The organism is Hymenobacter sp. M1-2 (assembly GCF_057808495.1).
This window is the reverse complement of the sequence record NZ_JBTYZO010000033.1, coordinates 1-57,671: the sequence shown is the minus strand read 5'-3', so window position 1 is coordinate 57,671 and position 57,671 is coordinate 1. Positions and strand designations below refer to the sequence as shown.

Here is a 57,671-nt window from a genome sequence, read left to right as displayed (position 1 = left end):
AGTACCAGCATATTCTGGAAATGGAGGGATAGTTTGTGGGATAATCGCTGGAATGCTCTGCGTGACAGTGGCATTATTGGCTGCTATTGTAAAGGACTGGCTACTTCTCGCAGTCCCAGCTACAGAAGCCGTAATTTGTATTGGTGTGCCAGCTACTAAATCTGTTAGATCAGTGTCAAAGTTTTGGGGAGTACCAGCATTAAAGCCTTCTCCTAGCCACTGCCGACCAGATTTAGCCAGATTTATTAAATCCCGCTCCCAAAACCAACGGGCAGTATACTGGGAGATGGCTGGAGCGTTTGGAGCACCAGCACTAGGAGCCGCAGCTACGCGGCGACCCGTGCGCGGCGCGGGAGCCAACGTCACGAAGTAGTAAGCTGTATCGGAATAGAGGTGTTGTAAGTGGCGAAAACGCGTGCTGCTGGGAGCAGGGTCACGCTCCCACACGTGGGGGCCGCGAGCGTAAAACAGAAAATACTCGTTGCTTTCTAGTGTGGGACCGTCGCCGGAGAAGTATATGGCGTTTTCCACCAAATCATCGGGACGGGGAGTGCTAATGGCTTGCGGCAGTATGCCGGTAGCATTGCCAAAAACCTGCAGGCGGTTGGGGTCTAGACTTTGCACATCGAAACCCATAGACTGGAGTGCAGCTCTATCAAGTTTAAAAATGCCACTACGGTCTACCCCTATTTTACACCATGTGCCGTCTTTGAGAACCGAGTGACTCGCATAGTTTATCTGCTGACCTCGTTGCGCTGTTGGGCCGCCAGACAAGTAGCTATATTCAAAAGATACCAACTTTTCGGGCTGCCCACTCTGAGCACTACGGCGTATAGCTGGCACAAGCACCAGCGTAATAGCTTGACCTTTTTCCGTGCGGTTAAATTGCTCAAGAGTGGTGCTGATGGGATTGAAATCCTTCAACAGTGCGGCATCAGCAGAGGAAAAAGGCTCATAAACAGCATTCAGTAGCTTACCCTCTGCCACAGTGCCATCTATTGAGACGAGGGCGTAGCCTTGCAGGGAGCTAGGAAGATGCTGCACCCCGGCAAATGTTGGAAGACGATGTACTTTCCGGTCGGGGCCAGGCCGCTCTTCGTAACCTTGCCAACGCAGCTGCATTGATACCGAACGACGCCCATTCTGCGCCCGCGCCGACGGTAAAAAACTTAACAGCAAAGAGCAACTAACTACCAGAAAAGTAAAGTAGCGCATAGAAGTGTGTTCAGTAAAGAAGTGTTAGTGAGGGCGATTGTGGCCCTGCAACAAGCCAACACTAGGGGCAGTTCATTGCCGACTGCTTAGTTTAACTCGCTGGCTATGCAAATATTGTGATGCTTTACACAAAATTCATCCCACGGAAGGACGAAGTACTGACAGCAACACGTACAGCAACACAATGAGTGGAATGGCTGTGGCCTGCAAACCCACTAGTAGCCCTACTGCCAGCAATAAAAACACGAAGCGCAACGAGTTGTCTTGCCAGGTCAGGTTTTTAAATTTAAGGGCAAAGAGCGGAATTTCAGCCACCAACAGCCCAGATAGTAGCGCCGCAAGACCAAGTAGCACCCACGGATTCAGAATAAAATTTGTGAGTCCAAATCCGTCGTAAGCCAGAATGAGTGGGAGTGAGGCCACTACCAACGTACAGGCTGGCGTGGGTAGTCCGATGAAGGAAGTAGTTTGGCGGGTGTCGTTGTTGAACTTCGCCAGCCGCAGGGCCGAGAAGATGGTAACAACGAAGCCTAGATAACTAAGCCAGTTGGGTAGGCCCGCCGTTGGCAGTGCCTGTTGTAGTAGGCTGAATAGTACTGCCCCGGGTACTACCCCAAATGACACCATATCGGCGAGCGAATCTAGGTCTTTGCCGATGGGCGAAGAGGCCTGTAACGCCCGCGCTAGTAGACCGTCGGCAAAGTCGAAGGCGGCGGCTAGACCCACGAGGTAGGCTGCCAGCTCCAAATGGCCCGCGAAAACTTGGGTAATGGCCAAGCACCCGGCAAACAGATTAAGACAAGTGACAGCGTTGGGTAGGTTGTTTTTCATTCAATAAAAAATCAAAAACGAAGAAGGAACGATTAATCGTATGAGGCACCACAAAGCAGAACCTTATTATTAAGACGCACCTCTCAATCTCTAATTAAGAAAAGGATTCGACCGCCGCTCCACCCCAATGGTGGTAGCAGGGCCGTGTCCGGGATACACCTTCACGGTATCAGGCAGCGTAAGAAGTTCAGTATCAATGCTGTGAACGAGCATAGCGTAATTGCCGCCGGGCAGGTCGGTGCGGCCGATGCTACCCTGAAAAAGCACGTCGCCACCGATGACCGTTTGGGTAGGAGCGTGGTAGAACACCACGTGGCCCGGCGCATGGCCTGGGGTGAAGCGCACTTCCAGCTCGGTATCGCCGAAGCGTACAGATTGTTTAAGTGTCAAGAAGCCGGTTGGCTCGGCGGGCGTGTACTGCGGAAAACCATAGCTGGGCGCGTAGCTGGGCACGGCCCGTAACGTAGGCAAGTCTGCCTCGTGAATCAGAAAAGGCACCTTATAGGTGTCGAGGATGAATTGGTTGCCAAAGACGTGGTCGATGTGGCAGTGCGTATTGAGCAGCAGCACAACCTGGAGTTTGTTGGTTTGAATGAAGTCCTGTAGCACCTTTTGTTCGGCACGGTCGTAGCAGCCGGGATCCACTATCGCGCACTGGCCGGTGGCATCGTGCAGCAGATAGGTGTTTTCAGAAAAAGCGTTGAAGGTGAAACCAGAAACGGTCATGCGAAGAGAAAAAAAGAAGGTGCAGCTACCACCGCAGGGAACCGGGTGGTAAGTTACGAGTCTTATTTAGGTTGATCGGCTCAGCGGTGGTGTAGTGCCTTCCATTTTCAGTGGGCTCTGGCTGTCGTTTTCCGCGTTTCCCACTTACCTTGCCAGCCATCATGACCGATTACGACTACCTTATTCTGGGCCACGGCATTGCGGGGGCCACACTAGCGTGGGAGCTGCGCCGGCGCGGACGTAGCGTATTGGTACTCGATGCGCCGCATCCTGATTCGGCTTCTAATGTAGCAGCGGGCCTGATGAACCCTGTGGCGGGCAAGCGTTTCGCACTGGCTTGGCGAGCCGATGAGCTACTAACGGCGGCTGGCCGCTTCTATCGTGAGATAGAGGCCCACTTCGGCGAGAAGTTTCTGCTAGAATTACCGATTTGGAAGCTGTTTTCATCGATAGCCGAGCAGAACACCATGCTGGCCCGTAGCGCCGACCAGCCGTGGCAGGACTTTGTGGAAGAAGCCGGCACGGAGTTGCCATCTGCTACCGGCGTGCGCAACGAATTTGGGGGACTACGCATCCGGCGTGGCGGCTACGTGCGGCTCCGCGAGTTGCTAGCCGTCTTGGCTGCGGAGGGCCTGAAAAATGGAACGTTGCAACACGAAACTTTTGCTTGGGAACAACTCGTTACCGGCCCGGCGGGAATTACGTATGCAGGACGCGTGCGGGCGCGACAGCTCGTCTGTTGCGAAGGCGCGGCCGCGACGCGAAATCCGTTTTTTCACTGGTTACCATTAACCCCTAACCAAGGCGAAGTTCTGGATGTTGAATGCCACGGTCTCACCGAGGCGCAGGTGCTCAACAAAGGAGCTTACGTGGTACCCCTTGGCGAAGGTCGTTTTCGAGTGGGGGCCACGTACCGCTGGCCACCGTTTGCGGAAGGCACCACGCCGGAAGCGTGCAGTGAGCTGAGCCAGCGGTTGGCCACCACCACTGATTTACCCTTTCGGGTGCGTGAGCAGCGAGCCGGGGTACGGCCAGCGGTGCGCGACCGAAAACCGTTGCTGGGACGTCATCCGAATGTGCCAGTAGTGAGTATATTTAATGGCTTCGGCTCGAAGGGCGTGATGCTGGCTCCGCGACTAGCGACCCTCTTAGCTGACCATCTTGAACACCCGACGGCTGAGTTGTGGCCCGAGGTCAATATTCGGCGCTACCAAGCGTTGTATGAGGCGGCCCCAGTGGTCGTTGGTTTTTCTTCCTGAACACAACGGCTCGCGCACACAGCAAGAGCCGCTTTTGGCTTACTGATTTTTGCTATGAAGCACTTATCCTTTTTTCAGCGGTTGGGTATGGAGCGTCGCCTGGGAGTGCGCGGCGTACTGCTGTTCCTGCTGTTAGTTTCCGGCGGGCAGGCTTGGGCCCAAACGTCGCAGGAAGCTTTTGGGCGAGTTCGTATCCAGTATAAGGACTTTGAATGGCAGCTGCTCAGCACCCAAAACTTCAACATCTACTATTACGGCGGTGGCGACGCTAGCGCCCGCCGCGCCGCCGACTATGCTGAAAAGGAACTGCAGCGCATCACCTCTCTGGTTGGGTACTACCCGTACTCGAAAACGACAGTGATGCTCTACAACTCCGTGAGCGACTTGCGGCAGAGCAACATCGGGCTAGACCAGGACAAGTATCAGACCGGCGGTGAAACCGATTTGCTGCGCATGAGCAAGGTGCAGATTGCCTTCCAGGGCCAGCAGACCCAATTTAAACGCGACTTGAGCTTCCAGATTACGCGCGTGCTGCTGAACGATATGATGTATGGTGGCTCCCTGAAGGAAGTCATCCAGAGCACCTATCTGCTCCAACTGCCCGACTGGTTTGTAAGCGGTGCTTCGGCGTACGCTGCCGAGGGCTGGAGCGTGGAAATGGACGACTACATGCGCGACATGACCCAGGAGTATGAGGGCAACCGCACGGCCCCATTTTTCCTGCGCAATCCGCAGCTGGCGGGCCAGAGCCTCTGGAACTACATTGCGGAGCGTTACGGCTACACTACTATTCAGAACATCCTGAACCTGACGCGCATCACCCGCGACGTGGAAGTGGGCATCAGTTCTTCACTGAATGTGCCTTACAAAGTGTTTCTAAAAGATTGGCTGGCCTACTATCGGCAGCTAAACGCGCAGCCACAAACGGCATTTGTTGACGTAGATGAAGCCCGCGCCCTCACGGGCACTAACCGCAGAAACATCCAGTACTCGCAGCCAGTACTGAGCCCCAATGGGCAGCAGTTGGCCTACGTGAGCAACGACCGGGGCCGCTATCAGGTGATGGTGGCTAATCGGGATGGCTCGGGCCGGCACACCATTCACCGAGGCGGCTATAAAACTCCTGGTCAGCAGGTGGAAACGCGCCTGCCCGTGCTGGCTTGGCGCGGCAATGGCCAAGTAGCTGTGGCCGAGACGCAGAAGGGAGCGATGAGCCTGCGGCTGCGGCCCGCAAGTGGCGGTGCCTCGGGGCTGCTGGCCCGGATAGGGGAGGCCTTACCTTTTGTTGGCGACAAAGGCTCCTCCATTTTTCAGCCTTTTCAGCAAGTTCTCGACCTCAGCTACTCGCCCGACGGCAAATCGCTAGTGTTTAGCGGCGTACAAAATGGCCAGTGCGATATGTACGTGCTGAAGGCTGGTACCCGTCGGCCGGAGAAGCTCACGAACGACGTATTCGACGACATACAGCCCTCTTTCCTGCCCGGTGGTAGTGCCTTAGTGTTTAGCTCCAACCGCTGGCTCGATTCGGCGGGTACCGCTCGGGGCAACTTTGAGGGAGTGGTAAACAACTACGACCTGTTTCTGTACCACCTCGACGGGCGTGCTCAACCCATAGAAATGTTGGTTAGCACGATTTCCAACGAAGGCCGGCCGCGGGCTCTCTCGGATGACGAAATAGTGTACTTGGGCGAGGAGAGTGGAATTCGAAGCGTGTACCGCTATTCGTTACGCACCAAGCAGCGCACCGCCGTAAGTAGCTTCCGCACCAACGTCAAGGACTTCGATTATAATGCAGCTACCAGTACGCTAGGCTTCGTAGCCGCCGACCGCGCCCGGGACTTTGTGTATTTGTACCAGAATTACGCCCTTCCCGAGAACATCACGCTCTACAAAACGGCTCGCCAGGAAACCTTGGAAGACCGTTCCAAGCCCGCCGCTGCCAAGCCTGCGCCAGCCCCGGCTCCAGCCCCAACTACCCGCACGGAGCCAGAACCAACGCAGGAGCCACAGCAACCGCAACAGCCAGCCAGTACTGCTGGCACTACCAACGCCCCCATCAACACTAGTGATTATCAGTTTGATGAGGATCTGCCCGCGGACCGCACCAGCGCGACGCGACGGACACGCACGGCTCCAACTCCAACAGTAGCCGCGCCTACGGCTGCCGTAACTGCTCCTCTAGCCGCCAGTTCGCAGGCTCCCGCTGGTCCATTCCGTTACGATACCCGCTTCAGCATCGATAACGTTGTGTCGTCGTTGTATGCTGATCCGCTGCTGGGCCTGGGCCTTATTGCGCAGGTCAACATGTCGGATCTGTTTGAAAACCACCGGATTCGGGGTGGTATTTTCGCCCTCACGGATTTAAGGACCAGCAATATCTTCGCGGAGTACACCAACCTGAAGCACCGTTACGATTGGAGCATCCGCTACGACAAGCAGGCGTATTTCTTTGATAGTCGTTCGGGCCGTATTCGCTACGGCCGGCACGAAATAGCTCCGAATATTGCGTATCCCCTCACCCACAATCTGAGCGTACGCGGCGGCCCCCGTTTCGTGAATGTTTCGCGGAAGGTGTATACCGAGCTGTCGGGCCAAAATGATGTTGACCGCAATTACCTCGGGGTAAATGGAGAACTCGTATTTGATAATGCTGTATCGACGGGCGTGAACATGCTCGAAGGCACGCGCATGAAACTTGGTGTGCTCAAGCTCAACGACCTGAATGGAAGCAACGGGAACTTTGGGAAGATTTACGTTGACTTGCGGCACTACCAAAAGATTCACCGGCAAATTATTTGGGCCAACCGGGCCAGCTACGGACAGTTTTTCGGGCAATCGAAGCAGACCTTCCGTTTGGGCGGTATGGACAACTGGATCAACAACGATTACGAAGATTCTCAGCTGCTTCCCATCACGGCTCCCGGCGCTTCTCCTTATAATGACCCCACGGAAGTTTTTTACCAGCAGTTCGTAACCAACCTGCGAGGCTTCAACTACAGCAAGCGCACTGGGCCGCGCTACGTGCTCTTCAACTCGGAGTTGCGGGTGCCTATCGTGCAGTATTTGTCGCGCAAACCCATCTACTCGGGCTTCTTCCGCAATCTGCAACTCACGGCTTTCGGCGACGCGGGCACGGCCTACTCCGGCAACAATCCATTCAACGAGAACAACTCGTTCAACACGCAGGTGGTGGGCGGCAGCGGCAACGCCTTCTCGGCCACGGTAGTCAACTTCCGTAATCCCTTGCTGGTTGGCTACGGCTTCGGGATGCGGACCACCATGCTGGGCTTCTACGTGAAAGGAGATTTGGCCTGGAGCCAGGAAGACTACGTGCAGAAAGGCCCGAAATTCTACCTCACCCTCGGCTACGATTTTTAGACAGCGCTTAGCCGCACTTACCGCAAAAGCCACTCGGATAGCCCGGGTGGCTTTTTTGCTTCGTTTCTCCTACCTTCTTGCCTCACTTTACCGTCTTGCCTTCATGAGAAAAGCTTTACTCGCCTTGCTGCTGATCTGGCTGGTGGCGCCCGCCTTAGTGCTGAAAGCGCAATACAGTACTCCTGGCACTGGTCGGCGCTTTACCCTGGCTCAACTAGCTGCGGCCTCGGGCGGCTACATAACCCAGTCCGCTGGCATCTGGCTCATCAACGACACCATCCGGCTGGCCCCCACCGACACGCTGAGCATCACAACCAATGAGACGGTGCGGCTGGCGAGTCGCGTATTGGTGAGCGTGGATGGCGTGTTGCGCATTACGCCGCCCGACTCGGTGGTATTCACGGCTGCGGACGCGGCTAGCCCCTGGCAAGGAATGCAGCTCAGCGCCAGCAGTGCGGGTTCGGTGGTGCGCCGGGCCGTGATAGAGCGAGGCGGTGGCGTACGGGTAGTGGACGCGGCCGTAGAGTTTTCGGACTGCGTCTTCCGCAGCAACTTCGCCACAGTGGGTGGCCGCCCGACCAACAGCAGTGCGTTGGCGTTGTCTGGTAATCTGGCCCTCGTGCAGCGCTGCCGTTTCGTGCGCAACGCCCGGGCCGGCATCAACTCACCCTCTAACCGGCCTACCTCGCCCACTATTCTGGACTGCGTTTTCTGGCACAACGACACCGAAAACGGCAACTTCCCGCAAATCAATCTGGGCATCGGCAACGGCGCGCAGCCCATTCGAATTGAGCGGTGCCTGGTGGTGGGTAATCCAGCTACCAATATGGCCGGTGGCATTGGCGTGTCGAATCTGCTGGGTGGCAGCAGCGTGACGATGGTTATTATCCGGCGCAACACGGTGCGCGACAACCGCTATGGCATTGCCATCATCGGTTCCAGCATTACGAGCTACGTGACGGGCAACACCGTGCAAAATAACAACACCAATCCTAACGCTCAGACTGGGGGCAGCGGCTTCAACTTCCAAGGTACCCAGACGCAAACCGGCGTGGTGTCGCGCAACGTGGTGACGGGCAATTTGTGGGGCGTGACGCTGGTCCGGTCGGGCATGGCGGGTGGGCCGCGCATCAGCTTCGGCAACCCCACCGGCTCCGACAGCACCGACGTGGGCCTCAACCGTTTCCTGAATAACGGCAACAGCGGACAGGTGTACGATTTCTACAACTACGGCCCCGATGCTGTCAACGCGAAGAACAATGATTGGGGCTCAGCTTCCCCCGCCACCATCGAAACCCACATCTTCCACCAACCCGACCAAGCTGGTTTGGGTCTCGTGGAGTTTCAGCCGTTCCGGCAGCCGCTGGGCACCCGTTCTGCAATTCCGCTGGCCGTGCAGGCTTATCCAAACCCGGCTCATGAAGCAGTACGGTTCCGAGTGTCAAGCAGTGCTAGCGTGCAGGTAGAATTGCTGGATGCCTTAGGCCGCATAACAACAGTGCAGACTTTGCAACCCGTTGCCGGGCAGGCTACGCTGGATGTGCGGTCCGTAGCGCCAGGACTGTATAGCTACCGAATCCGCCAAGGCGAAGCCGTGGCAACGGGCAAGTTGCAGGTGAAGTAGGAGTGCTGGCTGCTACCTAGAGAGCCTGTTGGCGACGCCGTTAAAACAGTGTTTCATAGGTCGTGAGACGCTGCCGCTGCTATGATGCAGCAGAGTACCGTTAGTGTCGAGTTCTGACGTTTTTAGGTGCAGCGCGGGACTGCGAATGCCAGAGTTGGGATGTATCTTTGCAGTCCCGTTCACCAGCCGTGCTGCCGTGTTGCTCCTTCGTGAGATTTGGACTATGATGCTCAAGGACTTCCGCTTGGAATGGCGGCAGCGCGCGGCCCTCAATGGCATGCTGCTCTACGTGGGCAGCACGGTGTTCGTATGCTACCTCAGCTTCTCGTTGCGGGGCGGCATTCCGCCGGCTCCTGCCTGGAACGCGCTGTTCTGGATTATCCTGTTGTTTTCGGCGGTGAATGCCGTGGCGAAAGGTTTTCTGCAAGAAAGCCGGGGGCGCATGCTGTACTACTACACACTGGTTCGGCCGCAAGCCGTGATACTGGCCAAAATAGCCTACAACGCTCTGCTGCTGCTAGGTTTGGCGTTGGCCGGACTACTGCTTTACTTACTCATTCTGGGCAATCCGGTGCAGAACGTGCCGCTATTCGTGGGCAACGTGGCACTAGGAGCCCTCGGATTCGCTTCTACGCTCACGCTGGTATCGGGCATTGCGGCCAAAGCCACCAACAGCAACACGCTCATGGCTGTGCTAGGCTTCCCGCTCATGATTCCGATGCTGTTGCTGCTCATCAAAGTTTCCAAGAACGCGCTGGATGGCCTCGAATTCGAAGCTAGCCAGAGTTCCTTGCTCACGCTGGTGGCTCTCAATATGATTGTGGCGGCAGTGTCTTATTTGCTGTTTCCTTTCCTGTGGCGGAGCTAAATTTAGAATGAGCGCGATGCGAGGAAAAGGACCAACAGCCAGAACGAAAATCAACACAATTTGGGAGCTAGTGTGTTTGTCATGGAGCTACTTAGTGGCTGGTTGGAAGATGCTTACTGCCAGCACGACGTCTCATTTCTGCCCTCTCATTTCTCTTCTATAGCATGAAAAATTGGTGGAAGGCGCTAACGGTGGTGCTGCTGCTCTACACAGCAGTGGCGGGGCTGCTAATGCCGGTGCCGCGGTTGGCCATTCTCAACGAAACCATCCGCAATCTATACTTCCACGTGCCGATGTGGTTCGGCATGACCTTCATCCTGATAGCGTCAGTGTACTACTCCATTCGTTACCTGCGCACGCCTACGCCGGAGTTGGATATTCTCTCACATGAGTCGGCCAGAACGGGTATTCTGATGGGGCTAGTAGGACTAGCGACGGGCAGCATCTGGGCGCGTTACACCTGGGGCACGTGGTGGACCAACGACCCCAAGCTCAACGGCGCGGCCATTGCCATGCTGATTTACGGCGCATATCTGGTGCTGCGCTCCTCTTTCAATGATGAGCAGCAACGGGCCCGGATTTCAGCCATCTACAACATCTTCGCCTTCGCGACGGCCATGCCGCTGTTTTACATTCTGCCGCGCCTCACGGATTCTTTGCACCCCGGCGCGGGCGGCAACCCAGCTTTCGCCAAATACGACCTCGACAATGCCATGCGGGCCGTTTTTTATCCGGCCGTCATTGGCTGGACGCTGTTGGCATTTTGGCTGGCTCAGGTAGCTAGCCGCATTTCTTTGCTCAAACTCAAAGTGTATGAAAAACAGCTTGTTTGATAAAGTCGCGCGGCAGGGGCGCCTAGCGCTCCTGCTCTTACTGGCTTTCTTGCTGCCCGTATTGCAAGCCGCCGCCCAAAATACCGATACGCCGGAAATGGCTGACACTTTGCGCACGGACGGTAAGATCTACGTGGTGGTCGCCGTCATTGCGGTGGTGCTGGCAGGCCTGCTGGCGCTGCTGGTATCCTTGGACCGAAAAGTAAGCCGCCTGGAGCGCGAACTGAAGGACGTGGCTTAAGCTTCCGCTTGTGCTGCCACCCGGCTCAATAAGAGTGCGGCGGCGAGCAACAAAGAGTGAAGCTATAGTTGAATTCGCTGGACCCTTCCGGCCGCTTTGATTGTTACATAATACCTGGGCCCGGAGTGGCCATTCTGTTGTAAAAAGACATGAAAAAAGCACACATTCTTGCCATTGCCGTCATTGCCGTAGCCATTGGCATCATCATGAGCGCCGCCGGCGATGCCAGCGTGTACGTGACCTTCAAGGAAGCACACGAGCGGGCCGCTGAAGGTAACCTCACGAAGGTGCACGTGGTGGGCCGCCTGCCCCGCGACGGTCAGAAAAACATCCTGGGCCTCGAATACAACCCCGTCCTCGACCCCAATTACTTTGCCTTCACGCTGGTTGACACCAACCGCATTGCCCAGCGCGTTATCTATTTCAATCCCAAGCCTCAGGACTTCGACAAGTCGGAGCAGGTGGTGATTACCGGGGCCATGCGCAAGGACATCTTCGTGGCCGACAAAATCCTGCTCAAGTGCCCATCGAAGTACGTGGAGAAGGACATTAAAGGCGCTACGGCCGCAGTTAATTAGGAAGTGCAAATGAAGAATGAAGAATTAGCAGCAAAGCCGATGACTGAAGCGGGCAGCCGTTTCTGGCGCCGTTGCGCACTTGTTTCATTCCTCATTTCTCATTCCTCATTGTTAATTGGCGCAGCCGCTCAGGTTCCTAACGATAATATTGAACATCGCCAGGTACTAGAGTTAGAGCAGGCTATCAGCTCCAATACCACCAACTGCACCGTGCAGTGGAATGCCGTAGACGAGAAGCTGACAGGCAAGTGCATTGAATACCACAATGACCAGTGGTTTGAGTTTACGCCGCGCGTTTCGGGCCGCTACTACGTGAACATCAGCGGGCAGCAGTGCCGCGATACGCGCGGCGTGCAGCTCGTAGTACTGACTGGCACTCCCGGCCAACCCGAAACGTATCAGGTGCTTTCCTGTACGTCGCTCGGCAGCCAGGACGATGTATTCGTAACGCTGGATAAGCTGCAAGCCGGCCGGCCATACTTGCTCGATGTGGATGGCTACCTCAAAGACTTCTGCAAGTTCAGCTTAGCCGTGAGCAGCAAGCCCAAGGGCGTACCTGCCCTAGCTACACCAGCTCTATCTTCGGTAGTGCCTGCCACTGACCGGCAGTTTACGCTGCATTGGAGCCTGCCCGATTCTGTAGGTGCCGTCCGGCAGTTCCGAGTGTTGCGGCGGGAAGCTGAGGAGTTTCGAGCTTCATTCAAAGCCACCGTAGCCGTAAGACGCACCACGTACGGTAGCGCGAACCCTGACTATAGCTGGACGGATACGCTCACCACGCCGGGCCGCTACCTCTACCAAGTGATAGCCGAAACTTCTGCTACCAGCGTGCCCGTGGTGGTGCAGCAACAGTGGTACGTGTACAGCCAGCCCATGCCCGAGGCTGGTCCTTTTTCCAGTGTTTCCAAGCAAGCAGCGCAGCGGGCAACTAAGGCGCAGCAAAGCTGGGAGCGGCGGAGTCATCGGGCGCGTATGAAGCGGCTGGCCGGAGTACGGCGGCGGCAACCCAAATCTTAAAACACGTTTTGGCTGACCAGTTAGTTTCTAGCCGTTCGGCCTCTTCTCTTACAACGCATTTCCTATGCTCAACACCCTCATCGGCGACGCCGGGCACCTGAGTGTCATCGTGGCTTTCGTGGCGGCCACTGTAGCGGCGTACTCCTATTACATGGCAGCGCGCAAACAGCCGCTCGGCCAGTCCGATGCCAGTTGGCTACGGATTGGGCGTGGTGCCTTTTTGGTGCACGGCTTGGCTGTGGTATCCATCATTGCGTGTCTGTTTGGCATCATCCACGGGCACCGCTACGAGTACTACTACGCCTGGAGCCACTCCAGCAACCATCTGCCGGTGTACTACATGATTTCCTGTTTCTGGGAAGGGCAGGAGGGCAGCTTTCTGCTCTGGATTTTCTGGCACGTGCTGCTCGGATTCGCCATCATGCGCTGGAATAAGCTGTGGGAAGCTCCGGTAATGGCCGTTTTTGCGGGCGTGCAGCTCTTTCTCACCTCCATGATTCTAGGTGTCGTGTTCGGCGGCGTTAAGATTGGCTCGTCGCCCTTCATTCTGCTGCGCGACTTCCTCACTGATCTGCCCGTCTTCCGTCTCAACCCCGACTTCGTTCCTAAGGATGGTACTGGTCTGAATGCGCTGCTTCAGAACTACTGGATGGTGATTCACCCGCCCACGCTGTTCCTAGGCTTTGCTCTCACGCTCGTGCCGTTTGCCTTTGCCGTAGCAGGGCTTTGGAAAGGAGAGTTTACCAAGTGGGTGAAGCCGGCGTTGCGCTGGTCGTTGTGGGGTGGTTTAATATTGGGTGTCGGTATCATGATGGGCGCCTATTGGGCTTATGAAACGCTGAACTTCGGCGGCTACTGGAACTGGGACCCGGTGGAAAACGCGGTGTACATTCCGTGGCTGGTGCTGGTGGCCGGCATTCACGGCTTGGTGCTGTGGCAGCAGCGCCGCACGGCTTTGCGCACGAGCTTCGTGCTGGTAGTCGCCACCTTCCTGCTCATTCTCTACGCTACTTTCCTCACCCGTAGCGGTGTGCTAGGCAACGCCTCGGTGCACTCCTTCACCGACCTGGGCCTTTCTGGGCAGCTGATGATCTATCTGGGCGCTTTCGTGGTGCTGGCAATTGGTTTGCTCGTGTACCGCTGGAAGTCCATTCCGGTATCGGAGAAAGAATTGACCACCTACAACCCCGAACTGTGGGTGTTTGTGGGGGCTACAGTTCTGTGCTTAGGAGCCTTTCAAGTCTTGGTTACGACCAGTATTCCGGTCTACAACGCTTTCCTTGGCTTCATCGGCATCAAATCCAATCTAGCGTTGCCCGCCGATCAAATTGCGCACTACACCAAAATTCAGCTGTGGATGGGCGTGGGGGTGGCGTTGCTGTCGGGTCTGGCGCAGCTCATGTGGTGGCAGCGCAACGATAAGGACAGCGTGATGAATGCGTTGGGTACGCCTGGCATTCTCACGCTGCTGGGTTCGGCGCTGGTGATCTTGCTGCTCCGCTACAACGGCCACGAGATCAAGCCGACGTACATCGTACTGCTGACGGCCGCGCTGTTTGGCGTGTTGGCCAACATCAGCACCATTTCGCAACTCATCCTGCGTCGGGTGAAGCTGTCGGGGGGGGGCGTAGCGCACTTGGGCATTGCCCTGATCTTGTTGGGCGTTCTGGGCTCGGCAGGCTACTCCAACATCATCTCCAAGAACGTATCGGGCATGGTGTACTCCAAGGAGTTTCCCGAGGAGATGAACCGCGACAACGTGCTGCTGTGGCGCAACGATACCACTCCCATGGGCGAGTACGACGTGAGCTACACCGGTCAGTATTTCGATGTGCCCAGCGTACCGGGCTACGTCAATAAAGACCTGCTCTTCCGCACGGCCGATGAGTATAAGGCGCTAGCCCGCGGCGACATTAAGCGCGACGACAAGGTGTACTACAAAGCGGGCGACACGGTGGAAATCCTGCCTGAAAACACCTACTACCGGGTCGAGTACAAGAACCGCAAGAGTGGTAAGGTATTCACGCTTTACCCCCGCGCCCAGGTGAACGAGGAGATGGGAGGCCTGCTCGCCTCGCCCGACATTAAAAAATTCTTCGATCACGATATCTACTCCCACATTAGCTCCGTGCCCGATCCTAGCAAGGAGAAAGACTGGAGCGAGCTAAAGGAGTATCAACTCTCCGTCGGCGACACTATCTTCCTCAACGACTACTTCGCCGTGTTCCGGGCCATCGAACCCGCTCAGCAAACCGCTGGCTTAGGACTCAATAAAGGAGACCTAGCCATTCAGGCCGACGTCATTGTATTCGGGGAAAAGCAGCGCCAGTACCATGTGCATCCCATCTTTGTAGTGCGTAATCGCATGATTGGCCGCGTACCCGATGAAATCGAGGATCTTGGTCTGCGCTTGAGCCTAAATGCTGTCGATCCTAAGTCCAGTAAATTCACCTTTGGAGTGAGCACCACGCAAAAGGACTACATCATCCTGAAAGCGGTGGAGAAGCCCTTTATTAATCTAGTTTGGAGCGGAACGCTGCTTATGGCTATCGGCTTCGGCTTGGCCTTGCGCAAAGGCAGCCGCAAAGAAGCCCCAGTCGCTGCGGATCCCACACCTAGCCGCAAGAGCAAAGCCAAGGTCAGTAGCGCGAGCAATCGGCCCGTAGAGCGCGTGGCGTAGACCATTTAGCATACGATGAAAAAGCTCTGGCTCCCTGCCGGAGCTTTTTTTGTTGCCAGGCAGAATACTTGTGCCAGCCTTCTGTGCGCTACACTTGCCTTCTCAAATGCTACAGGTGCCAACTTTGGGGTTCAAGATGCCTCCTCGAACATTGAGGATGCCAACTTGCATCTTCAATCTAGCGACTTGGATGTTCAAGACGCCGACTTGAACGTTCAATCTGGCATCTTGAGCGTTAAAGTTGCCAAATTGAAGATGCAAGCTGGCATCCTCAATGTTCGAGCAACCATAAACCAGAAGAAAGTCAATAGAAAAAGGGCCGCTCCAAGAGCGGCCCTTTTTCTGTGCATTGAGTGGTAGTACGCTAACTTATTTGGCGACGGTGAGCTGCCGGGTGGTGAAGTCAGCGCCGGTCTGCACCTTGAGCAGGTACATACCATTGGCTAAGCCAGAAAGATTGAGTTCATTGGTGAAATTGTCCTTGAGTGTTGCCGTGTGTACGGTTTGGCCCAGCATGTTCGTCACTTCTACTTTCAGATTGCCCTTGGCGTTAGCCCCGCGCACGTCCAGCTTCACGAGACCAGCCGAGGGGTTAGGATATATGGATACGGCCCGGTTCAGCGCCTCCGATGTGCCTAGTGGCCCGGCACTAGCTACAGCTTCGATCATGAAACGACCGAAATTTTGAGTTGCAGCTAAATCTACTAGGGTGCCGCCAGTAAGTCCTGTCGTGTAGAAAGTACCCCTCCGGGTCGGCACTTCGGCCTGTAGGCCCAGCGGAGAGAATGGAGCGGTGCCAGCAGGAGATGCGGCTTGCGCGAAGCCAGCGTAAAATTCACCCGTCGCAACTGGAACCGCGGTAGCAAAAGTGAAGGTTTTGTAGGTGTCTATGTCACTGGCCTGAATAACATAGTCAGGGGTGCGACCAAGAATCGCGCCAGCGTTGTCGAGTACCACAGCGTAAACCGTGCGCCCCACTGAAGCTGGCGCGCCGCTTAAAAAGGCATTTACGGCCGTAACCGTGCGGTTTGAAAGGGTCGTGTACTTGACGGCGAATATACCTGTGGCGGCTTCCACTACCATATTGGTGGTGACAGTAAAGCCTACGCTGCCATTCGTTGCTCCCAGAGTAGGATCAGCCGCAGCAAAAGTAGTGGCTTGTATCTGTTGGGTGTAGTTGCGGGAGTTATTAGACGTATTTGTGTTGCCATCTGCTGGCACACTGACGACAAGTGTGTTGGTACCAGTGATAGTGGGCGTGTAAGAGGCAAAGGAAACTGTGGCAACTTCTCCAGGAGCCAATGAAGAGACGATCTTGGCATCCGTAAATGTATTAGCACCAGTCACGTTTAACGTCACCGGAAAGCTGGGAAGAACAGCCGTACCAACGTTTCGTACTATCGCTCGCACTACTTGTGGGCTAGCGGGAGTTTTTCCAAGTGCATAAACCGTCACAACAGCGGCGTCGTTGGCAGCGGCCGGCTCGAAACGGTAGGTACGACCAGCATCCGGGCCCACAGTGCTGCGCACGTTATGCGCATTAGTACTGGCAGGGTAGTTACCCGCTATAACTGAAGCCGCGCTCCAAGCTTGTAATGAGCCTTTGGTAATAAGAAGCGATGTGGTAGCAGTATTACCTGAGCCTTTGATGCCAACAGCAGCAAACTTGGCTACATCAGGCCCCGGCCCGGCCGTAGAAGGGCCGTACACAAACTCAATTCTGTTCGACCCTTCATACAGCTTAACCTGGAACGAAATGGAAGCAAACTGCTTACCTGTAGCGGCGGATACCACCTTATCACTCACATTTTCCCACTGAATAGTGGTTACTTGCGCACCAGCAGTGCCACTGGTAGCCACTCGATACTCAGTGGTAGCCGTTCCTTCAAGATCCAGATTCAGCGGCAGAATCAGATTAGTCTCCGTGGCCGTGTTCAGCGGGCCGCCGGTAGTTACCTGGGCGCCATCGTAAAAGTAGGGGGCGGCCGGCGCGGTGGTGCCTAGCCGCAAGTAGCCATTAGTATTCAGCACAAAGTCGGTAAAAGCCGCACCGTTGAAGTTGAACGTGAAACCGATAGGTGTAGCGGCCGAGTTGGCGTCATCATTATTGGGGGTTGTGATGGCGGTGCCCGTCGTGCCAAGATCGGTATAGGTGCCAGCAGCGTTGGACGTGCCGAACGTGTTGTAATTCAGTGCTTGCGCGAATGCACCAGCACTGCCCAGGCCGAGTAGAGCGGTAAGCGCCAGTTTGCGCCAAGGCGCGGTGTACGAGTTTGTCATGAGGTGAACGTTTGAAATGAAGGAAAGGGTGGATGAAAAAAGTGACAACATGCAGCCGCAAAAATGTTTAGTGAGGCTTCTGGGTCCTTAAGTTGCTTGTTTTTTTGAGAACACAACACCTGTGAACCAGAAAAGCTGCTTACGCAGCTGTAGCTTGGCGGTTCAGCTTTCTCAATATAGATAATGATATCTACTACAGCTTCCTCGTTGCGCGTGGTTCTGCTGGGTGCCGGCCGGGTTGCCAGCCAACTAGCGCCGGCTCTGCACCGTGCGGGCCATCAAATACTCTCCATCTGGAGCCGCACTGCGGGTACCGCGGCCACTTTGGTTGCCGCCGTGCCTGGCGCCGAGGTATTACCCAACCTTGACTTAACCACTCAGCCCCCAGCCGACGTGTATCTACTGGCCGTGCCCGACGCAGCTATTCCCGAGTTGCTGGCCCAGGCACAGTTTCCGGCCGGCGCACTAGTTGCGCACACCTCGGGTACAGTACCACTCAGTGTATTCGAGCCCTATCCTGACCTGCAAGGTGGAGTGTTCTACCCGTTGCAAACGTTTAGCGTTGGTCGTGCTGTGGACTGGCAAGCCGTGCCATTATGCATAGAAGGCGCCACTCCGGCTGTTGAAACTACGCTGCTGGCTTTAGGAAATACACTGAGCGCCAACGTGCGCCGGATTGGAACGCCGCAACGGCAAGTCATTCACGTGGCGGCGGTGTTCGCCTGCAACTTCACCAACCACCTACTTGGCATCAGCGAGGCACTACTGGCCCAGCAGCAACTACCCCTAACGCTGCTAGCGCCACTTTTGCAAGAGACCGTAGAAAAGGCCTTAACCTATCCGCCTTTTACGGTACAAACTGGCCCCGCCGCCCGTCACGATACGCCTACTTTGGACCGCCACCGAGCTTTGCTGAGTGCACATCCGCAATGGTTGGATATATACAACATGCTGACTACGAGTATTCAACAGCAGTTGCTGGACGTAGCTGCAAACAACGAAGGCCGTACCGAGCTTTGAATCGGTGGCAGGGGTACGTACCTTCGTGCCCTAATTTTCGTCTAGTTTGAAGATTTCTGCGTGAAAGCTGTCAATATCACCTTCCAGTTTCAAGACGGCCAGCCTGAGCAGACCCACGTGGCCACCGAAGGCGAGTCGGTGCTGGACGTAGCACTCAACAATGGCATTCAGCTCCAACACAACTGTGGGGGCGTGTGCGGTTGTAGCACCTGCCACGTGTATGTGGTGCGCGGCGAGGAAGGGCTGCCCGAAATCAGCGATAAAGAGGAAGACTTCATCGACCGCGCCGTCAATCCGCGCATTAACTCTCGCTTGGGCTGCCAGTGCGTAGTGCAAGACGCTACCCAGAACCTGGTTATCCTCATTCCGCCCCAGGAGTTTCTGGGTCACTAGTTGATGTGCGGATTATTTGATGTGCTCCTGTGCTGATTGACGCTCAACAGCTATGATAGCACATTACTGAACGGACAATCAGCACATCAGCACATCATACAATCTGCACATCATGAATCATTTTGAGCCCCCAATGCATTGGAATGACTACGAAGACGTAGCCATGGCTTTGTATGAGAAGTTTGGCGACGACTTCACCGAGGCTAAAATCTACCGCATCCGTTTCACAGAACTGTTGGACTGGGTGCTGAGCCTGCCTAATTTCGTGGGCACCCGCGAACAGGCTAATGAGGGCCACTTGGAGCAGATTCAGGCCAAGTGGGTGTACGAGTGGCGCGACAATCAGAAATAGGCGCTACGACTAGCACTCCAATCAAGTACGTCCGTTTATCCTTAGCGTAGAAGATCTGGTTCGGCTCGTCCAAAGGCTACCTCGCTCCAGTATTTGCTAAGAGCCTTTGCAGCGGCGGGCAGCCTGCGGCTGCGGCCCGATCCATTCTTCCTCCGCTTTTCTGCTATGAAAACAGCTTCTACATCTCCCGACTTATCGACTATCAAAGTCTTTATCCTTGATGTCGATGGGGTGCTCACTGACGGTACGCTGTTGGCTTTCAACTCGGGAGAGCAGGCTCGCGCCTTTCACATTCGCGACGGTTATGCCATCCGCCACGCCTTGCAGCACGGCTACCGCGTAGCTATTATTTCGGGCCGCGAAGAAGAAGGCGTCCGCAAACGGTTGGAGTCGTTGGACGTGCGCGACATCTACCTCGGCGTCGACGATAAAATGAAGATTTTCAATAATTACATCAACACCTACCGTCTCGACCCCACGCAGATTGCCTACATGGGAGACGACATGCCTGACCTGGAAGTGATGCGCCGTTGCGCCGTTGCGGCCTGTCCCGCAGACGCTGCCATCGATGTGCGCGCCATCAGCAATTACGTGGCTTCCTCACCCGGCGGACACGGTGCCGTACGGGAGTTAGTGGAGACAGTTATGAAGACGCAGAAGACTTGGTAAGTGCACTTTAGATACTGCACAGCCGTGTTTTTCGGAGGCTCGTAGAGGCCTTAAATAGAGTTGCACTTTTCCGAATATCATATATCTTTACCCACTCATCCATTCATCATTTTCTCTTTTTTTCATGAAAACAGGAACCGTAAAATTCTTTAATGAGTCGAAGGGCTACGGCTTCATTACGGATGACGGAACGAAGGAAGACTTCTTCGTTCACATCACGGGCCTTAACGGGGGCCAAATTCAACAAAATGACCGCGTGGAGTTTGAGACGCAGGAAGGTCGTAAGGGCGTGAATGCGGTAAATGTGAGGAAAGTATAAGCTTCAGCTACGCCATACTTTATTTACAGTGAGAAAGCCCTTCCGTACCCGGAAGGGCTTTCTTTTTGCCACCTTTGCACTAGGAGGCGCACTCGCAACGGCAGCTGGTGGTAGCATCCATGTTATATTTTTGTTTCCAGCCTGTCGGCTTATTCCTTCCGTTATGTCGTCGGCCGCCTCATTTTCGTCTGCTGCTTCCTCCGATGCGGAGCCGGCTGGCTTGGGGCACGAAAGCAGATTCAAAGCCATTACCCGGCTGATACGCCTACCCAATCTGCTCATGATGTTGCTGTGCCTGGTGCTGGTGCGAGCAGGTTTGCTGGTGCCAGAACAGCCCGTGGCAACGCTGCTCGATGCGCGTTTCGGGGTCCTGGTACTGGCCGCCCTGTGCGTTGCCGCCGCCGGCTACATCATCAACGACTATTACGACGTGAAGATTGACGCTATCAATCGGCCTGAGCGGCTGGTGGTGGGGCGCGTCGTGAACCGGCGCCGGGCCATGCTGGCGCATTTGCTGCTATCGGGGGTAGGGGTGGGGATGAGCACGTTTCTCTCGCCGCTGTTGGGGCTTGTGAACCTGGGTTCGGCGTTGCTGCTTTGGGGCTATTCGGTGCGCTTCAAGCGAGTGGCGCTGGTCGGCAACGTCAGTATCGCGACGCTCACGGCGGCGCTGGTATTGCTGCCCGAGTTACAGCTCCGCACCGGCGTGGGCAGCGTGTGGCTTTATGCGTTGGCCGCTTTTCTGCTGACAGTGGTGCGCGAGATTGTAAAGGATGTGGAAGACATGCGCGGCGACGCTGAACACGACTGCCGTACGCTGCCCATCGTGTGGGGCGTAGCGCGCACCAAATGGGTTGTCGGCTTTTTCTTGGCGTGTTTGCTGCTGCTGCTGGCTGGGGTAGTATGGCGCACTTTGGCGCAGCAGATGCTGCCGTTGGCCTTCTGGCTGCTGATCCTGGTGCTGGGGCCGCTGCTATGGCTCGGGCGCCTGCTGCTACGGGCCGACCGGCGACGCCACTTCGCGCTACTGAGCTGGTGGTGCAAGGGAATCATGCTTACCGGCGTACTGTCGATGCTGCTGGTAGCCTTGTTGGGATAACCGTAGACAGCTCTGCTTCGTTAGGGAAATCAACCTGGCCGCCTTTCAAGCTGATATGCGCTGGCCTGGAGCTGCATTTCTTTCCCCCAAGCTCTTTATGCGCTTCCTCTATACGCTGCTAGCCTTGTGCGCGCTGGCCCGACTCAGTGCTGCTCAGGTAGCACCTGCTCCCGATAGTACCAATGCAGCCACTAGTCAGGCGGCTCCTACGCCTGGCCTTCGCCCAGCCGGCGGCGACAAGCCTAAAAAGTCGCTATTTGCTCCCAGCGACAAGCCGAGCTTTATTCCGGTTCCCATCGTGTTTTATCAGCAGGAAACCGGATTTGCGGCGGGAGCAGCCATTTTGCCCGTGTGGCGTTTTGGGCAAGATACCACGGTGCGCAAGTCGAACGCCCGCCTTATTGCTTGGTTTTCGCAGGAAAAGCAAACTACCATTCAACTAACGCACACCGTATTCGGACCGGGCGAGAAGTTCTTCCTTTCTGGAGAGCTGAGCTATTACGATCTGGCTTTCAATTACTATGGCGTCGGCAATAACACGGACAAAGACATTGAATCGCACATTCAGTACCCGCTGTGGGTGTTCGATGAGCGGGCGCTGATTCGGGTAGTGCCTAATTTATTTGTGGGCCTGCGCTACCGCTTTACCGATCTAGGGGAAGTGGAGCTCAAGGATGAAGATGGCAATACCGGCCCCTACTACGCCATTCCGGCCGAGCAGCGCAGCGGCGGCACCAGTTCCGGCCTAGGCCCGGCGCTGCTCTACGACGGCCGCGACAATGTATTGGCTACTTACCGCGGCAATTTCGTGGATGCGCACATGCTCTTCAATGGCTCCGCCCTGGGCAGCGACTACAAGTTCAACCGCTACCAGATAGATGCCCGCCACTTCAACCCGCTCTTTGGCACCAACAACACCATTCTGGCGCTGCAATTCCTGGGGCAATATCATTCCGGCAATGTCCCGTTTCGGGAGCTTGGCGGAATAGGAGCCACGCTCGGCGGTTCGCTTTACAACAACTCTTACTTGATGCGGGGCATTTACGAAGCGCAATTCCGCGACCGGCAACTCACCACGTTCCAGGCAGAGATTCGGCAAAAATTCTTTTGGCGCTTTGATATAGCGGGCTTTTTAGCCGCGGGCCAGGTTGGCAACAAGCTCTCCGATTACAAGCTGGACGAGACCAAACTGGCGGGCGGCGCCGGCTTGCGCTTTCGCTTCAACCGTCGCGACCGGCTTAACATTCGCCTCGACTACGGCGTGGGCTCGGGCGGCAACTCCGGCATCATCTTCGCCGTGGGTGAGGCTTTCTAAAGTCTTTAATGAGAGTCATCGACAGGGGTGTTCTAGGCCAGTAGTTGCTGGTTTAGAACACCCCTGTGTATGATGCGCCTAATTACCGTGCAGCTTCTACCTTATTTCACGCTAACAACGTCTTCTTCCGGGCATTATACGATCGTATAGGTAACAATTCGGTAACATAACAGGCTCGGCTGGTGGTCCTACCTTCGCGGCGCGTTTCACCTCCTCACCAAACTTCTTCCTTGCTATGTCGCAGCCCATTCGCTCCGCCCTCATTTCTGTATATTACAAAGACCGGCTGGAGCCGCTGGTGGCGCTGCTAAAGCAGCATGGCGTGCAGCTGTATTCTACGGGTGGAACGCAGCAGTTTCTGGAGGAGCAGGGCGCCGAAGTAACGGCCGTAGAAAGCCTGACGGGCTTCCCGGCCGTGTTTGGCGGCCGTGTCAAAACCTTGCATCCAAAAGTATTTGGGGGTATTCTGCACCGCCGCCACGAAGCCGGCGACCTGGCCGAAGCCGAGCAGCATCAAATTCCGCCCATCGACCTCGTGATTGTGGATCTGTATCCGTTCGAGGAAACCGTAGCTTCCGGCGCGGCCGAGCAGGACATCATCGAGAAGATTGACATCGGCGGCATCTCGTTGCTGCGCGCCGCCGCCAAAAACTTCCGCGACGTGCTTGTAGTAAGCAGCCGCGACCAATACGCCGCCGTAACGGAACTGCTAACTGCCAAGAACTGCGCCACCGACCTCGAAGATCGCCGCCACTACGCCTCTGCGGCCTTCAAAACCACTTCTCACTATGACACGCAAATCTATAACTACTTCGTCAGTGAGGAATCAGCTGGTAATGAAGAATTAGTAGACGATAACTCCTCATTCCTCATTCCCACCTCTTCATTAAAGATAAAGACGCCTTTGCGCTATGGGGAGAACCCGCACCAGTCCGGTACCTTTTATGGCGACTTAAACGCTCTCTTCGACCAGCTGCACGGCAAGCAGCTTAGCTACAACAATCTGGTCGATGTAGATGCGGCCGTGCTGCTCATGCAGGAGTTTGAAGCCGCTGGTCCTGCTGCTTGCGCTATTCTAAAGCACACCAACGCCTGTGGCGTGGCCCAGGCTGAAACCCTGCGCGAGGCTTACCTGAACGCGCTGGCCTGTGATCCGGTATCGGCATTTGGCGGCGTCATCATCGTGAACAAGCCGGTGGACGCCGCCACGGCCGAGGAGTTGAACAAGCTGTTTTTTGAGGTGCTGATTGCGCCGGAATTCGCGGCGGAGGCGCTGCCCGTGCTGCAAAGCAAGAAGAACCGCATCCTGCTGCGCCAAAAGCCGGTGGCTTTCCCCACGAAGCAAATTAAAACGCTTCTGAATGGCATCATTGAACAGGATTTCGACCGCCAGATAGAAGGTGCCGCCGAGTTTAGAACCGTGACGGCATCGGCGCCGACAGCGGACGAGGTAGCGGCGCTGGAATTTGCCCTGAAGGTGTGCAAGCACACCAAGAGCAACACCATCGTGCTGGCGCGGGCCGGGCAATTGCTGGCTTCCGGCGTGGGCCAAACCTCGCGCGTGGATGCCTTGCGCCAAGCCATCGAGAAAGCCCGCAGCTTCGGCTTCGATTTGCAAGGGGCCGTTATGGCTTCGGACGCCTTTTTCCCTTTCCCCGATTGCGTCGAAATTGGCGCGGAGGCGGGCATTCGGGCCGTGGTGCAGCCCGGCGGCTCTATCAAAGACCAAGACTCCATTGATGCCTGTAACCGCCTCGGCCTGGCGATGGTGCTGACCGGCGTGCGCCACTTCAAGCACTAATAAGCACGAGTGTCAAGGCAAGGAGGCCCGCGTGCCATTGCGAGCAGCGCGAAGCAATCCTTCCTCTCACAGCGGAGACTTTCACTTGTAAGATAAACTCTTTGGCAGTAGTGTGGTAACCCCACGGCAAAGGCTTACGGCTGCAGTATGCTTTGCGCACGGAAAGGAAGGATTGCTTCGCGCTGCTCGCAATGACAGCGGCTGCAAAATGACAGCGGGGCTTCCCCGAAACTTGCTTACTTTTGCCCCACTTTTTTGTGCGGGTGCACCTGCCCCGTACCCATTCTCTTGCCGTTAACCAATGGGTTTCTTCAACTTCCTCACCAGCGACATTGCCATTGACCTGGGAACGGCCAACACGCTTATTATCCACAACGACAAAATTGTAGTGGACGAGCCGAGCATCATCGCCAAAGACCGCACGACCAATAAAGTAATTGCCGTGGGCCGGCAAGCGCAGCAGATGCACGAGAAGACCCACGATAATATTCGCACCATTCGCCCCCTGAAAGACGGGGTAATTGCCGACTTCCACGCCGCCGAGGAGATGATCAAGGGAATGATCAAGATGATTGACACGCGGACCCGGCTGTTTCAGCCCTCGCACCGCATGGTCATCTGCATTCCATCGGGCATTACGGAAGTGGAGAAACGCGCCGTGCGTGACTCCGCCGAGCACGCCGGTGCCAAGGAAGTCTGGATGATTCAGGAGCCCATGGCCGCCGCCATCGGCATCGGTATCGACGTGGAGCAGCCCGTGGGCTCCATGATTATTGACATCGGGGGTGGCACCACCGAAATTGCGGTTATCGCGCTGTCGGGCATTGTGTGCGACCAGTCGATTAAGACGGCTGGCGACGTGTTCAACCAAGACATTCTCGATTACATGCGCCGGCAGCATAACCTGCTGATTGGCGAGCGTTCCGCTGAGCGTATCAAGATAGAAGTAGGCGCGGCCCTCACCGAACTGGACGTGCCGCCCGCCGACTTCGAAGTACGCGGCCGGGACCTGATGACCGGCATTCCCAAAGTTATCAAGGTAACTTCCTCGGAAATCGCTATTGCCTTGGACAAGTCGGTAGCCAAGATTGAAGAAGCCGTACTGAAGGCGCTGGAAATCTCCCCGCCTGAATTGTCGGCTGACATCTACGAAAACGGCATTCACCTGACGGGCGGCGGCGCCTTGCTGCGCGGCCTGGACAAGCGCCTGGCGGCCAAAACCAAGCTCCCCATCCATATTGCCGAAGACCCGCTACGTGCCGTAGTCCGCGGCACCGGCGCCGCCATTAAGAACATCCAAGCCTTCCGCAGCGTCCTGCTGACGTAGTGTTGAGGAGCTAGGAGTCAGGAGCTAGAAGTTAGGAGAAGCAGCGCGCCTGATTTTCTTGGATTGCTCCTGACTCCTAGCTCCTAACTCCTAGCTCCTTCCATGCGTAACCTGTTCGCCTTCCTGTTTCGCTACCGAGGTATGCTCGTGTTTGCGTTGCTGGAAGTGCTGAGTTTGTACTTGCTCGTTCGGAACAGTACCTACCAGCGGGCGGCGTTTTTCAACTCGGCCAACACGTACGTGGGACAGGTATTGGACGTGCGCACGCGCATCTACGACTACTTCCGGCTGATAAGCATCAACCAGGCTTTGGTGCAGGAAAATGCGGCCTTGCGCCAGCAGCTCTACCTTGCCGACGGCAGCCGACGAGAAGCCGCAACGCTGCCCGTGCCGCAGGATAGCACCTCGCAGGCCCGGCTGGCTCGTCTGCCCCGCCCAGACTCACTGCTGCTAGGGCTACGCACGCTACCTGCCCGCGACCCGGACTATCCACTGATTCCGGCCCGCGTGATGAACAACTCCCTGCGCCGCGTGGACAACTACTTGACTCTGAACGTAGGGGCGCAGCAAGGCGTGCGGCCCGGCATGGGCGTGCTGGCAGCGGCTGGCGTGGTAGGCCGCGTGAAAGTGGTGAGTGAGCATTATGCCACCGTCACGTCGGTGTTGCACTCCAAGACGTTCATCTCCGCCAAAATCAAGCGCGACAATACCTTTGGCAGCATCAAGTGGCTCGGCGACGACCCTACCCACGCGCTGCTCGACAACATTCCGCGCCAGAACAAGCTAGTGCGCGGCGATACTATTGTTACCTCCGGCTACAATGCCGTGTTTCCAGAAGGCATCATGATTGGCACCATCGATTCCTTCGTGAAGGAGCCAGACAAGAACTTCTGGACGGTGCAGGTGCGGCTGGCCGTTGATTTTTCGAAGCTTACGTACGTGTACGTCATCAATCCGCGGCCCAAAGCGGAGCGCGACACGTTGGAGCTGAAAGCAGGCATTAAGCCGGAAGGGGAGGAACGGCCATGAAAGGAGTGGGCGTTTTGGTGCTGCAACTGCTGCGCTTTGTATTCTACCTGAGTGTACACATGCTGCTGGTGAGCAAGCTAGTGCTGTTCGACCTGGGCTGGTGCTTCTTTTACCTGGGCTTTCTGCTGTTTCTGCCCATCAGCACACCCATTGTGTTGCAACTGGTGCTTGGTTTCGGGACGGGTTTGATCATGGACATGTTTTACGACACGGGCGGCGTGCACGCGGCGGCGGCCGTGCTGCTGTGCTACCTGCGTCCCTGGGTGCTACGCCTGCTCACCCCGCGCGACGGGTACGAAGCGCAGGACTCCGTGAACGTGCACCAAATGGGCGGACAGTGGTTTGTGGTGTACATGGCCCTGCTCGTGGGGCTGCATCATTTGGCCTTCTTCCTATTGGAGCTGGGCAGTTTCCGGGCTTTCGGGCTCACGTTGGTTAAGATTGTGGCCAGCACGCTATTTACGGGGCTCACGCTGCTCATCATTCAGCTGATTTTCTTTCCGGCCAGCCGGCGCGGACGGTAACATTCTCAGGCGCGGAAACAGAAGTACCTACGCCAGTAAGCGGCGGGCTTTTGCTGGCGGGTGGGAGTAATCGGTGCTACCTTTGTGGCTCCGGTCTGTTGGCCGCAAGTGCTTTTTCCTCAGAACACACCGTTTTGCAATACCTCGAAGGACGCCGGTTTGTGGTGCTGGCTATTTTTCTGGCCGTGGCTCTCACCTTCGGAGCCCGACTTTTCTACATTCAGGTGCTCGACGGCAGCTACAAGCTGGCCGCCGACAAGAACACGCTACAGCGTATCGTGCAGGTGCCGTACCGCGGCCTCATCTACGACCGTAAAGGCCAGTTACTGGTGCAAAACACGCCGGTATATGACCTGATGGTGGTGCCGCGCGAGGTGAAGCAGCTCGACACCCTGCGCTTCTGCCAACTGCTCCAATTGCCGTTGGAAGAAGTGCGCGAAGCCCTGAAAACAGCCCGCGCTTACTCCCGCGTGAAAGCCTCGCCGCTGGTGCAGAACCTGAGTACGCCCGAACTGGCCGCCATTCAGGATAACCTCATTGACTTTCCGGGCTTCAGCATCAAGGCCCGCATGGCGCGCTCCTACCGCACCGAAAACATGGCGCACGCGCTGGGTTATGTGGGCGCCATCACGCCGGCTTTTTTGGAGAAGGAAAAGTACGCCAAGTACCTTCCCGGCGACTTTTTGGGCATTTCGGGGCTGGAGGCTTTCTACGAGCCGCAACTCATGGGCCGGCGCGGCGTGCAGTACCGTATGGTGAATGTGCGCGGCATTGAGAAGGGCGCTTTTCGGGGTGGCGAGTTCGATACGCTTTCGGTGGCGGGGCAGGACTTGCACACCAGCATCGACATTGAGCTCCAGAAATACGGCGAACTGCTGATGCAGAACAAGCGCGGCTCCATTGTGGCGCTGGACCCCAAAACCGGCGAAATCCTAGCGATGGTGTCGTCGCCGGGTTTTGAGCCTTCGGTGCTCACTGGCAAAGGTATGGGCAACCGTTACATGGAGTTGCTACAGAACAAGGAGAAGCCGCTTTTCAACCGGCCTCTGATGGCCACGTACCCGCCGGGCTCCGTGTTCAAGCTGGTGAATGAGCTAGTGGCCTTGCAAATGGGCGTCGTGTCGCCGCAAACAGGGTTTGACTGCAACTGGAAGTTGGTGCGATGCACCCACCGCCACGAGTACCCGAGCAATGTGAGCGTGGCCATCAAAAACAGCTGCAACCCGTATTTCTACCAGGTGATGCGCACGGCCGTGTTGCGGGGCCGCTCCAGCAACCGATTTGAGGACGCGCGCCTGGGCTACGGAGAGTGGCGGCGGCAGGTGCAAACTTTTGGGCTCGGCGACAAGCTCGGCGTCGATATTTCACAGGAGAAAAAGGGCTTGGTTCCTTCTTCCGACTTCTACGATAAGCGCTACGGTTTTCACCGCTGGAACTTCCGCACCATTTATTCTCTCGCTATTGGGCAGGGCGAAATGGGGGTTACGGGCCTGCAAATGGCCAACATCATGGCCACTATTGCCAATCGGGGCTACTTCTACACGCCGCATTTCGTGCGGGGCATCGGCACGGGCGGACCACTGCCGCAGTTCCAGGAGCGGCACGTCACGGCCGTCGATCCGCAGCACTTTGAGGCTATTATTCCCGGGATGCAGCAAGTAGTAGACGGTCGCGGCGGTACCGGCAACTTTGCTTCTCTGCTCGATGTGGGCATCTCCGTGGCGGGCAAAACGGGTACCGTGCAAAACGCCCACGGCGCCGACCACGCCACCTTCGCCGCCTTCGCCCCAGCCGAGGACCCCAAGATTGCCATTGCCGTCTTCATCGAAAATGCTGGCTTTGGAGGTCTGTCCGCGGCCCCCATGGCCTCTTTGATGATAGAAAAACACCTGCGAGGCAAAATTTCACCGTGGCGCAAGCGGTGGGAAAACTGGTTACAAGGCCCCGCTGAACGTTTCGTCACAAGCAATTAAAAGACCTGTCATCCTGAGGCAGTAGCCGAAGGACCTTGCCATGTTTAAACGAGACGCTGTTACAATAACTATTCTGTCAGCAGAAGGTAGGTCCTTCGGCTACCGCCTCAGGATGACATAGCATCAGCATATGCCCTCTTCACCAGCAAGATATTCGCGCAGCATCGACTGGATTACCGTCGGAATCTATGTTCTAATGGTAGGGCTAGGCTGGGTGAGCGTATATGCGGCCAGCTACTCGCCCGACGCACCCACCAACGGAAGCTTATTCGGCAACCTGAGTTTTCAGGAGCTGATGGCCTTCAATTGGTTCAAGCAAATTCTCTGGATTGGCACGGCCGTGGTGCTCATTGTAGTGCTGCTCGTCATTGACTACAAAGCCTACGATACGTTTGCCTTCGCGCTTTATGGTGGCATGATTCTGCTGTTGCTCGTCACGTTGGTTATCGCGCGCCCTATTGCGGGCTCCCGCTCCTGGCTGGAGCTAGGGCCAGTGCGCTTGCAGCCCGCCGAGTTTGCCAAGTTTACTACCGCACTGGCCGTGTCGCGCTTTATGGCGAGCATCAACCTGCGCCAACAAAATTTCCGCGACCAAGCCGTACTGGCGGGCCTCACGCTGCTACCGCCGCTGCTTATTCTAGCTTCCAACGAAACGGGGCAGGCGCTGGTGTTTGGGGCGTTTCTGCTAGCCTATTTCCGCGAAGGAATGTCGCCGCTGATTCTGCTGATTCTGGCTGCTGCTGGGCTCATTCTCATTCTCGCTCTGCTCGTGCCTAAGCTGTGGCTAGTGGGGGCGTTTACGCTGATTCTGATCTTGGTATTCGCGTTTAATTCGCGGGTGATGCGCCATCATTTGCCGGTATCGTTGAGCGTGTGGGCGGTGGTGATTGGAATGGTATTCGGGGTTGATTTCTTCTTCAACAACGTGCTTCAGCCGCACCAGCGCAAGCGTATCGAGGTGCTCATCAACCCTTCCGCCGACCCACTAGGCGTCGGCTGGAACGTCACGCAGTCGAAAATAGCTATTGGCTCGGGCGGCTTTATGGGCAAAGGCTTCCTGCAAGGCACTCAAACCAAGTTCGACTTCGTGCCCGAGCAAAGCACCGACTTCATTTTCTGCACGGTGGGCGAGGAGTGGGGCTGGATGGGGACTACCATCGTCATTATCCTGTTCATGACCCTGCTGTGGCGCATTCTGTATGTGGCCGAGCGCCAAAAATCGGTGTTTGGGCGCACGTATGGCTATTGCGTAGCCAGCGTATTCTTCTTCCATTTTGCCATCAACATCGGCATGACCATTGGGTTGGCGCCGGTCGTAGGTATTCCGCTGCCGCTGTTCAGTTACGGCGGCTCCTCACTTTGGTCGTTTACCACGCTGCTGTTCATTTTGCTCGGCATCGACGCCTACCGCAAGCAGGATTTGGAGCGGTATTAACGTTCCTGGTCCTGAATTCCCAGGACTGAAGCCCTGGGCTAGGCAGCGCCCGGTACACCTGCCACTGCATCAGAGCAAACGATTATCGTTGATGTCCATTGGCGCGCAAAGACCAACAGACCGAAGCCGGCTTCATCCGAAAGAAGAAATTACTCCATTTGGCGCGGCCGTTTCAGCACCCGAACTTGCCGCTCATGCCCGCTTCCGCCGTTCCGTTCTCTTCTGCTGCTTCCCCCAACTCAACCCGCGCTGAATGGCTCGTAATGGGGTTGCTTACGGCGCTGACTCTGCTGCTGCCCACGCGCAACTCCACCCCTGATGCTTGGTACTACGCCGCCTGTGTGCGTCACGGACACGAGTTGCTGTTGCCTCACCATCTGCTTTACAATGCGGTGGGATGGCTCTGGACGCAGCTGCTACCGGCTTCAGTAGATACGCTGGCAGCCCTGAAAGCCTTAAACGCCCTAGCTTTTGGTGGCTGTTTGCTGGTGTTGCGGGATTTGCTGCGCCGGGTGGGCGGGCCGGCCACGCCGGTAGCGGCGTGGCTATTGGTGGTAGGCAGCAGCTTCGGAATGCTGCGCTTTGCCACTGAAAACGAAGCGTACATTCTGCCGTTGCTGCTGTCGTTGCTAGCTAGCCGGAGCTGGTGGCGCGCAATGACCGAACAGCGAGGGGCGCAAAGCTGGTTGGCTGCCGGGACTTGGGCCACGGGAGCCGCGCTGTTCCACCAAATTCACGCCGGGTGGTGGCTAGGCTTGTTCGTGGGCGGGTGTGTGCAGACCCAGCTAGGTCGTTGGAAAGCCTTGATGCTGTATACGCTGCCGGCGTTGTTGGTGCCACTGGCTTACATTACCGCGCTACCCACCTGGAACCTGCCGTTTACGCTCTCTGCTTTCTGGCGCTTCGTTTTTTATGAGCTCTACCACGGTCACGCTGGTGTCGCTCCTTCGGGGCGTACACTGCTGCTGACCGGTATTAATCTGCTTCGAACCTTCGGGCAACTACACGGCTCCACGCTGGCCCTGCTCCAGCGCTGGCCCGTATTGGGTGGCGTGGGGCTGCTTTGTGTTGGGTTGATGCTAGGGGCAGGTTGGCTGCTCTGGCGTGGCAGGAAATCTACATTGGCGCAAAAGCAGCCCGCCGGCTTGTTCCAGAAAATCCACGTCCTCATTCTACTTCTGCAACTAGCCTGCGCGACGTGGGCCGCCGGCAACGCGGAGTTTATGGTGATGTTGCCGGCGCTGCTGGCCTTGCTGCTGGTCCGGCAACCCTGGCCTGGCCGGCCGCTGGTGCTGGCTGGCACGGCGCTGCTGCTCTGGAACCTGATGTTCGGACTCCTACCGTCGCACGCACTCTGCTTCACGAACACGGCCCCAATGCTGTCCCGCATCCGTCGGGAGCCCGCCGCGTGGTGGCTGCTTTCTGACCCTAATCTGGTGCTCAACCAGCTGCATTACCAAACCGGGAAACCGGTGGGGCCACCCACTATTCTACCGGCTCCGGCACTGCTGGTGCAGCGGCCGGGCCAGTCGCCGGAGCGGCTGCGGGCGTGGCTGGCCAGCCGCCGAGCTGCCGGGCAACGAGTCTACACCGATGCTCTTGATGCCCCGCAGCTCTTGGACCGGGCCCGCCTCACCCAAGGCGGCGACGAAGCACAGCGCCGTCTGCTGGCCGGGCAAGTGCTTACCCGTGTCGATTCTTTCCCAACTTCTTTCGGGCCTATTTATTTGACGGAAATTCGCTGACACCAAATTCAGCCAATGAAGCATCAGCCTTAGCTGAATTGACCGAACGAGGGATTAGCCACGGCTGATGAGTGAGCACCAACGCAAAAGCCACGGCAAAAACAGGTGCCGCGAGGTAGCCCATGCGGCCCAGGTCACCCGACAAAAACATGTGGATCAACACCACGACCACCAACCAGAATCCCGACCAGCCCAACGGCGCGAGCCAGCGGTGCCGCAACTCTGCACCGCCACGCCAACCAGCCAGCAGCGCCAGCCAGAAGAACCCGAAAATGCTGAAGATTTCACCGGCCCCTTTCACCGACAACAGGCGTTTGAGGGAGTAGACGATGTTGTGCACGTGATCCAACGCGTTGCTGACGCTCTCGGCTGGCGGTGCACCAATGCGGGCATCAATCCAGTACCGGACGCCAAACGCCATTGCCCCGCCCAAGGCCAGCCACGCTAATTGCCGCGGCCAGCTCAGAGCTGGGCGTCCCCAAAACAGCAACCACGGCGCCAAAAACACGAAAGACTCTTTGGTTTGCGGCCCTAATAATAGCACTGCCACCATTGCCACCGCCGAGCCCGCCCGTGGGGCGTAAAAAGCCAGCGCAAAGACCAACATGTACAAGCTGTCGACGAGGGGCAGGCCGGCAATGTACACGGCCCAGCGGCTACATAGTACCGCCACCACCGCCAACGCGGCAGCGGCCGGTGGAGCGCCATAGAGCCGACACGTTTCGTACAGTACCACGCCTGTAGCTGCCAGCAGCGCCATATTCACTACGTAAAAAGCCAGCCGGAGGGGCCAGTCGGAGGTGGCGCGTTGGGGCCAGATCCGGGCGTACAGTTGCTCCAACGGCCAGGCCACGGCGGCGGCTACGGCCGGCACCAGCACCCGGTAGCGGCGCGTCACGCTTACGCCCTCAAATTTGCCTCGCGCCATGCTTAGGTAGCTGCGCGTGTCGAGGGAGTGCGAGAAATCATAATGCACGTACATCGTGTAGGCCGGCCCGGCTAACACGCCCAGCGCCAATACATAAACCAGAAGCCACCGCCGCCAGCGCGAGGTGAGCGAAGAAGAGTTGAGCATAGACGCGAAGCAAAAGTAGCGCGAAGCCTCAAGTCGCGGAGCTTCCCCACCCCACAGAACAATCAAAGGTTGTTCCGCATCGGGGGCGAGTGTTCTGCGAATGATGCTTCGCGCTACAAGGTAGGACGCCTGGCTACTTTAGGCGAATTTCCGGTCGATGAGCTTGAGCAGCTTGCTGACGTGCTCGTCTTTGCGGGTCCAGTCGTACTTGCTAGCCAGACTCTCGGTCACGTAACGTTTCGCCGTCTCGGCATCGGGCAGAGTGTCGAGGTGCTGAATGGCGGCGTGATATTCCATGTTTTCGCCGCTAAACAGTTCATTGATAAAGCTGAAGCGCTGATTGATAGAAATGGCTTCGCGCAAGGTTTCGACTTTTGGCGCCTGGTCGGCAATGGTACTCGCCGGGCGCTCGGGCCGTAGTGTTTCGCTGAGAGGCACGGCGGCGGGCTGCCCGGCCTTTAGCTTTTCGTAAAGCGGCACCGTGCCTGACTCAGCAGCCAACGGGCGCAGTGGCTCCGCAACCCGCGGCGCAACGGGTACCACCGGCGGCGGCGTCACGACGGGCACTGCTTCTGGCGTTGGTACCACAGTGGCAATCGGCGGTGGGGGCGGAGTGAAGGCAGGCTCTTCGACGGGTTCCGGTGTAATGAGCTGCGGCGCGGGAGTCGGAGCAGGCGTTGCCGCTGGAGCCGCCGGGCGGGCACCGCGTAGCTCGTCCTCGGTGAGCGGCAGCAACGTGTTGAACTCCTCCACCAACTTCGCGAGCGGCTGGTGTTGCTTGTAATTGGCTTCCTGGTACAGTCGGAAGCGTTTCAGCAGTGCCTCCCGGTCCTGGTCGGTACCAGCGGGCAGCGAATCCAGGAAATCTTGAAAGAAAGGTTTGTCCACGTCGATGTAGCGCAGGGCATCGCGCAACTGCTGAACGGTGGCCATTGGCTGGCTGCTCAGCAGCTTCTGCTCAAACGTCCCGGTTGGGTCCAGGGGCACGGCCAGCGTATCAGTGATGGCGCGGGCCAGCAGCGGCTCGAACGTGGGGCGGGCCAGCTTGATGCGGCGCGAGAGTACGTTCATGAACTGCGTGAGCGCCTGCCGCACGTCATCGGCCTCAAAATCGAAGTAGGGGCTGCGCAACCGGGCCATTTCCTGGGTCCACTGAGCCAGCAGTTGCTGCACCACAAACAGGTTCACCTGGCGAATGGGAGTGAAGCGCAATACCGCCGGGCCATCGAGGGTGGCGGTGGGGCGGGCCCCGAAATGCTGGTCGCAGAGCTGGGTAGCCAACCGGCGGCCGTATTGTTCGCGGAAGGTCGCGCTATCTTTGTCGTTCATCGAAAAACACCTGGTTCAGGCCAGAAAGTTAAGGAAAATGCCTACGCTCACCGTGCGAAACCTACTCGGCGGCCCCGTGCCCGTGCCACTTGGCGCCACGCTGCTGGCCGCCCTGCAAGCCGCCGGCCACGACTGGATGCACGCCTGCGGGGCCAAGGGCCGCTGCACTACCTGCCGGCTTGTGGTGGAGGATGGTGGCGAGGTCCTAACGCCGCCCAGTGCCGCGGAGTTGCGCTACCGGGCTGCGGGACGCCTGCGCGACAATGAGCGCCTCACCTGCCAAACCCGCCTCGAAACCGGCCATGTAACCGGCCGCGTACCCGAAGCCACCAAACTGCCTCACGTCCGCTACGCTGAGGAATAACGCCGCAAAGCAGAGGTAGCGTATCATCATTTCGTCTTGTTATAAACAAGCAGCCGGCTTGAAAAGGCGGACAGGCTATGCCGTCCATAATATTCTGAAGCACCTACATCTGGCTAACTTCTCATAGCCTACTGCCCCGTATCCTACCTCCGTAGCTGAGCGGCTGATTAACTGTGAAATGGCTCTCAGCAAAGACAAATCTGCGCAAAAACCGTGGTGGCTTCCGGCGGTAAAGTCGTAATTTGGGCTGTCAAAACTGAGGGCTGGGCGGCTTGATACCTACCCAATTGCCCACTCAGCTACTCTGTCACTTAGTTACTCCCACGAAGTTGTTCATCGAACCCCGCGTCGGCAATGGCCGTGATGTACCCCGCCGGGGCTGGATTGAGGTGGTATGCGGCTCCATGTTCTCGGGCAAAACCGAGGAGCTGATCCGCCGCCTCAACCGCGCCAAAATAGCCCGCCAGCGGGTGGAAATATTCAAGCCGGCCCTCGATACGCGCTATCACGTCGAAAATGTAGTGTCGCACGATGCCAGCAGCATCCGCTCTACTCCCGTGGCGTTGGCCCAGGAAATGCTGCTGCTAGCTGGCGGCTGCGATGTTATCGGCATCGATGAGGCCCAGTTCTTCGACGAAAGCCTGGTGGAAGTCTGTACCCAGCTGGCCAACGCCGGCTCCCGCGTCATCGTGGCCGGCCTCGACATGGACTTTCTCGGCAAGCCCTTCGGCCCCATGCCAGCCCTGATGGCCGTGGCCGAGTACGTCACGAAAGTACACGCGGTGTGCGTTTGCTGCGGCGAAATAGCTTCCTACTCATTCCGGGTAGCGGCGTCCGAAGACAAGATTCTCCTCGGTGAAACCGACGCTTACGAGGCTCGCTGCCGGCCCTGCTTTCTGGAAGGCATGCAGGAAAAAGCCGCCGCCGAAACCTCAGCTGTTCACAAGCACTAATTCTGGTCGGTGGTCGTTATGCAGCCGGTCTTTTTCTTCTTTGCTGTTATCTGCCCATGATTCGTCTGCTACGCACCTTAAGTTACGGCGCTGTTTTCCTGCTTTTCTTGCTGCTGACCAATCGGGTCTTAGCGCAAGGAGTGGCCTACGGCGACTGGAAGCTGCATCTACCCACCAGCGGCGCGCGCGTACTTGCCGACGCGGGCAGCCGCATCTACGTAGCCGCCGACAATTCCTTCTACTACTTTGACAAGGAAACCAACACGACCACACTGCTCTCGCGCCGCGACGAGCTAAGTAGCGTCGGCGTGCAGACGATGGCCTATGATTCCGTCAGTCAGCAACTCCTGGTAGCGTACCAAGATGCCAACCTTGATCTGCTCAGCGCCGATGCCAGCCGGATCCGCAACATTCCTGACATCAAGCGGAAGCAGATAACGGGCACCAAAACCATCAACAATATCTACTTCAATGGGCGCTTAGCTTATTTGGCCTGCGACTTCGGAATCGTGGTGCTCGATGTAAACCGGCTGGAAGTGCGCGACACCTATTCCAACATCGGTCCGATGGGAGCAGCTGTGAAGGTTTACGCTACCACCGTTGCCAACGGCCTCATCTTCGCGGCCACCGAAAGAGGACTTCTACGCGCCCCGCTTACCGCCAACCTTGCTGACTTCCGTTCTTGGAGGCTGGATGTGCCTGGTATAGACGGCATCTTTAAGACCCTGGTTACCTACAGCGGGTACGTGTATGCTGGCCGAAATGCTAGCAGTTTGCTGCGCTATCGTTCAGGGTCAACCTGGGACCCAGTTCCCGCTACCACCGCCGCGCAATACCTTAGCCTGACTTCCTCGGCCGCAGGCTTGCTCTTCACAGACGGTACGCAGGTATCGTTACTAAGCGCCAGCGGCACTGTAACGGCACTGCGCAACGCGGCCATGCCTAATCCAAATTACGCTTTGCGTACTGCCGCGGGGGATATTTATGTGGCCGATAGGCAGCGGGGCTTAGTCCGCACTACGGACCGCCAGAACTACGAGGCTTTCATGGGCAACGCCCCGCAGACTAAAGAAGGATTCAGCTTACTAGCTGATGCACCCTCTAACACGGTTACGGTATTCACAGGAGGCTACCAAGACCCTTCCTACGTACAGTCTGATCGGTTTCAAGGTTTCTATGAATACACAACAGGCCGTTGGACCAATATTACCAGGGAAAACTATCCCAATAGTAGTGAGTATCCCAACCTGAAGGATCTTACCCGTGGTGCCCGCACACCCGAGGGTACGCTCTACATGGGTAGCTACGGACAAGGACTATTGGCGTGGAAAGGTCCCGGCGATTTTAAACAGTACAGCCCGAGTAACAGTCCTTTGTTGAGCGCAATTCCAAATAACCCCCTCTATACTCGAGTAACGGATGTGGCTGTAGCGGCAAACGGCGACGTGTGGGTGGCTCTGCGCCATCCGGAGCGGGCTAATCAATCGGCGCTACACGTGCTGACGCCTAGTACCGAGACGTGGCGGACTATTCCTTTCTACCCTGGCTTCGATAATCTCGACCGGCTGGTGCTAGACGACTTCGGCGCCGTGTGGGTGACGCAGGCCCGCAAGCTAGGCTCAGGAATGATGGCTTACGACGACGTGAACAAAACGCCGCCGGTGTATTTCTCGCAAGGCAATGGTCTGCCTTCTAACACAGTCTATGACTTAGCTAAAGACCATAAAGGCGCCATTTGGGCGACTACGGACAAAGGCGTTGCGTTTATTGATGACCCTAGCTCGGCTTTTACTACCAGTAACCCAAGTTTTACGCTACCATATCTCAACGGATTTCCAGCATTAAATGAGGAAGTAGTACGCGCCATAGCCGTTGATGGCGCTAACCGTAAGTGGTTTGGCACCGACCGGGGCTTATGGCTACTGAGCGAAAACGCCGATAAAATTCTGCTGCAATTCAACACGGAAAATAGCCCCCTGCCTACCAACCAAATTGTGGACGTGGCCGTGAATGACCGCACTGGGGAAGTATTCGTAGCTACCACGGGCGGCGTAGTGTCGTATCAGGGTTCGGCTACCGTAACGGAAAGTAAGCCGGATTGCGCCAAAGTGACGCCAAACCCAGTGCGTACCAATTTCAGCGGCCAAGTAGGCGTATCGGGCCTGGCCAACAACTCTATCATCAAAATCACGGACGTAACGGGCAAGCTCGTGTACCAAACCACCGCCAACGGGGGCACCGTCACCTGGAATCTGGCTGACTACAATGGCCGCAAGGTGCAGTCGGGCGTATACCTAGTGCTTTCCTCTGATGCCGACGGTAAAAATGGCTGCGTTAGCAAGATTGCGGTAGTGGAAAAATAAAGGTGACGGGCGGGCAGCGAAGTACGAATATTCACTCTGACATCAACCCCGTTCAGTTACGAAGCAATCCTCAGTTCCTCATGCTAATCAAGACCCGCGGTATTGTTCTGAGCTATATCAAGTACCGCGAAACCAGCATTATTGCGCGAGTGTACACCGAGCGGCTCGGCGTGCAGAGCTACGTGGTGAATGGTGTACGGAAGGCGAAGCCGCCGGGGCGTATTGCACTGTTTCAGCCTCTCACGCTGCTGGAACTGGTGGCCTACACGTCGCGCACGGGCGGCCTCACGCGCCTCTCTGAATTTCGCTGCGCTGAGCCGTATACGAGCATCCCCTACGACGTGCAAAAAAGCAGCGTCGCACTGGTGCTGTCCGAGATACTAAGCCATTCGGTGCTGGAAGAAGAAGAAAACGAGCCGCTCTTCCATTTTCTGCATGACAGCCTCTTAACCTTTGATCAGCAGACCAGCGGCCACGAAAACTTCGCGCTGGTTTTCCTGCTGGGTCTGGCTCGTTATTTAGGTTTCGGGGTGGAGCGAGGGGAGGAGGTTACGACACAAGTAGCTTTTGCGGGCACCGTCAATACAAGCCAGGGTGGTGGCCCCACGGTATTGCGCCTGCAGGAGTTCGATCAGTACTTTGATGAGTTGCTGCGCGACCCCACGCAAACTACCATTCCCAATGGCCGGGTACGCCGCGAACTGCTGGCCATACTCATTCGCTACTATCAGCTGCATGTAGAGCGGCTCGGCGAAGTCCGCTCTCTCGCCATTCTATCAGAAGTGCTAGCTGAGTAAAGCCGAAATACTTATTTCACATCCACCAGCTCCACGTTGAAACGAAGGATGGAATTGGGTGGAATAGTAGCACCAGCACCGCGAGTGCCGTACGCCAAGCTGGAGGGAATGAGCAGAATGGCTTTGCTGCCCTTGTTGAGCAGCGGAATGGCTTGATCCCAGCCCGGAATCACTTGGCCACGGCCCACAGGAAATTCAATTGGTTTCCCACCCGCCTTGGCCGACGAATCGAATACCTTGCCGTTCAGCAGTGAGCCTTCGTAGAGCACTGAAACGATTTGGCCAGCAGCAGGTCTAGCTCCCGTACCGCGCCGCGTGACGACGTAGTACACTCCACCCGGCGTTTTCTGGACCACCAGCTTATTACGCTTAGCGTACGCCTGAATGGTAGCTATTTCTTGGGGCAACCGTTTCGCCGCCACTGCCGCCTCCTGCTGTCGGGCGCGTTCTATCAGGCGTTGTTGCTCGGCGCGGGCTTCTTCCGGCGTCAAGATGCCATTCACTTTCACGAGCATCAAGAGCACATTGCCACCTTGGCGCACTGGCGGCGGCACGGGCTGACGGAAGGACTTGCTGAACACGGAATCGGCGTTGAAACGAAATATGGCCGAGTCGCCGGGTTGCAACAGCGCCAGCGCTTCTTCCAGGCCGCCCTTTACTTTCAGTTCCGCCAGTGGCATCTGCACCGGCATCCGAAGCTGGCGGCGCGAATTGAACATCGTAGAGTCTTTACCGTTGCGGTACTGCACATGCGTTGAAATCACCCGCCCAACGCGACTCGCGTAAGTGGAATCACCTGCCGAATTGGCCTTCGTACGCAAAGTGTAGCGCCCGTTTTCCTTCTGATAAATACGATACTCAATGCCCGAAGCCGTGCGGCTAAAAGCAGCAGGCTCCCCTTGCTGTGGCTGAAAACCGCCACTCACAAGACCAAGCAAGAGCAACAAAGCAGGGTGGAAAAACCGAGGCATAATCAAAAAAGACGCAGATAGAAGCCCGCGAAGATAGCCTCATTCAGCCCAAGTTCCAGCCTGGATAGTCAAGCCTTAGTGCGGCAATATATCGTTACAAAGAACAGTAGTGAAAGGAGGTCAAATCCTATTGAGGCGAAATCAAGCCCCACACGTGCCGCCCGATTAGCTTCATTTAACCAAGTATCATGTAAAGACTCAGATTCATCGCCTCTAAACACTGGTCTCTACTTCAATGATAAAATTTCCAGGTCGAAGCGCAAATCGGTATTGGGAGGAATCGAGTAGCGGCTGTCGTCTTCGGGGCTGCGGACGCCGGTGGTGCCGTATGCCAGCCTAGCCGGAATCCAGGCCCGGACGCGCGTGCCGGCGGGCAGCAAAAGCAACAGTTCGTCCCAACCCGGAATAACCTCTCCCCGCCCTACCCGCACGCGCAAGGGTCGGCTTGGCGCCAGCGTGCTGTCGAACACGCTACATCTGGCAGATAGCCCCGGTAGTACACGGCAGCACGGGCTCCACTTTGGGCAGGAAGACCAGTACCAGACCGCAAGACTACGTAGCGGACACCGTTGGGTGTGGCAAGAGCAGTAGCCGGAGGCTTAGAAAGCGAATCGGCGGTGGCCAAGCCCGTTTGGGCCCGCACCACCGCCGAAAGCAAGCAAAGCATTAGCACTGCCGCCCATCGAAACAGGCGTATAGAGTGCAGTACGTTCATTGCCTCTACTCTTACCGAACGTCCAGCACCTCCATATCGAAGAGCAGCGGCTCGTCACCGGGAACAGAAGGACCAGAATTAGAAGGACGGCCAGCTTGTCCGTAAGCCAAGTACGAAGGAATCAATAGCAACCTTCGGTCGCCTTCCTTCATTTGCAACAAACCTTGCGTCCAGCCCGGAATGAATCCATTGCCGCCGATAGTAAAGCTGATGCAGCCGCAGGGCGTACGGTTATCGGCGGAGTTATCGAAAATGGTGCTTTCGTTGCTCTCCCGCAGGAAACGGCCAACGTATTTCACGTCCACCTGCTGCCCGCTTTTGATATTTTCGCCGGTGGGCCCATCGCTGAGCTTCACCAAATAAATACCGTCGTTGGCACTTTCATTGAGGCGCTGATATTGGTTTACACCCGTTCCTTCGGTGTAGCCTTTGCGCGTGAGGTAGGCCTGAAGCAAGCCATCATCAATGACTTTATACTCGTTCTGGCGGTTTTGCTGCTCTTTGGCAAAGTCGGTTTTGTTGCAGCCCGACAAGGCAGGAGCAGCCACGGCCAGCAGCGCCACGGCGGCGCGGACGATGATGGCGCGTTGAAATCCGATTTTCATAAGCGTAAGCAACTAAAAGGGTGAAAAACCGCGGCAGAGTCTGCCGCGGCCAGTGTTTTTACTTCGAGTCTGGCGACTTATTCATGCCCATCGGCCCGTTCGCGTCCGCTGGTCCCTTCACATCCACCAACTCGACGTCGAAGCGTAGCGGCGCATCAGCAGGAATATCGGCACCGGCGCCGCGCTGCCCGTAGGCCAACGACGACGGAATGAGCAGTGTCGCTTTGCTGCCTTTGTTGAGCAGCGGAATGGCTTTGTCCCAGCCCGGAATCACTTGGCCAACTCCAATCGGGAAATCAATCGGCTTGTTGCCCATCTTCTCCGACGAGTCGAACACCTTGCCATCGAGCAAGGAGCCTTTGTAGAGCACCGAAACAGTTTGGCCAGGCGTGGGCTTGGGGCCGGAGCCAGCCTTGGTTATCATGTAGTACACTCCCGACTCATCTCTTTTCATGGTCAGGTTGTTCTTCTTCACGTAATCTTTCAAAATTACGTCGTCTTTCTTCAGTTGCTCTTCGGCGTGAGCAGCCATTTTACGCTGCTGCTCTTCCATCATTTTCTGCTGGTCGGCCTGGGCTTCTTCGCGGGTTTGCAACTTCTGCGCCTTCACCAGCATGGTCATGTACACTGGATCTTGCTTGTCGCCGGGCTTGGCGTCCTTCTTCGGGGCTGGCTTCATGAAGGGCGGCACCGGCTGCCGGAACGACTTCGCGAAAATGGTGTCCACGTTGAAGCGGAACACGCCAGAGTCGCCGGGTTGCAGCAGGGAAATAGCTTCTTCCAAACCACCTTTCACTTTTAGGTCCTGCAACTCAATGCGCATCGGAATGCCCTGCTGCTTGCGCGAATTGAACAGGATAGAGTCTTTGTAAGAGCGGTATTCTACGTCCAGGGCCAGGATTTTGCCCAGGCGGTTCTTATAGGTAGCGTCGCCGTCGGCGCCTACTTCCCGAGGCGAATATTTGCCGCCTTCGCTCTTGAATATTTTGTATTCGATGCCAGTTTTCGTCTTCGAGAAGTCGCCGCTGCCTTTGTTACAGGAGGCCAGGCCTAGGATGCCGGCCGCCAGGGCCACGCTCAGAATGTTGCGATGCAAATGCATGAAGCAGAGAAGGGGTGAGATAGAAAATTTCGGGCAAGTTACGCCGAAGGTGGCGCAACTGCCAGCGGGGCCGTCACCAGTTGGCTTTGGTACTGAGGCAATAAATCGAGGAAACGTTGCACGGTGGGGTCCAAAGGCTCGTAGCTGATGCCGCCAGCAGCGTTGTGGTGGCCGCCGCCTTGGAAATGGGCGCGCGAAAAATCACTCACCGAGAAGTCGCCAACGGAGCGGAAAGAAATCTTGATGGCCTGGCCCCGGTCGATGAGCACGGCGGCGAAAACAATGCCCTCGATGCTGAGCGCGAAATTGACGAGGCCCTCCGTGTCGCCGGTTTTGGAATCGTACTGCCGCAGCTCGTCCTGCGTGATGGCGATGTAGGCCGTGTTGTATTCGCGCAACACTGTCAGCTTGTCTTTCAGCACGAAACCCAGGAAGCGGAGGCGCATTTCCGAGTGCGAATCGTAGATGCGGCGGTGTACGTCGCTCAGGTTGATGCCCGCGTTGAGCAGCTCCGCAATGATGAGGTGCACGTTGCGCGAAGTGCTAGGATGCCGAAACGAGCCCGTATCGGTCATGATGCCCGCGTAGAGACACTCGCCGATTCCGGTGTCAATCAGGCTCTGGTCGCCCAGGTCCCGAATTACTTCAAATACTAACTCGGCCGTAGCCGCCGCTTTGGAGTTGGAGTAGTCGAGGTTGGCGAAGGCCTCGGGCTCTTGGTGGTGGTCGATGAGTACTTTGGTACCCGGCGCTTGCCGGATGTATTCACCCAGCTCATTGATGCGGTTCAGGCAGGAGAAATCGAGGCAGAAAATAACCTCGGCCGCCTGAATAAGGTCGCGCACCTGGGCGTCGTTTTCGCGCGGCTCGTACACTACCACTTCCTCGTTGCCGGGCATCCAGGCGAGAAAATTTGGGTAGTCCGAAGGCGTCACGACGGTCACGGAATGGCCTTTTTTGCGGAGGTAGCCTGCCAGTCCCAGCGACGAGCCGAGAGCATCGGCATCGGGTTTGTGGTGGGTGGTGATGAAAACCTGCCGGGGCTGCGACAGCAGCGCCTGTAACTCAGATATTGTGGACATTGCCTACGGGGTAGGTGACTGAATCTCGGTCGTTTAGGCCGCGTACAAAGGCGGCAAAAGTCGGAAATATTCCGGGTTTCAACAAAACGGCTTGCGGTTTAGTGCAGCATGGGAATGTGGAAAATGCGGATAAGACGGGAAATGTAGCGGATACGGAACCTGGGGCCTCTTTTATAAGTGTCGCGAAAGTAGGCAACACGCACGTAATGGTAAGTAACAGCTGAGACCAGGAAGGTGCTGCCGCACCGATATTTTTCTTGGCCGATTAGATTCCTTCTAAATCCGGCTAGTTTTGCGCCCGCAAATACCTTGCACCTCATCCGGCGCATTCCTTTTCAACTTCTAACCCCTAAGAACCGAATGGCTACGAACCGCACGTTCACCATGATTAAGCCCGACGCCACCCAGGAAAACCACATTGGCGGTATCCTGAGCATGATAGAGGAAGGTGGCTTCCGTATTGTTTCGCTGAAGAAAGTGCGCCTGACGCCCGAGCGGGCCGGCAAATTCTACGAAGTGCACAAGGAGCGTCCTTTCTATAACGACCTATTGCAGTATATGTCGTCGGGTCCTATTGTGGCCGCTATTCTGGAGAAAGACAACGCCGTAGCCGATTTCCGCACGCTCATCGGTGCTACCAACCCGGCACAGGCAGCCGAAGGCACCATCCGGAAGAAGTACGCCAAGAGCATCGAAGCCAATGCCGTACACGGTTCCGACTCCGACGAAAACGCGCAGATTGAGGGAGACTTCTTCTTCTCGGCTGACGAACAGCTCTAGTACATTATTTCAGATGCTGGCACCTGCAGCTTAGCCATCTTCTAGAAAATAAATAAAAACCCGCTTGGCAGCGCGCCAAGCGGGTTTTTATTTGTGCTTAAAATAGACTCAAGTTGTGCCTTTTTTGTGCTGAGCAACGGATGCAGCGTACTAAACACAGGTTCGCGAGAGCCTTGCTCTTATGCTCCCTCCGTGGAAAGCACTGGCTCGGCATGACCATGCACGTTTTGTACGGCTTGCGGATCGTGCTTGTGTTTGAAAAGGATGATGAACAAGACGGCAATAACCAGAGCGTACAGAGCAAAGGTTATCCAGATGCCATGCCAGTCTTTGCTACTGTCAGCCAATGTGAAATACTTTTCAATGATGATGCCGCTTAATGAGCTGCCAAGAACGGCCCCGAAGCCGTTGGTCATCATCATAAACAAGCCTTGGGCGCTTGCTCGTATTGCTGGGTCGGTTTGCGTTTCTACAAACAAGGAGCCGGAAATATTGAAGAAGTCGAAGGCCATTCCGTACACGATACAGGACAGGATGATCATCCAGAGGCCATCTCCCGGATTGCCATAGGCAAATAGACCGAACCGTAGCACCCAGGCAATCATGCTAAAAAACATCACCTGCTTGATGCCGAATCTTCTCAGAAAAAACGGTATTGCCAATATGAACAGCGTCTCAGAAATCTGCGAGATAGACATGATGATAGCCGGATACTTCACCGCTATTGTCTCCTTGTAGATATCAACGTTAGCAAAGTCGTGCAGGAAAGTGTCTCCGTAAGCATTGGTCAGCTGCAAGGCCCCGCCCAATAGCATCGCGAATATGAAGAAGATGGCCATTTTGGGGTCCCGGAACAGGGTAAACGACTTCAGGCCTAGAGCATCGACGAGAGTTTTACTTTGACTGCGGCCCAATTGCGGTGGGCACTTAGGCAACGTGAAAGAATAGAAGCCAAGCAAAATTGCAGCGGCCGACGCAACGTAGAATTGGTTGGCGGACGTCTCAAAATGTAATAAGCTAACCACCCAAAGGGCCACAATAAAACCAACGGTTCCCCATACTCTTATCGGCGGGTAGTCCTTAACTACGTCACCGCCGCCGCTTTTGAGAGCCGAGTACGACACGGCAATGGACAAGGCCAGCGTTGGCATGTAGAATATCATATTCAGCAGCATCACCCAAAACATGGTGGACGGGCTGTCGACCATGGGAACCGTGAACAGGACAATGCCGCCCAGAATGTGCAGCAAACCGTATAGTTTTTCGGCATTCACCCATCTATCGGCAACGATGCCCATGATGGAAGGCATGAAGATAGAGGCAATGCCCATGGTCGAGAAGATGGCGCCGAACTGCGCGCCAGACCATTGTTTTGTTTGAAACCAATACGCTCCAATAGTAATCAGCCACGAGCCCCAGATAAAGAACTGTAGGAAACTCATTACAGTGAGACGCAGCTTAATACTCATGCAGATGTGAGAGTGAGGGTGGAAAACTCTTTCAGAAGCAATTGCTTCTGAAAGCTTTGGGATAATGGAGAGTTGCGGGACGAAGCAAACAAGTCAGTACGTTACGCGGAAGTTCCCGGATCATGGCGCAGTTGTAGCCAGGATGTAATCCGGTGAACGGCTCCGTGCAAAAGGGCAGAAGTAAGGTGGGAGGACGAATCGACTACCAACATATTCCCAGTCTTCAAAGATAGGCAAAATTGGAGGGGAGAAATGGCCCCTAAACGCAGCTTAGCGAAGATGCACCGATAGCTCAGGCGAGTACTCCTGGCAGCAGGTGCCATCATGGCTGATTGATTATGAGCTGCTTATAGAATGCGGCCCTGGCTCACAACCAAGGATAGTGTGATGTCGCCCTTACCAAGCAGGGAAGTGTTGGACCCAACTTTTCCGTAAGTGGATAAATGCAAAAAGCCTTTCCAGCTAAGCTGGAAAGGCTTTTTGTTGGACTTGCTACTTATACAGCTGCTTCCTTCTGGGCCAGTGCCGGATAATCGGTGAAGCCTTGGTGGAAGCCTTCGGGACCGGGAGCATAGAAGGTGGCTTGGTCGGGCTGGGCTAGGTTAGCGCCGGTACGCAGGCGCTCTACCAGATCGGGGTTGGCGATGAAGGGGCGGCCGAAAGCTACGAGGTCGGCGCGGCCGCTTTGCAGGGCTTCTTCGGCGCGTTGCGCGTCGTAGCCGCCGCTCAGGATGAGGCTATTGGTGAACTTCTGCCGGATGGCCGTTACGATGCCAGCGGGTACGGCCGGCGCGCCCATCGCTTCGTGGTCTACGAGGTGCAGATACACCAGATTCAGTCTTTGCAGCTCTTCCGCCAAGTATTCGTAGGTGGCGTCCAACTCGTCGTAGGATGCCATGTCGTTGAACACGCCCCAGGGGGAGAGGCGGATGCCGGTGCGCTCAGCGCCGATGGCAGCGGCTACGGCGGCGGCCACTTCCAGCACGAAGCGGCTGCGATTTTCAATGCTGCCGCCGTATTCGTCGGTGCGCTGGTTGGAGTTGGGGTTGAGGAACTGCTCCAGGAAGTAGCCGTTGGCGCCGTGCAACTCCACGCCATCAAAACCGGCCTCAATAGCCAGCTTGGCCGAATGCACAAATTCCTGCACGGCTTCCCGCACTTCGGCGTTGCTCAGGGCGCGCGGCGTGGGGTGGTCCTGCATCTGCTGCTGGTCGGTCCACATCTGGCCGGCGGCGGCTACGGCCGAAGGACCAACCAACTCGGCTCCTTCGGGCAGGTTAAGATGGTGCCCTATACGGCCCGCGTGCATGAGCTGCACGAAAACCCGGCCTCCTTTGGCGTGTACTGCGTCGGTTGTCAGCTTCCAGCCCGCTACGTGCGCCTCGTTGTACAAGCCCGGAATCCGAGCGTAGCCTAGCCCATTGGCAGCCGGCGAAGTGCCTTCCGTGATGATGAGGCCCGCCGTGGCCCGCTGCGCGTAATACTCGGCCACTAGTGCGCCGGGTACATTGCCGAGCGCGCGGCTGCGCGTCATGGGAGCCATTACTACGTGGTTTGCAAGAGTGAGGGAGCCCAGCGTGGCGGGCGAAAACAACTTAGAAGCCATGGGATAGAAAAGTTGAAGTGAAATGACGGGGCTAAAAGCACTAACTAATCGAAATGTTTAAATGAGTCAGGTTAAATTTTTTGTTTCACCCCAGACTCAGCCCTCCCAGAAACGTGGCTAGCTCCTGCATGGCGCCGCGGTTGAGCATGACGTGCACGCACCGGCCGCATTTCTGCGTGAGTACCAAGCCGCTATCAGTCAGAATTTTGAGGTGGTGCGACACGCAGGGCTGCGAAAGGCCCGTGAGTTCTTGCAATTCCGCAAAGGCTAGCTGTTGACGTTGGCTGAGCGCCAGCACAATACTGAGCCGGTACTTATCGGAAAGAGCCCCGGCCGATTTGGCCACGAGTAAAGAGTCCATAGAAAAAGCAAGATAAGGCGCCCCGCGCCGACACCACCTTTGCCTACGCAAAACGGGCCTGAACGCTCAGCGCCAGACCCGTTTTACAAAGTGTTGCGACGACAATTTGGTTTACGCGGCTTCGGCGAAGCGGCGGTTTACTTCGTCCCAGTTGATGGCGTTGTAGAAAGCGGCCACGTAATCGGGGCGGCGGTTCTGATACTTGAGGTAGTAGGCGTGCTCCCACACGTCGAGGCCCAGTACGGGCGTGCCTTGGCAGCCGGCGTCGGGCATGAGCGGGTTGTCCTGGTTGGGCGTGGAGCAGATTTTCACCGAGCCGTCGGCCTGCTTGCACAGCCAGGCCCAACCCGAGCCAAAGCGCGACGTGGCCGCTTTGGTGAATTCTTCCTTGAATTTGTCGTAGCTGCCGAAAGCCTGCGTAATGGCTTCGCCTATTGCGCCAGTGGGGGCGCCACCGCCGTTCTGACCAAGAATTTGCCAGAAGAAAGAGTGGTTCCAGTGGCCGCCGCCGTTGTTGCGTACGGCGGGCGGAGCAGTGGCAATATTTTGCAGCAGGTCCTCCAGGCTCTTGCCCTCCAGTTCGGTGCCGGCAATGGCGTTGTTCAGGTTCGTGACGTACGCCTGGTGGTGCTTGCTGTGGTGGATTTCCATGGTCTGCGCATCAATGTGCGGCTCCAGCGCGTCGTAGGCGTAAGGCAGTTGGGGCAGTTCGAAAGCCATGCTGTTGGGGTTGATAAGGTGGAAAGGAAAAGTAAGCCGGAACATCTTGCCAAAGCGTAGTGGCAAGACGTCTATGCTTAACCGCCAGACCCGGCCGGTGGTTGCGGCGGCGGCCAAAAGTAGCCTATTTCCGTTTCCGGGCGAAGAACTCCTGCATGATGGCCCCGCACTCGTCGGCCAGCACCCCGCTCACCACTTCCGCCTTGGGGTGCAGCAGGTGGCCGTGGCGCCGAAAGCCAAATTTGGGCTCGGCGGCGCCGTACACCACGCGGCGCACCTGGGCCCAGGCCGTGGCCCCGGCGCACATCACGCAGGGCTCCACCGTAACGTAGAGCGTACAGTCGGCCAAGTACTTATTACCGACGTGCCCAGCAGCGGCCGTCAGGGCCAGCATTTCGGCGTGGGCCGTTACGTCGCGCAGCTTCTCGGTTTGGTTGTAGCCCCGCGCAATGATGCGCCGGTCCATCACCACCACGGCCCCAATGGGAATTTCTTCCTCCGCAAACGCGTAACGCGCCTGTTTCAGCGCCTCGCGCATGTAGTCATCGTCGGAGAACATGAGGTGAGTTTAGGAACCGAAGTATCGTTACAGGCGGAGCTATTGAGGAGCTATTGATTAGAAGCGTCAAGCCAAAAATACGCCACGCCCTTGACGGTTGAGCGGCCGTCAAGGGCGTGGCGGGAGGAATGGGTAACTCAGGAGAGTGAAGAACGGCTGCGGCTTGACGATTGAGTTCAAGTAAAACCAGCCGGTTGGCTCGCCGCAACCGAGCTATTTCGTCTTCATCACGATGCTGCTCATCACCTGGCGGGCGGTGAGTTGCCATTGGGCTTGCTCGTCAGCGGGAGCCACGAAGGTGAATACGGTGAGCTGGTCGCCTTCGATGGTGTACTGCACCATTTGGTAGCGGCGAATGGGGGCCAGGTTGCTCGTGCGGCGCGTATCCGCTACCGTCGACACGAATTCCAACACCACAAAATCGCGCTTGTTGATGGTGCGGATGTCCTCGGTCAGAAACTCCACCTTGGAGTACATGTTCTGGACGCTGGCCTTATAGATCTTCAGCAGCAGCGCGTAATCCCGGTTGCTGAAGGTGCTAGGCTTCTGCGCCACGCTAAAGTCGACGCGGCCACTGGGGTTGCTGAACACGGCCAGCGGCTTACGCGGTGCCGGATATTTCACGGCAATACCATCATCGGGCAGCGCCGAAAAGCCTTCGGGCACGCTCACAGTGATGTCCTTATTGATGGCGGTTTTTTTGAGCTTCGGGGCCACAAAAGCCACCAGCCCAACGACGAGTAGCAGGAGCGGGGCGAAGCCAAGGAAACGAAAAACGATTTTCATAAGCGCAGAAAGAAACTAGGCAAGTAGTTGGTAGCAGGACAGTGAGCTGCTATTGAGAGGTGTCTTAACGCCAACTACTTACTATCAGCTACTGAGAGAGTGGAGCCCGAAGCACCGTCGGGCCCGAAAAGCAAAGCTCCGAAGCCACAACGACCCCGGAGCTGTAAAACGTGCCAGCAACGCTGTTAGCGGCGCTTTTTCTTGGACACCGCGGCCGAAGGATACTTGATGCTCACCTTCTTCCAGTACACGTAGTTGCCGGTTTTGGCTTCTACCATGTAGTTGCCGGCCGGAATGCGGCCCAGGTCCACCGGAGCGCCAGTGTTGTTGGCGGGGTCGAGGTCGGTGCTGTAGATGGCCTGCTTCTTATAATTGGTCACGACGAGCGTGCCGGGCTTGGTGAACTGCTGCGTGAAGCTGAGCATGATGGTCTGCCCGCTGGACGACGGGAAAACGTCGATACCCGACAGCGTTTCCACTCGTTTGATGGGGCCGTTGAGCGTTACGGGCTCCGCGGTTTCAGATTTGGTTTTGATTTCCGTGCCGTTCTCCGACTTCGTTTTGGTTTTAACCTTGGTCTGGGCCTGGGCCGCGGAGAAGGTGAGTAGGGCAGCGGCCAAGGCAAGCAGAGCAGAGCGTTTCATGTCGGTAGTTGGTAAGAAAGAAGAGTTGAGGTCAGATGCGAGACGGTTTTGGAAGAGCGTTTTGCACACTCCGTGCCGAAGTTACCGCAAGCGTATGAAAAAGGCCTCATCTTCTCGAAAAACAGGTATTATGCACAATTCATTGTGGTTTTCGTGCCAGATGAGGAGCTTACTTTTTCCTATTCCACTGATTTTTCCTGGCTACCTTCGCTTTGAATTTAGAAGTGAGAGATTAGAAGTGAGAAGTCAGACTTTTGGTTGAGCAACTCTCATTTCTCACTTCTAATCTCTCACTTCTAAAAAAAGCTATGCTCCGGACGCACACCTGCGGCGAACTTCGCCCCGAACACGTTGGTCAAACCGTTACGCTCTGCGGCTGGGTACAGCGCACCCGCGACAAAGGCGGCATCCTCTGGATTGACCTGCGCGACCGGTACGGCCTCACCCAGCTGGCCCTCGAAGAAGGCGTAGAAACGGCTGAAGTGCGCGAGCAGGCCCGCCAGCTCGGCCGTGAGTTCGTGCTCTGCGTGAGTGGCAAAGTAGCCGAGCGCCACTCCAAAAACGATAAAATGCCCACTGGCGCCATCGAAATTCGGGTGGAGAAGCTCGACGTGCTGAACCCGGCCAAGCTGCCGCCCTTCCTCATCGAAGACGACACCGACGGCGGCGACGACCTGCGGATGAAATATCGTTACCTCGACCTGCGCCGCGCGCCCGTGCGCCAAAACCTGATGCTGCGCCACCGCGTGGCCCAGGCCACCCGCCGCTACCTCGACGGCCAGCAGTTTATCGAAGTGGAAACGCCGGTACTCATCAAAAGCACGCCGGAAGGAGCCCGCGACTTCGTGGTGCCCTCGCGCATGAACCCCGGCGAATTCTACGCCCTGCCGCAAAGCCCCCAGACGTTCAAGCAGCTGCTCATGGTGTCGGGCTTTGATCGGTACTTCCAGATCGTGAAATGCTTCCGCGACGAAGACCTGCGCGCCGACCGCCAGCCCGAATTCACGCAAATCGACTGCGAAATGTCGTTTGTGGAGCAGGAAGACATTCTCAGCACCTTCGAAGGGCTGGTGCAGTACCTGTTTCGGGAAGTGAAAGGCTTGGAAATAGGCACGTTGCCCCGCATGACCTACGCCGACGCCATGCGCCTCTACGGCAACGATAAGCCCGACACGCGCTTCGGGATGCAGTTCGTGGAGCTAAACGACCTCGTGAAAGGCCACAACTTCCCCGTATTTGAGGCGGCCGGCCTCGTGGTAGGCATCTGCGCTACCGGCGCGGCCTCCTATACCCGCAAACAGCTCGACGAGCTAACCGACTACGTGAAACGCCCGCAGATTGGGGCCACTGGCCTGGTGTACGCCCGTGTGGAGACGGATGGCAGCGTGAAGTCGTCGGTGGATAAGTTCTACGGACCGGAGCAGTTGCAGCAGTGGAAAGCGGCCTTCAACGCCCAGCCCGGCGACTTGCTGCTGGTGCTGGCTGGCGAGCCTAACAAAACTCGCAAAGCCCTGAGCGAGCTGCGCCTGGAAATGGGCCAGCGCCTCGGGTTGCGCGATAAAGACACTTTCTCGGCCCTGTGGGTGGTCGATTTCCCACTGCTTGAATTCAACGAGGAGGAAGGCCGCTACTTCGCCATGCACCACCCTTTCACCTCACCCAAGCCAGAAGATGTAGCCTTGCTCGATTCGCCCGACACCATCGGCGACGTGCGCGCCAACGCCTACGACATGGTCATCAACGGCGTGGAAGTAGGCGGCGGCTCCATCCGCATCCACGACCGCGCCGTGCAGGCCCGCATGTTCAGCTTGCTGGGTTTCTCCGATGAAGAAGCCAAAGCGCAGTTCGGCTTCCTGCTCGACGCTTTCGAGTACGGTGCCCCGCCCCACGGCGGCATCGCCTTCGGTTTCGACCGGCTCTGTAGCCTCTTCGGCGGCGCCGATTCCATCCGCGACTTCATCGCCTTCCCCAAAAACAACTCCGGCCGCGACGTCATGATCGACTCGCCTTCCCAGATTTCCGGCGCGCAGCTTAAAGAGTTGAGCATTGCTACGGCGGTAGCCGAGAAGAAGTAGAATAAGTAGAGACTAGAGCAGCACAAGCGGCACCTGAAGGTTCAGGCGCCGCTTGTGTTTTTTCTCGATAGACTTTTAACTCGGGAACCGACCGGCTTTTTCCAGCGCCTCCTGTTCAAGTAAGCGCTCTGGAGCATTAAGGCTGAGGAGCCGGACTGTTGCTTGCGCTATTGGCGTCCGCGCTTGAAGTAATAGTCCGACAACCGCAAAATGTGCGTTCCATTCGTCGGTGCGTAGGTTGAATAGTCGGACTAAGGTGCCATCATCAGCTAGAGAAGCAATATCGCTGCCTTCATGCTGGTTACAGAAAACACATGCATAGGCTAAATTATCGATGATGGTGAGGCCACCATGCTTTTCGCTGATGATGTGATCTACCTGGCATCCAAATACCATATCTTCTTCTTCTAGCCGACAGTATTCACAGCGCAATTCTGCCCGTAGTGCCACTTGCCGCCGCACAGCAGCACTGATGTATGCCCGGCTCACGCAGCCAAGCGACGGCGGGCTCGCGCCTTAGCGAGGCGTAGCAGGTGTTCTAGTTGCAGGAAATGCGCTATCTCAGTTGCTTCAGTTGGTCTTAAACCAGTCGTCTTCTCCTGCTGAATCAAATCGGCCACTCATTCTCGCACGGCCTCCGAAGGTCAATAAGCTGTCAAGTCCTCGGGAGTGAAGCCACTGGCCAGCCAGTCAATCATTTCTTCGTAAGCACGGTTCATAGTTCCAAGTTACCGATTGAGTTATAAACCTAAAACGTCTACTGCGCCTAGCAGGGGAACAACGGACTTCTTGCGCACCTAAACCAACAACAGTATACCAAGCCTGCTGAAAAAAGGCTTTCTTGCCAGGGTGTTTGTCCGAGCAAAGACTTTCATCTGGTTTATTGCCATGCGCCGCTTTGCTGCTTTGCTTCTGGGAATGCTGCTGACTAGCACGTGGGCTGTGACAGCGGGTGGCGGACCCGTTTTTCGTACGCTCACGGCCGCCGATGGGCTGGCGGAGAACAGCGTACATAGCATCGTGCAGGACCAGCGCGGATTCCTGTGGGTGGGCACCCAGGATGGCCTCAGCCGCTACGATGGCGTGGGCTTTCGGACGTTTCGCGCCAATGCCCGCCGCCCTACCAGCCTGGCCAGCAACTTCGTGCTTTCGCTCTGCCAGGACCGCGCCGGCCGCGTATGGGCGGGCACTGCCGGCGGCCTCTCCCGCTACGACCCGCGTACCGACCAATTCCGAAACTACCGCGCCGAGCCCGGCGATTCCAGTGGTCTGACTTCCAACTTCATCCGGGTCGTGCACTGCGACCGACGGGGGCAGGTGTGGGCCGGGGCTGAAGACGGACTGCACTGCTACAACCCGAGCACCAGCCGCTTCACCGCTTTTCATCACGCTCCCGCCGCCGTAGTCAACGTGCGCCAGAACTCGGTGCGGGCTTTGGCGCAGGACCGGGCTGGCACGGTGTGGGTGGGCAATGGCGAGGGCCAGATTAGTCGGCTTGATACCGTGCGGGGCCTGCTACGGCCCGATTCGCGTCTCACGCCGGCCGGTGCCATCAGCACACTCTACGCCGACCGGGCCGGTGGCTTATGGGTGGGCACTGAAACAGGGCTGCTTCGCTATCTACCCGCTGCTGGAGCTACGTGCGTGTTTGCTCCCGGCTCTCGGCCCGGCAGCTTACCCGCGGGTGGGGTGAACACCGTATTCGAAGACCATCAGGGCACGGTGTGGGTGGGCACCAACGAAGGGCTATGCCGTTATGAGCCCGCCACGGGCACCTTTCACCGCACCCGGCACGAATCACTCAACCCACGGAGTCTGCCCAATAACACGGTGAAGGCCCTGGCCCAGGACCGTTCGGGGCTATTGTGGGTGGGCACTGATGCCGGCCTGAGCAGCGCCGATCCGCGTCCGGGTGCTTTTGGCCACGGAGTGCCGGGAGTCACTGGGCCGGTGTGGGCCGTGACGTCGGACCTGGCCGGGCGGCTATGGGTGGGCACTGAAGAGCAAGGAATAGTGTGCTACAACCCCGCTACCGGCCAGCGCCAACAGTACCGCCATGAACCAGCTAATCCGGGCAGTTTAGCTCAGGACCATGTGCGAGCCTTGTGCTTTGATAGGCGCGGGCGCCTCTGGGTGGGTACGCAGAGCCAGGGCCTCGATTGTTGGGAGCCGGGCAGTGGCCAGTTTGTTCACTACCGCCACCAGCCTCAATTGCCCAACAGTCTCTCCGACGACTTCGTGCGGTCGGTGTACGAAGACCCGCAGGGCTTGCTGTGGATAGGCACCGAAGCGGGTTTGAACCGCTACGACCCCGCGACGCGCCGCTTCACCACCTTCCGCAACCTGCCCAATAGCCCCAGCAGCTTGCCCAACAACTTCGTGCGCGTAACGCTGCAAGACCAACGCGGGCTGCTGTGGATTGGCACCGGTGGCGGCGGGCTCAGCCGTTACGACCCGCTTTCCGGGGGCTTTACCACTTTCCGGGCCGATGGCCGCGACCCGCATAGCCTGAGCAGCAACTTTGTGCGTTGCCTGCTGCGCGACCGAGCTGGTACTCTTTGGGTGGGCACCGAAGGCGGCGGCTTGTGTCGTTTGGATGACTCTGTGACTGGCCGCTTTACGGTTTTCGACGAAGACAAGGGCCTCCCCAACAACGTCATCTACGGCATGCTCGAAGACGCCCAGGGCTACCTGTGGCTGGCAACCAATAAGGGCATAGCCCGCTTCACGCCGCGTACCCAGCAATTCCACTCCTTCGACACGCGCGACGGACTGATTCAGGATGAGTTTAATGCCGGTGCGGCGCACCGAGCCCCCAATGGGCGCTTGTATTTCGGGGGCGGAAACGGAATAGTGGATTTCCAGCCCACGGCTGTGCGCACCAATGCCATGCCGCCGCCCGTGGTACTCACCGGACTGCTCAAATTCAACCGCCGGGTGGAGCTGCCCGACACCTCTATCACCGAACGGCGCGTGTTGCGCCTGGAGCCCGAAGACTACGTTTTCTCGCTGGAATTCGCGGCCCTCAACTTTCATCTGCCCGATAAAAACCGGTACGCCTACCGCCTCGAAGGACTCGATAAGGACTGGATTGAAGCTGGTCCGCGCCGGGAGGCTACCTACACCAACCTGGACCCCGGTACCTATACTTTCCGGGTGCGCGCCGCTAACAACGACGGGGTGTGGAGCCCTGGTGGCGCGGCGCTGCGCATTGTGGTCAGGCCGCCGTGGTACCGCACGTGGTGGTTTCAGGTGGGGCTGAGCTGGGTGGTGTTCGGGGTTTTGGTGATGGCCTATCGGATACGGGTGCGCCAGTTGCTGGCCTTGGAGCGGGTGCGCCACGGCATCGCGCGCGACTTGCACGACGACATGGGTTCCACGCTGAGCAGTATTTCCATTCTGAGCCAGGTGGCGCGCAACCACCAGCGCCAGCAGCGTCCCGAGCAGGCCGCCGCGCTACTCGAGCAAATCGGGGATTCGTCGCGCCGCATGCTCGATGCCATGGACGACATCGTGTGGTCCATCAACCCCGCGCACGACTCGCTGGAAGACGTAACGGCCCGTATGCGCGGCTTTGCCTCCGAGGTCCTCGAAGCGCGCGGCATAGATTTCACCTTCCGCGCCGACCCGTCGGTGCAGGGGTTGCGACTGGATATGCGGGCCCGCCGCGAGTTTTTCCTACTCTTCAAAGAAGCTGTAAACAACCTGGCCAAGTACGCCCAGTGCCAGCACGCCCACATCAAGCTCGCTTACCGCCACGGCCAGCTGCACCTCACCGTGCAGGATGATGGCGTTGGTTTCGACCCTACCTTGCCCGCCCAAGGCGGCGGCAACGGCCTCACCAATATGCGCAGCCGGGCCGTCGCCCTTGCCGGCCAGCTTGCCATCGAAACCGCCCCCGGCCAAGGCACCACGCTCACTTTGAAAGTGCCTTTGAAAGAGTAATTGGCAGGTTACGACCAGCTTTTACCCAGCTCAATCCAAGCACTATAGCTACCCGGCTCGTCACATCATTGTGTGGTCGCGCGGGGTGGTTATAGCTTGTACCTTTACTATATTGAATTTCACATCTATTTATTCCCGATGGAAACTAGCACCCGCGTCCTGATTTATGAAGACAATGCTGACCTGCGAGCCAGCCTGAGCCAGTTATTGCTAGGCTCGCCGGGGCTGGAACTGGCCGGGGCGCTGGGCAACTGCATGCAGGCCGAAGCCGATATGGCCCGCCTCAGCCCCGATGTGGTGCTCATGGACATCGACATGCCCGGTTGCACGGGCATCGAAGGGCTGCGCCGCATCAAGGCCGTAGCGCCAAACATCAACGTGGTCATGCTGACGGTCTTTGAGGAAAACGAGCGGGTATTTGATGCCGTATGCGCCGGTGCCGATGGCTACTTACTCAAGAAAACGCCTCCCGCGCGCCTGCTCGACGCCATTAGTGAAGTGCGGGCGGGCGGCGCGCCCATGACGCCCGCCATTGCCCGACAGGTGCTGCGCCTGTTTCCGAAAGCCCCGCCCCGCACCGTGGAAGAGTCGCCGGCCAACCTGAGTGCCCGCGAACAGGAGATTCTGGGCCTGCTCGTGGAAGGCTACAGCTACAAGATGATTGCCGCCGACCGGGGCATCAGCATCGACACAGTACGCTCCCACATCAAGAAAATTTACGAAAAGCTGCACGTCCGCTCCATGACCGAAGCCGTCAGCAAAGCCCTCCGCCAAGGCCTGGCTTAGAAGCTGTTTGAGTTAATTTCGGGTCATGGAAAAGTTAGTCCCGCCCTCGGCTC

General features: G+C 57.0%; 51 protein-coding genes (1 of these 51 running past the window's edge). 32 read left to right on the top strand and 19 right to left on the bottom strand.

The window, feature by feature from the left end:
- The 3 genes from porU to ACYSMN_RS23595 form a co-directional block, all read right to left on the bottom strand.
- Nucleotides 1–1,215: the 5' end (the start) of a type IX secretion system sortase PorU gene (porU, locus tag ACYSMN_RS23605; RefSeq protein ID WP_488926389.1), read on the bottom strand. Its footprint begins 2,778 nt before the window's first position; only the first 1,215 of its 3,993 coding nucleotides appear in the window; it begins with the start codon at nt 1,213–1,215; the stop codon falls past the left edge of the window.
- A 135-nt stretch (nt 1,216–1,350) separates the two neighbouring features.
- Nucleotides 1,351–2,046 carry a CDP-alcohol phosphatidyltransferase family protein gene (locus tag ACYSMN_RS23600; RefSeq protein ID WP_488926388.1) on the bottom strand — a complete coding sequence of 232 codons (696 nt, stop codon included), beginning with the start codon at nt 2,044–2,046 and terminating at the stop codon, nt 1,351–1,353.
- 90 nt (nt 2,047–2,136) lie between these two features.
- Nucleotides 2,137–2,772, bottom strand: coding sequence for an MBL fold metallo-hydrolase (locus tag ACYSMN_RS23595; protein ID WP_488926387.1), 636 nt, complete (start codon nt 2,770–2,772; stop codon nt 2,137–2,139).
- Between the two features lie 161 nt (nt 2,773–2,933).
- On the opposite strand from ACYSMN_RS23595, the gene ACYSMN_RS23590 reads away from it, so the two are divergent.
- The 10 genes from ACYSMN_RS23590 to ACYSMN_RS23545 all read left to right on the top strand — a co-directional run bounded on the left by ACYSMN_RS23590 (nt 2,934) and on the right by ACYSMN_RS23545 (nt 15,610).
- A complete protein-coding gene (locus ACYSMN_RS23590) occupies nt 2,934–4,031 on the top strand; it encodes an NAD(P)/FAD-dependent oxidoreductase (RefSeq protein ID WP_488926386.1) in 1,098 nt (365 codons plus the stop codon).
- A 54-nt stretch (nt 4,032–4,085) separates the two neighbouring features.
- Nucleotides 4,086–7,409: a hypothetical protein gene (locus tag ACYSMN_RS23585; RefSeq protein WP_488926385.1), complete on the top strand. Its 3,324-nt coding sequence runs from the start codon at nt 4,086–4,088 to the stop codon at nt 7,407–7,409.
- A 103-nt stretch (nt 7,410–7,512) separates the two neighbouring features.
- On the top strand, nt 7,513–9,033 hold the full coding sequence (locus tag ACYSMN_RS23580) for a T9SS type A sorting domain-containing protein (protein WP_488926384.1): 1,521 nt from the start codon (nt 7,513–7,515) through the stop codon (nt 9,031–9,033).
- 226 nt (nt 9,034–9,259) lie between these two features.
- The gene (locus ACYSMN_RS23575) at nt 9,260–9,901 is read left to right on the top strand and encodes a heme exporter protein CcmB (protein ID WP_488926392.1); all 642 of its coding nucleotides are present in this window, start codon (nt 9,260–9,262) and stop codon (nt 9,899–9,901) included.
- 164 nt (nt 9,902–10,065) lie between these two features.
- Nucleotides 10,066–10,734, top strand: coding sequence for a cytochrome c biogenesis protein (locus ACYSMN_RS23570; RefSeq protein ID WP_488926383.1), 669 nt, complete (start codon nt 10,066–10,068; stop codon nt 10,732–10,734).
- Complete coding sequence (locus ACYSMN_RS23565) at nt 10,715–10,975, top strand: CcmD family protein (protein ID WP_488926382.1); 261 nt, start codon at nt 10,715–10,717, stop codon at nt 10,973–10,975. The genes ACYSMN_RS23570 and ACYSMN_RS23565 overlap by 20 nt, the downstream gene beginning before the upstream one ends.
- A 149-nt stretch (nt 10,976–11,124) precedes the next feature.
- Nucleotides 11,125–11,553: a cytochrome c maturation protein CcmE domain-containing protein gene (locus ACYSMN_RS23560; RefSeq protein ID WP_488926381.1), complete on the top strand. Its 429-nt coding sequence runs from the start codon at nt 11,125–11,127 to the stop codon at nt 11,551–11,553.
- A gap of 108 nt (nt 11,554–11,661) precedes the next feature.
- A complete protein-coding gene (locus ACYSMN_RS23555) occupies nt 11,662–12,570 on the top strand; it encodes a hypothetical protein (RefSeq protein WP_488926380.1) in 909 nt (302 codons plus the stop codon).
- A 64-nt stretch (nt 12,571–12,634) separates the two neighbouring features.
- The gene (gene ccsA / locus ACYSMN_RS23550) at nt 12,635–15,250 is read left to right on the top strand and encodes a cytochrome c biogenesis protein CcsA (RefSeq protein WP_488926379.1); all 2,616 of its coding nucleotides are present in this window, start codon (nt 12,635–12,637) and stop codon (nt 15,248–15,250) included.
- 15 nt (nt 15,251–15,265) lie between these two features.
- Entirely contained in the window at nt 15,266–15,610 is a 345-nt protein-coding gene (locus tag ACYSMN_RS23545) for a hypothetical protein (RefSeq protein ID WP_488926378.1), read from the top strand.
- 9 nt (nt 15,611–15,619) lie between these two features.
- Here the strand turns inward: ACYSMN_RS23545 and ACYSMN_RS23540 are convergent, their stop codons facing one another.
- Nucleotides 15,620–17,530: a T9SS type A sorting domain-containing protein gene (locus tag ACYSMN_RS23540; RefSeq protein ID WP_488926377.1), complete on the bottom strand. Its 1,911-nt coding sequence runs from the start codon at nt 17,528–17,530 to the stop codon at nt 15,620–15,622.
- Nucleotides 17,531–17,713: 183 nt separating this feature from the next.
- Between ACYSMN_RS23540 and ACYSMN_RS23535 the strand changes: the two genes are divergently transcribed.
- The 14 genes from ACYSMN_RS23535 (at nt 17,714) to ACYSMN_RS23470 (ending at nt 32,531) form a co-directional block, all read left to right on the top strand.
- Complete coding sequence (locus tag ACYSMN_RS23535) at nt 17,714–18,550, top strand: Rossmann-like and DUF2520 domain-containing protein (protein ID WP_488926376.1); 837 nt, start codon at nt 17,714–17,716, stop codon at nt 18,548–18,550.
- A 60-nt stretch (nt 18,551–18,610) separates the two neighbouring features.
- A complete protein-coding gene (locus tag ACYSMN_RS23530; protein ID WP_488926375.1) occupies nt 18,611–18,943 on the top strand; it encodes a 2Fe-2S iron-sulfur cluster-binding protein in 333 nt (110 codons plus the stop codon).
- 112 nt (nt 18,944–19,055) lie between these two features.
- Nucleotides 19,056–19,295: a Fe-S cluster assembly protein IscX gene (gene iscX / locus ACYSMN_RS23525; protein ID WP_488926374.1), complete on the top strand. Its 240-nt coding sequence runs from the start codon at nt 19,056–19,058 to the stop codon at nt 19,293–19,295.
- Nucleotides 19,296–19,460: 165 nt separating this feature from the next.
- Nucleotides 19,461–19,964, top strand: coding sequence for a KdsC family phosphatase (locus ACYSMN_RS23520; protein ID WP_488926373.1), 504 nt, complete (start codon nt 19,461–19,463; stop codon nt 19,962–19,964).
- A gap of 124 nt (nt 19,965–20,088) precedes the next feature.
- Entirely contained in the window at nt 20,089–20,283 is a 195-nt protein-coding gene (locus ACYSMN_RS23515) for a cold-shock protein (protein ID WP_488926372.1), read from the top strand.
- 163 nt (nt 20,284–20,446) lie between these two features.
- Entirely contained in the window at nt 20,447–21,382 is a 936-nt protein-coding gene (locus tag ACYSMN_RS23510) for a geranylgeranylglycerol-phosphate geranylgeranyltransferase (RefSeq protein WP_488926371.1), read from the top strand.
- Between the two features lie 97 nt (nt 21,383–21,479).
- Complete coding sequence (locus ACYSMN_RS23505; protein ID WP_488926370.1) at nt 21,480–22,697, top strand: BamA/TamA family outer membrane protein; 1,218 nt, start codon at nt 21,480–21,482, stop codon at nt 22,695–22,697.
- Between the two features lie 235 nt (nt 22,698–22,932).
- On the top strand, nt 22,933–24,498 hold the full coding sequence (purH, locus tag ACYSMN_RS23500) for a bifunctional phosphoribosylaminoimidazolecarboxamide formyltransferase/IMP cyclohydrolase (protein ID WP_488926369.1): 1,566 nt from the start codon (nt 22,933–22,935) through the stop codon (nt 24,496–24,498).
- Nucleotides 24,499–24,799: 301 nt separating this feature from the next.
- A complete protein-coding gene (locus ACYSMN_RS23495; protein WP_488926368.1) occupies nt 24,800–25,825 on the top strand; it encodes a rod shape-determining protein in 1,026 nt (341 codons plus the stop codon).
- A 102-nt stretch (nt 25,826–25,927) separates the two neighbouring features.
- On the top strand, nt 25,928–26,854 hold the full coding sequence (gene mreC / locus ACYSMN_RS23490; RefSeq protein WP_488926367.1) for a rod shape-determining protein MreC: 927 nt from the start codon (nt 25,928–25,930) through the stop codon (nt 26,852–26,854).
- Nucleotides 26,851–27,378: a hypothetical protein gene (locus ACYSMN_RS23485; RefSeq protein ID WP_488926366.1), complete on the top strand. Its 528-nt coding sequence runs from the start codon at nt 26,851–26,853 to the stop codon at nt 27,376–27,378. The genes mreC and ACYSMN_RS23485 overlap by 4 nt, the downstream gene beginning before the upstream one ends.
- A 134-nt stretch (nt 27,379–27,512) precedes the next feature.
- Entirely contained in the window at nt 27,513–29,351 is a 1,839-nt protein-coding gene (gene mrdA / locus ACYSMN_RS23480) for a penicillin-binding protein 2 (protein WP_488926365.1), read from the top strand.
- A gap of 130 nt (nt 29,352–29,481) precedes the next feature.
- The gene (gene rodA / locus ACYSMN_RS23475) at nt 29,482–30,786 is read left to right on the top strand and encodes a rod shape-determining protein RodA (RefSeq protein WP_488926364.1); all 1,305 of its coding nucleotides are present in this window, start codon (nt 29,482–29,484) and stop codon (nt 30,784–30,786) included.
- Between the two features lie 194 nt (nt 30,787–30,980).
- Nucleotides 30,981–32,531: a hypothetical protein gene (locus tag ACYSMN_RS23470; protein WP_488926363.1), complete on the top strand. Its 1,551-nt coding sequence runs from the start codon at nt 30,981–30,983 to the stop codon at nt 32,529–32,531.
- On the opposite strand, the gene ACYSMN_RS23465 is transcribed toward ACYSMN_RS23470, so the two are convergent.
- Both ACYSMN_RS23465 and ACYSMN_RS23460 read right to left on the bottom strand, forming a co-directional pair.
- Entirely contained in the window at nt 32,506–33,606 is a 1,101-nt protein-coding gene (locus tag ACYSMN_RS23465) for a hypothetical protein (RefSeq protein WP_488926362.1), read from the bottom strand. The two genes, ACYSMN_RS23470 and ACYSMN_RS23465, sit on opposite strands and share 26 nt — an antisense overlap.
- Nucleotides 33,607–33,744: 138 nt before the next feature.
- Nucleotides 33,745–34,935, bottom strand: a complete 1,191-nt coding sequence (locus ACYSMN_RS23460) for a DUF8457 domain-containing protein (RefSeq protein ID WP_488926361.1) — start codon at nt 34,933–34,935, stop codon at nt 33,745–33,747.
- A gap of 37 nt (nt 34,936–34,972) precedes the next feature.
- Here ACYSMN_RS23460 and ACYSMN_RS23455 point away from each other — a divergent pair, with 37 nt between their 5' ends.
- The 4 genes from ACYSMN_RS23455 to recO all read left to right on the top strand — a co-directional run bounded on the left by ACYSMN_RS23455 (nt 34,973) and on the right by recO (nt 39,412).
- The gene (locus ACYSMN_RS23455; RefSeq protein ID WP_488926360.1) at nt 34,973–35,299 is read left to right on the top strand and encodes a 2Fe-2S iron-sulfur cluster-binding protein; all 327 of its coding nucleotides are present in this window, start codon (nt 34,973–34,975) and stop codon (nt 35,297–35,299) included.
- Nucleotides 35,300–35,628: 329 nt separating this feature from the next.
- A complete protein-coding gene (locus ACYSMN_RS23450) occupies nt 35,629–36,252 on the top strand; it encodes a thymidine kinase (protein ID WP_488926359.1) in 624 nt (207 codons plus the stop codon).
- A gap of 56 nt (nt 36,253–36,308) precedes the next feature.
- Nucleotides 36,309–38,615 (top strand): type IX secretion system anionic LPS delivery protein PorZ, encoded by a 2,307-nt coding sequence (gene porZ, locus ACYSMN_RS23445; protein WP_488926358.1) that lies wholly within the window; start codon nt 36,309–36,311, stop codon nt 38,613–38,615.
- 80 nt (nt 38,616–38,695) lie between these two features.
- Nucleotides 38,696–39,412, top strand: coding sequence for a DNA repair protein RecO (gene recO / locus ACYSMN_RS23440; protein ID WP_488926357.1), 717 nt, complete (start codon nt 38,696–38,698; stop codon nt 39,410–39,412).
- An 11-nt stretch (nt 39,413–39,423) separates the two neighbouring features.
- Here the strand turns inward: recO and ACYSMN_RS23435 are convergent, their stop codons facing one another.
- From ACYSMN_RS23435 to ACYSMN_RS23415, 5 genes are all read right to left on the bottom strand, one after another.
- On the bottom strand, nt 39,424–40,383 hold the full coding sequence (locus ACYSMN_RS23435) for an FKBP-type peptidyl-prolyl cis-trans isomerase (RefSeq protein ID WP_488926356.1): 960 nt from the start codon (nt 40,381–40,383) through the stop codon (nt 39,424–39,426).
- Nucleotides 40,384–40,610: 227 nt separating this feature from the next.
- Nucleotides 40,611–40,853 carry an FKBP-type peptidyl-prolyl cis-trans isomerase gene (locus ACYSMN_RS23430; RefSeq protein ID WP_488926355.1) on the bottom strand — a complete coding sequence of 81 codons (243 nt, stop codon included), beginning with the start codon at nt 40,851–40,853 and terminating at the stop codon, nt 40,611–40,613.
- 256 nt (nt 40,854–41,109) lie between these two features.
- Nucleotides 41,110–41,703 (bottom strand): FKBP-type peptidyl-prolyl cis-trans isomerase, encoded by a 594-nt coding sequence (locus ACYSMN_RS23425; RefSeq protein ID WP_488926354.1) that lies wholly within the window; start codon nt 41,701–41,703, stop codon nt 41,110–41,112.
- 58 nt (nt 41,704–41,761) lie between these two features.
- The gene (locus ACYSMN_RS23420; RefSeq protein WP_488926353.1) at nt 41,762–42,805 is read right to left on the bottom strand and encodes an FKBP-type peptidyl-prolyl cis-trans isomerase; all 1,044 of its coding nucleotides are present in this window, start codon (nt 42,803–42,805) and stop codon (nt 41,762–41,764) included.
- Nucleotides 42,806–42,843: 38 nt separating this feature from the next.
- On the bottom strand, nt 42,844–43,887 hold the full coding sequence (locus ACYSMN_RS23415; protein ID WP_488926352.1) for a DHH family phosphoesterase: 1,044 nt from the start codon (nt 43,885–43,887) through the stop codon (nt 42,844–42,846).
- 360 nt (nt 43,888–44,247) lie between these two features.
- Here ACYSMN_RS23415 and ACYSMN_RS23410 point away from each other — a divergent pair, with 360 nt between their 5' ends.
- Nucleotides 44,248–44,667: a nucleoside-diphosphate kinase gene (locus tag ACYSMN_RS23410; RefSeq protein WP_488926351.1), complete on the top strand. Its 420-nt coding sequence runs from the start codon at nt 44,248–44,250 to the stop codon at nt 44,665–44,667.
- Between the two features lie 179 nt (nt 44,668–44,846).
- On the opposite strand, the gene ACYSMN_RS23405 is transcribed toward ACYSMN_RS23410, so the two are convergent.
- From ACYSMN_RS23405 to ACYSMN_RS23375, 7 genes are all read right to left on the bottom strand, one after another.
- On the bottom strand, nt 44,847–46,136 hold the full coding sequence (locus ACYSMN_RS23405; protein WP_488926350.1) for a nucleoside permease: 1,290 nt from the start codon (nt 46,134–46,136) through the stop codon (nt 44,847–44,849).
- Nucleotides 46,137–46,632: 496 nt separating this feature from the next.
- The gene (locus ACYSMN_RS23400) at nt 46,633–47,742 is read right to left on the bottom strand and encodes an alkene reductase (RefSeq protein ID WP_488926349.1); all 1,110 of its coding nucleotides are present in this window, start codon (nt 47,740–47,742) and stop codon (nt 46,633–46,635) included.
- Between the two features lie 85 nt (nt 47,743–47,827).
- A complete protein-coding gene (locus ACYSMN_RS23395) occupies nt 47,828–48,103 on the bottom strand; it encodes an ArsR/SmtB family transcription factor (RefSeq protein ID WP_488926348.1) in 276 nt (91 codons plus the stop codon).
- Between the two features lie 111 nt (nt 48,104–48,214).
- Nucleotides 48,215–48,823, bottom strand: coding sequence for a superoxide dismutase (locus tag ACYSMN_RS23390; protein WP_488926347.1), 609 nt, complete (start codon nt 48,821–48,823; stop codon nt 48,215–48,217).
- 124 nt (nt 48,824–48,947) lie between these two features.
- Nucleotides 48,948–49,382, bottom strand: coding sequence for a nucleoside deaminase (locus tag ACYSMN_RS23385; RefSeq protein WP_488926346.1), 435 nt, complete (start codon nt 49,380–49,382; stop codon nt 48,948–48,950).
- A gap of 213 nt (nt 49,383–49,595) precedes the next feature.
- Nucleotides 49,596–50,168 (bottom strand): hypothetical protein, encoded by a 573-nt coding sequence (locus ACYSMN_RS23380; protein WP_488926345.1) that lies wholly within the window; start codon nt 50,166–50,168, stop codon nt 49,596–49,598.
- Between the two features lie 185 nt (nt 50,169–50,353).
- Nucleotides 50,354–50,812 carry a T9SS type A sorting domain-containing protein gene (locus tag ACYSMN_RS23375; RefSeq protein ID WP_488926344.1) on the bottom strand — a complete coding sequence of 153 codons (459 nt, stop codon included), beginning with the start codon at nt 50,810–50,812 and terminating at the stop codon, nt 50,354–50,356.
- Nucleotides 50,813–51,120: 308 nt separating this feature from the next.
- Here ACYSMN_RS23375 and aspS point away from each other — a divergent pair, with 308 nt between their 5' ends.
- Complete coding sequence (gene aspS, locus ACYSMN_RS23370) at nt 51,121–52,887, top strand: aspartate--tRNA ligase (RefSeq protein WP_488926343.1); 1,767 nt, start codon at nt 51,121–51,123, stop codon at nt 52,885–52,887.
- 75 nt (nt 52,888–52,962) lie between these two features.
- On the opposite strand, the gene ACYSMN_RS23365 is transcribed toward aspS, so the two are convergent.
- A complete protein-coding gene (locus tag ACYSMN_RS23365; protein WP_488926342.1) occupies nt 52,963–53,376 on the bottom strand; it encodes an HNH endonuclease in 414 nt (137 codons plus the stop codon).
- 399 nt (nt 53,377–53,775) lie between these two features.
- Between ACYSMN_RS23365 and ACYSMN_RS23360 the strand changes: the two genes are divergently transcribed.
- Nucleotides 53,776–56,832, top strand: coding sequence for a sensor histidine kinase (locus ACYSMN_RS23360; RefSeq protein ID WP_488926341.1), 3,057 nt, complete (start codon nt 53,776–53,778; stop codon nt 56,830–56,832).
- A gap of 138 nt (nt 56,833–56,970) precedes the next feature.
- Nucleotides 56,971–57,618 carry a response regulator gene (locus tag ACYSMN_RS23355; protein WP_488926340.1) on the top strand — a complete coding sequence of 216 codons (648 nt, stop codon included), beginning with the start codon at nt 56,971–56,973 and terminating at the stop codon, nt 57,616–57,618.
- Nucleotides 57,619–57,671 lie beyond the last annotated feature (53 nt).

Coding starts and splice junctions, on each gene's coding strand:
- ACYSMN_RS23600 (WP_488926388.1), bottom strand. CDS start 2,046: ATGAAAAACAACCTACCCAACGCTGTCACTTGTCTTAATCTGTTTGCC.
- ACYSMN_RS23595 (WP_488926387.1), bottom strand. CDS start 2,772: ATGACCGTTTCTGGTTTCACCTTCAACGCTTTTTCTGAAAACACCTAT.
- ACYSMN_RS23590 (WP_488926386.1), top strand. CDS start 2,934: ATGACCGATTACGACTACCTTATTCTGGGCCACGGCATTGCGGGGGCC.
- ACYSMN_RS23585 (WP_488926385.1), top strand. CDS start 4,086: ATGAAGCACTTATCCTTTTTTCAGCGGTTGGGTATGGAGCGTCGCCTG.
- ACYSMN_RS23580 (WP_488926384.1), top strand. CDS start 7,513: ATGAGAAAAGCTTTACTCGCCTTGCTGCTGATCTGGCTGGTGGCGCCC.
- ACYSMN_RS23575 (WP_488926392.1), top strand. CDS start 9,260: ATGCTCAAGGACTTCCGCTTGGAATGGCGGCAGCGCGCGGCCCTCAAT.
- ACYSMN_RS23570 (WP_488926383.1), top strand. CDS start 10,066: ATGAAAAATTGGTGGAAGGCGCTAACGGTGGTGCTGCTGCTCTACACA.
- ACYSMN_RS23565 (WP_488926382.1), top strand. CDS start 10,715: ATGAAAAACAGCTTGTTTGATAAAGTCGCGCGGCAGGGGCGCCTAGCG.
- ACYSMN_RS23560 (WP_488926381.1), top strand. CDS start 11,125: ATGAAAAAAGCACACATTCTTGCCATTGCCGTCATTGCCGTAGCCATT.
- ccsA (WP_488926379.1), top strand. CDS start 12,635: ATGCTCAACACCCTCATCGGCGACGCCGGGCACCTGAGTGTCATCGTG.
- ACYSMN_RS23545 (WP_488926378.1), top strand. CDS start 15,266: ATGAAAAAGCTCTGGCTCCCTGCCGGAGCTTTTTTTGTTGCCAGGCAG.
- ACYSMN_RS23540 (WP_488926377.1), bottom strand. CDS start 17,530: ATGACAAACTCGTACACCGCGCCTTGGCGCAAACTGGCGCTTACCGCT.
- ACYSMN_RS23535 (WP_488926376.1), top strand. CDS start 17,714: ATGATATCTACTACAGCTTCCTCGTTGCGCGTGGTTCTGCTGGGTGCC.
- iscX (WP_488926374.1), top strand. CDS start 19,056: ATGAATCATTTTGAGCCCCCAATGCATTGGAATGACTACGAAGACGTA.
- ACYSMN_RS23520 (WP_488926373.1), top strand. CDS start 19,461: ATGAAAACAGCTTCTACATCTCCCGACTTATCGACTATCAAAGTCTTT.
- ACYSMN_RS23515 (WP_488926372.1), top strand. CDS start 20,089: ATGAAAACAGGAACCGTAAAATTCTTTAATGAGTCGAAGGGCTACGGC.
- ACYSMN_RS23510 (WP_488926371.1), top strand. CDS start 20,447: ATGTCGTCGGCCGCCTCATTTTCGTCTGCTGCTTCCTCCGATGCGGAG.
- ACYSMN_RS23505 (WP_488926370.1), top strand. CDS start 21,480: ATGCGCTTCCTCTATACGCTGCTAGCCTTGTGCGCGCTGGCCCGACTC.
- purH (WP_488926369.1), top strand. CDS start 22,933: ATGTCGCAGCCCATTCGCTCCGCCCTCATTTCTGTATATTACAAAGAC.
- ACYSMN_RS23495 (WP_488926368.1), top strand. CDS start 24,800: ATGGGTTTCTTCAACTTCCTCACCAGCGACATTGCCATTGACCTGGGA.
- mreC (WP_488926367.1), top strand. CDS start 25,928: ATGCGTAACCTGTTCGCCTTCCTGTTTCGCTACCGAGGTATGCTCGTG.
- ACYSMN_RS23485 (WP_488926366.1), top strand. CDS start 26,851: ATGAAAGGAGTGGGCGTTTTGGTGCTGCAACTGCTGCGCTTTGTATTC.
- rodA (WP_488926364.1), top strand. CDS start 29,482: ATGCCCTCTTCACCAGCAAGATATTCGCGCAGCATCGACTGGATTACC.
- ACYSMN_RS23470 (WP_488926363.1), top strand. CDS start 30,981: ATGCCCGCTTCCGCCGTTCCGTTCTCTTCTGCTGCTTCCCCCAACTCA.
- ACYSMN_RS23465 (WP_488926362.1), bottom strand. CDS start 33,606: ATGCTCAACTCTTCTTCGCTCACCTCGCGCTGGCGGCGGTGGCTTCTG.
- ACYSMN_RS23460 (WP_488926361.1), bottom strand. CDS start 34,935: ATGAACGACAAAGATAGCGCGACCTTCCGCGAACAATACGGCCGCCGG.
- ACYSMN_RS23455 (WP_488926360.1), top strand. CDS start 34,973: ATGCCTACGCTCACCGTGCGAAACCTACTCGGCGGCCCCGTGCCCGTG.
- porZ (WP_488926358.1), top strand. CDS start 36,309: ATGATTCGTCTGCTACGCACCTTAAGTTACGGCGCTGTTTTCCTGCTT.
- recO (WP_488926357.1), top strand. CDS start 38,696: ATGCTAATCAAGACCCGCGGTATTGTTCTGAGCTATATCAAGTACCGC.
- ACYSMN_RS23435 (WP_488926356.1), bottom strand. CDS start 40,383: ATGCCTCGGTTTTTCCACCCTGCTTTGTTGCTCTTGCTTGGTCTTGTG.
- ACYSMN_RS23425 (WP_488926354.1), bottom strand. CDS start 41,703: ATGAAAATCGGATTTCAACGCGCCATCATCGTCCGCGCCGCCGTGGCG.
- ACYSMN_RS23420 (WP_488926353.1), bottom strand. CDS start 42,805: ATGCATTTGCATCGCAACATTCTGAGCGTGGCCCTGGCGGCCGGCATC.
- ACYSMN_RS23415 (WP_488926352.1), bottom strand. CDS start 43,887: ATGTCCACAATATCTGAGTTACAGGCGCTGCTGTCGCAGCCCCGGCAG.
- ACYSMN_RS23410 (WP_488926351.1), top strand. CDS start 44,248: ATGGCTACGAACCGCACGTTCACCATGATTAAGCCCGACGCCACCCAG.
- ACYSMN_RS23405 (WP_488926350.1), bottom strand. CDS start 46,136: ATGAGTATTAAGCTGCGTCTCACTGTAATGAGTTTCCTACAGTTCTTT.
- ACYSMN_RS23400 (WP_488926349.1), bottom strand. CDS start 47,742: ATGGCTTCTAAGTTGTTTTCGCCCGCCACGCTGGGCTCCCTCACTCTT.
- ACYSMN_RS23395 (WP_488926348.1), bottom strand. CDS start 48,103: ATGGACTCTTTACTCGTGGCCAAATCGGCCGGGGCTCTTTCCGATAAG.
- ACYSMN_RS23390 (WP_488926347.1), bottom strand. CDS start 48,823: ATGGCTTTCGAACTGCCCCAACTGCCTTACGCCTACGACGCGCTGGAG.
- ACYSMN_RS23385 (WP_488926346.1), bottom strand. CDS start 49,382: ATGTTCTCCGACGATGACTACATGCGCGAGGCGCTGAAACAGGCGCGT.
- ACYSMN_RS23380 (WP_488926345.1), bottom strand. CDS start 50,168: ATGAAAATCGTTTTTCGTTTCCTTGGCTTCGCCCCGCTCCTGCTACTC.
- ACYSMN_RS23375 (WP_488926344.1), bottom strand. CDS start 50,812: ATGAAACGCTCTGCTCTGCTTGCCTTGGCCGCTGCCCTACTCACCTTC.
- aspS (WP_488926343.1), top strand. CDS start 51,121: ATGCTCCGGACGCACACCTGCGGCGAACTTCGCCCCGAACACGTTGGT.
- ACYSMN_RS23360 (WP_488926341.1), top strand. CDS start 53,776: ATGCGCCGCTTTGCTGCTTTGCTTCTGGGAATGCTGCTGACTAGCACG.
- ACYSMN_RS23355 (WP_488926340.1), top strand. CDS start 56,971: ATGGAAACTAGCACCCGCGTCCTGATTTATGAAGACAATGCTGACCTG.